The following is a 57,671-nucleotide window of genomic DNA, read 5'->3' on the forward strand; positions in this document are numbered from 1 at the left end:
CCTCAGAGGGAGAGAGGAACGTTTGGGAATGGTTAGGTGATATTTGAAGATTTGCGATACATAAATGATTTAACACCGTCCAGTTCTTTCTCCTTTTTAAGGAGAGGGTTAGGGAGAGGTTTTTATAGTACACCCTCTCTGTCCTTCAGACATCTCTCCCTCAGAGGGAGAGATGAGCGTTTGGGAATGGTTAGGTGATATTTGAAGATTTGCGATACATAAATGATTTAACACCGTCCAGTTCTTTCTCCTTTTTAAGGAGAGGGTTAGGGAGAGGTTTTCATAGTACACCCTCTCTGTCCTTCAGACATCTCTTCCTCAGAGGGAGAGAGGAACATTTTGGAATGGTTAGGTGATATTTGAAGATTTGCGATACAGAAATGATTTAGCACGCCCTAGTTCCCTCGCCTTTTTAAGGAGAGGGTTAGGGAGAGGTTTTTATAGTACACCCTCTCTGTCCTTCAGACATCTCTTCCTCAGAGGGAGAGAGGAACGTTTGGTAATGGTTAGGTGATATTTGAAGATTTGCGATACATAAATGATTTAGCACTCCCAGTTCTCTCTCCTTTTTAAGGAGAGAGTTAGAGAGAGGTTTGAAAGACTTTACGACTTAACTATCCCCTTTAAAATCTCCCTGAAAAACCGTATTTTTGCAGTAAATTTTTTCACCATATAAATGAGCATATCTACAAAATACAATCCGCAAGAAACAGAAGAAAAATGGTACAGCTATTGGTTGGATAAACGTTTTTTCCACTCAGAGCCTGATGAGCGTGAACCGTACACCATTGTCATTCCTCCACCAAACGTTACCGGAGTTTTGCACATGGGGCACATGCTTAACAATACTATTCAGGATGTATTGATCCGTAAGGCTCGTATGCAGGGCAAAAACGCGTGCTGGGTTCCCGGTACCGACCATGCTTCTATTGCTACCGAAGCCAAGGTTGTAGCCATGCTTAAAGAAAAAGGCATCAATAAAAAGGACATCACTCGTGAGGAGTTCCTAAAATATGCCTGGGAGTGGAAGGAAAAATATGGTGGTATCATCCTTGAACAGTTGAAAAAACTGGGTGCAAGTTGCGATTGGGACAGAACCCGCTTCACCATGGAAGAAGACCTTTCAGATGCGGTAATCAATAGTTTTATCCATTTGTATAAAAAAGGCAATATTTACCGTGGAGTACGTATGGTGAACTGGGATCCTGCAGGTAAAACTGCGGTTTCTGACGAAGAGGTAATCCGTAAGGAAGTAAACCAGAAACTGTACTACATTCATTATCATATTACTGGTACAGACAAAGATACATTAGATCATACCACTTGTTTAACCATTGCAACTACCCGTCCAGAAACCATTATGGCCGATAGTGCAATTTGTATCAATCCTAACGACGAGCGTTATAAACATTTGCATGGTAAAAAAGTATTTGTTCCTTTAATTAACCGTGAAATACCTATCATTTTAGATGATTATGTAGAGATGGATTTTGGTACAGGATGTTTAAAAGTAACGCCTGCCCACGATTTAAATGATTACGAACTTGGTTTGAAGCATCATTTGCTAGTAATCGACATCCTAAACGATGACGGTACCTTAAATGATAAGGCTGAGATTTTAGTTGGCGAAGACCGTTTCATTGCTCGTAAAAAAATCGCTAAAATGCTGGAAGAAGCAGGGCATTTGGAGAAGGTGGAGGATTATAAATCGCAGGTAGGTTTTTCTGAACGTACTGATGCAGTAATTGAGCCTAAACTATCTTTACAATGGTTTAGTAAAATGGAAGAGTTGGCTAAACCTGCTTTGGAAGAGGTATTGAATGGCGAAGTAAAGTTAATACCTGAGAAGTTTATCAATACTTATCGCCACTGGATGGAAAACGTGAAGGATTGGTGTATCTCCCGTCAATTATGGTGGGGACAGCGCATTCCTGCTTGGTATTTCCAACACGAAGAACCTGTAGTGGCTAAAACTAAAGAAGAAGCCATTGAGGAATTGATTAACCGTGTACCAGAGCGTAGGGAGTGGAGCGAAGAGAGCAAAGCTGGTTTTAGGAAACAGGCTGAAGAGTTTATCACGCAAGATGAAGATGTAATGGACACTTGGTTCTCGTCGTGGTTGTGGCCAATCTCGGTTTTCGATGGTTTTAAAAATCCTAATAATAAAGATTTCAATTATTATTATCCAACCAACGACTTGGTAACGGCTCCAGAGATTTTATTCTTCTGGGTAGCTCGTATGATCATGGCTGGAAAAGAGTTTACGGGTAAAAAGCCATTTACCAATGTTTACCTAACCGGTATCGTACGTGATAAGCTGGGCCGTAAAATGTCTAAATCATTAGGTAACTCCCCAGATCCAATTGGATTGATTGAGCAATACGGTGCTGATGGCGTAAGGGTAGGAATGTTGATGTCGTCGCCAGCAGGTAACGATTTGATGTTCGATGAAGCATATTGCGAACAGGGTAGAAACTTTGCTAACAAAATCTGGAATGCATTCCGTTTGGTTAAAGGATGGGAAGTTGATGCTTCTTTGGCTAACCCTAACGAGCAGGCCATTGCCTGGTTCGAAAGTCGTTTTAGCGAAGCTTTGACCGAAATTGAACATAACTTTAAACAATACCGTTTATCGGAAGCCTTAATGGCTACCTATAAATTGGTTTGGGACGATTTCTGTGCCTGGTACTTGGAGATGGTAAAACCTGCTTATCAACAACCTGTTGATACAGTAACCAGAGCGGCCTCGGTGAAGTTTTTTGAGCAGATTTTGACACTTTTACATCCGTTTATGCCATTTATTACCGAAGAGCTTTATCACGATGAGCTATTTGGCGAACGTAGTGAAATGGAATGCTGTATTGTTGCCGATTACCCAACAATAGGTGACGTAAATGATGCCTTATTGAAAGAAGCTGAATTGGTAAAAGGTTTGGTTTCTGAAATTAGAAACATAAGAAACACTCGTCAAATTTCTCCTAAAGAAGCATTGGAGCTTAATATCAAAGTTAATTCAGGCGTAACTTACGAAAAATGGCTGAACATTGTTTGCAAACTGGCCAACATCAGCAAAGCTGAAGTGGTAAGCGATAAAGTAACGGGAGCAGCTGGTTTTATGGTAGGCAAGGATGAATTCTTTATTCCTTTGAGCCAAAATATTGATGTGGAAGCAGAAAAGGAACGTTTAACCAAAGAACTGGAGTATCTGCAGGGTTTCCTTAAATCGGTAGATGCGAAGTTGGGCAATGAACGTTTTGTACAAAATGCTAAACCAGAGATCATTCAAAACGAGCGTAATAAAAAAGCCGATGCAGAATCGAAAATTTCGACTATTCAAGAAAGCTTAGCGGCTTTGTAATTGGATTACGAACTTTTGTAAAGTATAATGAATAAAGGGCCTTTCAGTTTTGCTGGAAGGCTTTTTTGTACCGATCATTCCCCCGTACGTCATTCCTGCGTAGGCGGAATCTTAAGAAGAGGCAAAACCTACTATTGCATTACGATTGTCAGTCAAGCTGGCAATGACGGACTATTAATACCTTGTGGGCCGGTTTCTAATAAAGAGGCCCCAAACGTATTAAACCTTTTACAAGTAAAATAGCTGTTTTTAATCAAAACTTCTTTTCTTTATTATCACAATATAAATTACCAGATATGAATAGATTTTTCCTATTACTTATAGCTGCGGTCGCAGTATCATGTACCAGTAACCAATCCAAGGAGGCTGCTGCAACTTCCAATGTATTTGTAGAGCAAAAAGTAAATGAATTTGTGGCCCAACACCCGGAATGGACCAGTGGCGAAACGGCAAATGAAGAAATTACCGAAAAATTTAAGAGGGAAGTAATCAGATGGAGCAATGAAGAGCAATTTCTAAATGGAATGCCCATGCAGCTTAAGGGTTTAAGGGATACCTTGCTGAATGGACAAGGATTTAAAATAGCCACTTTTGCTGGTTATAACGACAATACTCGTCCGACAGGTTCACTGCTTAACTATATTCAGCTACAGATTGATGGAATTGTCCCTGATGATTTATTGAAGGACTTAACTAAAGATAAGAATTACCATCTTACCGGAATGCTTTATAAGCAGGGTAAACGTGCTGATGTAAAGGTGATTAAAGTAGCTGATTTTAAAGGTTACGACTTGGGTAAATACACTTTTTCTATTACCAAGGTTAAACCCTTATAGATTATTTGTTAATAATTCATTGCACGTCATTCCCGCGTATGCTGGAATCCTATTAATCCATTACGAAGCCCAATCGAGTTGGGTATGACGGTAGACATCAAGGGAATGAGGTCTTTACCCTCTCTCCGCTGTGCGGTTGCTCTCCCTTTGAGGGAGAAATGGTGCTTAGGGAAGAACAGTAGGTGTTTGAAATTACAGTATCAGAATGCTCTAGCACAATCAGTTCCCTCGCCTTTTCAAGGAGAGGGTTAGGGAGAGGTTTCTATATAATATACCCTCTCTATCCTTCGGGCATCCCCCTTTGAGGGAGAGATAGGTTTGTCCCAATAGGGTTCACTTCAATCTTTCCAATTTACCTTTGCGTTTGATCAGATTTTTATAATCCCATTGGATATCTCGTGCTTTTTCCAACCAACGCTTTAAATCATTGGTGTTTACCTGTTCAACTGTGGTATAGCGAGCTTCGGAAGCTTTAAAAGTTCCTTCGTTTTGTAGCCCAGGTTCTTCAAAAGATTGTCCGCTCCAAAATAATAGGCGTACACAGTTTTTAAGCTTGCTATAGCCTACAATGGGATTGCCTTCTAAAAACCAAACGGGGTGTCGATGCCATATTTTGTTTTCGGCTTCGGGCAGATACTGGTGAATGTTTGTAGCAAGTAGGTCGCAAATAGACTTCTCTGTTTCAGTCTGCTGGTCGTTATAATCCTTGGTTTCTTGGTTCATGACTCTGATGATTGGTTTGCGGTTGAATTGTTTAAAACGTCATCGGTAAAGTGCTTATTTTGTTTGGGTTGGGCAAATTTTTCGTTATTGTAATTTTGTGACTGTCCCCTGGGAATGGATAGCGATTGCCAACCATCTTTGGCTAGCATTTTGCCCAGCATCACGATTTGTCCAATGTGGTAGGGATAGTGTGCAAGCTGTCGATTAATGGCTTCTACTACGGTATGTCCCTCGTTGCGGATATAGATGGTACGTTCCAAATCTGCAGAGGTTAAAGCATTAACGGCATTGAATAAGCATTCCCAGCCTTTTTCCCATTTAATGAGGAGTTCTTCGCGGGACGTTTCCTGTGGTTCAAATTCCTCATCTCTAATGCGCCAAGCTTTTTCGCCATCGGTATCAAGAAAATCTGTAAAGCGAGAACGCATATTGCCCGAAATGTGGCTTACAATCATGGCAATGCTGTTGCTGTCTTCGTTAAATTGCCAAATGAGGGCATCGTCATTTAATTGGGCAAATGTTTTGTCGCCAAGTTGTTTGTAATACAGAAACTGCTTTTTAACGCTAGCTAAGTAATTATCGTTCATGATGGTTGTTTTCTCGTTTAAAGATAGGATGAATTTGAATTGATTTCATACTTCTTTGCGTTCTTTGCGATTACTTGACAAATCTTTGCTGTAAAATAACGCTGAGTTGTTAGAGATTCTTCGTTGCACCCAGAATGACAATGAGAGAACAAAAATATTGCAACGAATAGCCCCGAAGTAAATATGGGATAGGCAGGGTTTTCGGTTAAATAATGCTTTAGGTTTTACTTTTCGAAAAAAAAATATAGCTTTGCAGCATCAATAAGGGGTGCCTTGTTTTGCATAAAACACAAATAAAGGCTGAGATCATACCCATTTTGAAGTGGAAAGTTCAAAGTTGAAAGTGAAAAGTAGTAAGTCGTAAGACGTATAACTTAGAACCTGATAACTTAAAACTTAAAGCCTCAAATGCACCTGATCCAGGTAATGCTGGCGTAGGGATGGTTTATGAAGTTTAACTAAAGTCGGGAGTAACCCCTACTTACCGATGGGTTTAACTAAAAAACAACAAAAAGTTGAAAAAATTAAGATTTGCAGTTTTGGCTGCATTGCTGTGCCCGTTTTTGGCGATGGCACAGTTCAAGATTTCGGGAAAGGTCACCGAAGGAGATGGAAAAGCACTTTTAGGTGCAAGTGTTAAATTGAAAGGCAAGGGATTTACGGCGGCGAGTAATGTTAATGGTGTTTACGAGTTTGCAAACTTGCCAGCCGGTAGTTACACCGTGGCCATTAGCTATGTAGGTTTTGCTACACAAGAAAAGAAAGTGAACTTAACCACTAATACAGAACTGGATTTTGTACTACAACAGCTTTCTTTTGTGGCCGATGAGGTGGTGGTTAGTGCGACAAGGGTTGCCAAAAATGCGGCTTTTACCTACAAGAACTTAAGTAAAGCCGATTTGGATAAAACCAATCAGGGACAGGATTTACCTTATTTGTTGAACCAAACACCCTCGGTAGTCGTAACTTCGGATGCAGGTGCGGGAATTGGCTACACAGGAATAAGGATTAGAGGTAGTGATGCCACACGTATTAACGTAACCTTGAACGGTATTCCATTGAACGACGCGGAAAGTCAAGGAAGTTTCTTTATCAACTTACCTGATCTAGCTTCGTCGGTAGATAATATTCAGATACAGCGTGGGGTAGGTACCTCAACCAATGGGGCGGGCGCCTTTGGTGCCAGTTTGAACATTCAGACCACTACCAGAAGAGATTCGGCCTATGCCGAGTTGAACAACACTTATGGTTCATACAAAACTTGGAGAAACACAGTAAGCGCAGGAACAGGGTTAATCAACAACAAATTTAGCTTTGATGCCCGATTGTCGAGAATCAAGTCTGATGGCTATGTGGATAGGGCTTCTTCGAACCTAAAATCTTTTTTTGTGACAGGTGCTTACTATGGTAAAAATGACATCTTACGTTTAAATGTATTTAGCGGTACAGAAAAAACTTACCAAGCATGGAATGGTATTAGCGAAGAAATGTTGGAAACCAACCGCCGACATAACGATTTTACATACGACAATCAAACGGATAACTATCAACAGGATCATTACCAGTTGTTTTACACCCGTAACATTACCAAGCAATTAGTGGCCAATGCAGCTTTGCACTATACTTATGGCAGAGGTTATTATGAGGAGTTTAAAACTGGACAGGCATTAAAGAAATATTCGATTGACCCTGTAATCGTTAAAGACCCTATTTCTAACCTTCCTGTTGGAACTATCGAAAAGTCGGATTTGGTACGTCGTTTATGGTTGGATAATAACTTTTATGGTACTACATATTCATTGTCGTACACCCCACAAAGCAATTTGAACTTTACCTTGGGCGGTGCCTATAACCGTTATGAGGGTAACCATTTTGATGAAGTGGTTTGGGCGCAGTTTGCCAATTATAATGGTTCAGGTTCTATACGTCATAGATATAACGATAATGATGCCTTTAAAAGTGATTTCAATATTTTTGGTAGGGTAAGTTACCAATTGGACAAGCTTAATATTTTTGCTGATTTGCAGTACCGTAACATTTTCTATTCTTTTTATGGTAAGGTTGATGCTAAGAACTCTGCACAGCAAAATGCCCGTTTGGAGTTTTTTAACCCCAAATTTGGTTTGAGCTATAACCTGGATGATAAAAACAATATTTATGCTTCGGTAGCTGTGGGCAATAAAGAGCCTAACCGTAGAGATTTTACAGATTCGAACACGGGAACGCGCCCTAAGCACGAAAACTTAACGGACATTGAGTTTGGTTACCGAACACAACAGGCCAACTTTAATATTGGTGCCAACGGTTTTGCGATGTTGTATAAAAATCAGTTGATCAACACTGGAAAGCTGAATGAGGTGGGTGGGCAGACTCGTCAAAATGTGCCTGACAGCTACCGCATAGGTTTGGAATTAGATGCCCGCTGGCAGATTGTAAAGAACTTCTCATGGTCGGCAACTGCTACGTTAAGCCAAAGCAAAATCAAAAATTTTACCGAGTATGTTTATGATGATACCATAGATGGGGCTTTGTTGACTTTTGATTATAGCAACACGAATATTGCCTATTCGCCAAAAATTGTTGCGTCCAATGAGTTTGCTTATTCGTATAAAAATGCGGGAATAGCATTGATTAGTAAGTATGTGGGTGAGCAGAACTTGGATAATACTTCTGCCAGTGATCGCGTTTTGGATGCTTTCTTTATCAACGATGTACGTTTGAGCTATAACCTAACTTTGCCAGATGTTAAAAATATTGGTTTAAACTTTTTGGTGAACAACATCTTTAATGTGAAGTATGAAGCAAACGGCGGAAGTGGCGCTTATTTGTCCAATGGAGATTTTGGACGCTATAAATATTTTTACCCACAAGCTACCCGTAATTTCTTATTGAGCTTAAACTTGAAATTTTAATTCTTTATTGTTCTGAGCATAGCGAGGAATAGATCAACCTCGTAGGTTTTAAACCTGCGAGGTTTTTTTATGAAAGCTTATTTCTTTAAAGGTTGTAGTAAATACTCCAAACCATTCAGCTTAATTTCATATAAGGTAGCTAGCAACATCCCTAGTTTTCCAGCGGGAAACCCTTTTTGACTATACCAAACCAAATAGTACTCCGGCAAATCACATAACAGCCTGCCTTGGTATTTGCCATAAGGCATGCGCATTTGTACTAGATCTTTTAACAGTTCGGGATTCATTATGTAAAGGTAGGATTTTAGGGACTAGGAATTAGGGGTTAGTTTTTAGTGATTAGTTTGGTTGGTTCTTTAATCGTTTTGGTATTTTTTCTCCTATAACGTCATTGCCAGCTCGACTCGTAATTTCATATATTACTTCGTTTAAGCATATGTTGGTTTGTTATTACAAACGATAACATCCTATACTAATTAGCTAACAAGTGGTACTTTAAGAGGCTTTATGAGGCTTAATTTTGAGTAAACTATCCAAATAAATTAAGCCTAATCGTATGAACAAGATCAGCAGTATCAAATGCATGGTCATTTGCCTTTTTGTTTCCTTATTCAATATTGTCTTAAGCGCTTATGCACAAACGATCTTTCCGGGTACGGTCATTGCACAGAGTCCCAATCCGCTTTCGCGTAGCTATGCCTCGCCAAGCATTGTAGTATTGCCCGATGGAAGCTACGTGGTTTCCCATGATTATACTGGAACGGTAAGTTCCATTTACAAATCAACAGATAGTGGGGTAACTTGGAGCCTTACTACCCAAGTGCCTAACTGCCATTGGGCAACTTTATTTGTGCATAACAGCGTACTTTATTTAATGGGCACAGCAAAATCATTTGGTGACATAGTCATCTATAAATCTTTAGACGGTGGGTATAGTTGGACAAGGGCCTTGGATAATACCTCAGGCTTGTTGTTAAGCGGCAGATACCATACCGGACCTGTACCTGTAGTGGTGCATAATGGCAGGGTGTGGCGAGCCTATGAGGAAAGTCCCGACCCAGATAATGAAAGAGATTTCCATGCTTTTGTACTTTCTGCACCTGCTAATTCAGATTTACTGGATGCTTCCAACTGGACAAAATCCAATATCCTCAGGTTCGATGAAAGTTGGCTCAATGCTAAACGCCCTAATTGGTTTGAAGGAAACATTGTAGTTACGCCAAGTGGTAATGTGATAGATTTTATGCGTTTGGAAACTTGGCAGGCCGTAGGGGGAGGAATGCCCATCACTACTGGAGGAGCTACAGGTTTACAACGTTATGAAGTTGCCGCTAAAATTTCGGTAAGTGCCGATGGTAGTACGGTTTCGTTTGGAAATACTGCTGCCGAATATGCTCATTTTCCAGGCGCTGAATCTAAATTTACCATCCGTTATGATGCTACTTCGGGGAAATATTGGACTATTGTGAGCAAGATCAGTGTGTTTACCGATACTTGGGAAACTTATAATTTGCCATCGCACCAGCGAAATGTATTAGCACTTTATTCTTCTTCGGATTTAGTAAACTGGGACCATAAATACGACATCATTAAATGGAACGAGGGTTATCCCGTAAAAACATGGGATGTATTTGGCTTTCAATATGCCGATTGGCAATTTCAGGGAAATGATATCGTAGCGGTTAGTCGTACGGCATGGTATGGAGAGCGTTACCATAATGCAAATCTCATTACCTTTCATCGCATTACCAATTTCAGAACAAAACAACTGAGTGATTCGCCTGCCGATTTGTTGCCTCAAACACAATCAACGTCTATTCTATCATGGAAGTTTAGTAACCCTGATGCTGCCGGAAGTCAAGCCACAAGCACTTCAACATTTACCCATACCAATTTAGATGTTTCTACTTTGAGCCGAGGCACAGGTCTGGCCAATACCGCAGGTTTATTGCGTTCTTTTAATTCCACGGCATCATCGCCAGCCAGTTCTTTAGCCAATGCTATCACTAATAACCAATACTTACAATTTGAAGTAGCTCCTAAGTCGGGTTACATGGCCTCAATCCACAGCATTGACGCCAAGCTGCGAAGAAATTCGGCAGGAGCAATTTATTATAAATGGGCTTACAGTACTGATGGAACCAATTTTACCGAAATAAGTGACTACAATATCCCATTTACAGATAACAATAACGAAGGAGTGGTGCAATCTACCATCCACGTAGGTGGTTTAACTCCTTTGCAGAACTTGGCTTATCCACAAAAAGCTACTTTTCGTATCTATTTTTGGGGCGCAACAAGCTCTAGCGGTGGCTTTGCTCTTGGACGATATCCTACTGGAGACAATACCCCTAGTTTAATAGTAGGAGGAGAGGTAAAGGCAATTCCTCCTGCTCCGCCAACTTTATTGGCTTGGCAGTTTAGTGCAGTGTCGGGAGTAGTTGCAGGAAGTTTAAATGCGACTACTAATAACGGTTATTTAAATACTTCGGTATTATCGAGAGGTTCTGGGTTAACGGCCTTAAGCTTGGCCAGAGGATATTATTCTACCATAAGCGCTTATGGAACGGCGGGCTCTTCGGCTAACTCAAAAGCAACGGCTATAGTCAACAACGACTATTATACCTTTACCGTAAAGCCAAAAATTGATGTAATAGTATCGTTGGCTACACTTAACGCCAAATTGCGTAAAAATGGAAGCGGTCCAGCAATGGCAAGTTGGTACTACAGTTTGGATGGTATAAACTTTAAAGAAATTACCCAAAGCACCAATATTCTTGCTGGAGATACTGAAGGCGACCTACAACCAACGGTTGACTTGTCAACCATATCAGAACTACAAAACTTAGATGATACCAAAACCGTGATCTTTAGGGTTTATGGTTGGGGCGCAACAACCAGTGCAGGTGGTTTTGGCATTGGAAGATATGGCACAGGAGATACCACGCCCAGTTTATCTGTAGGCGGTAGTGCAATATATAGTGGTGTTGATCTAGCCAATTGGAATTACGATTTGGCTGGAAAGAACTCGGCAATTAATGCTAATATCGTTCATCCTGATTTACAACAAGCTACACTGAGTAGAGGTGCGGGTGCGCCATATGTCAATAACTCCACACTTTCTTATGTGGCTACCTTTGCTGCGGGTGCCAATTTTACTGCCGCTCAAAGTACGGGAGCCTATTTTCAAGCGGTACTCAATTTAAATACTACCAAGCAAATTAATTTGAGTACCATTAAGGCCAGGTTGAGAACCTCTAATGCTAAATCGGTAAAAAACTATAAATGGTATTACAGTTTAGATAATGTCAACTACACGGAGATTTATACGGGTAATAACAGCATTGGTTTAACTGATACACAAGGCGAAGATCAGCCTGAAATTAGTTTGAAACATATCACTGCGCTTAAGAACCTAAGTGGTACTACCAGTGTGTATTTCAGGGTTTATGCTTGGGGTGCTGATGCGGGAAGTACAGATTCGGAAAGAGGTTTTGGTTTTGGGAAGGGCGAAAATAGCACTACGGGAAGAACGGTACTCACCTTTACCGGAACTGTTGAAGATGATGATCAGGTAATGCCAGTTAATGATCTTCGTTTTTCTGGAAAGGCTAATAAAAACTTGGTACAGTTGCAATGGACCACTTCGGCAGAAAAGGATAATGCTCACTTTGAAGTTTTACGTAGTATTAATGGGGCGCCATTTGTGTCTTTGGGACAGCTTGATGGTAAAGGAACAACCACCCAAAAAAGTGAATACAAATACCTTGATGGCAACCCAGCTTTAGGATTAAACTATTACCAGTTAAGGCAAGTAGATCTTAACGGCGATAGTAAGCTTTCTACATCAATAGCGGTTTCGGTTAAAATGAGCGAACATCATTTTCAAATCAATGCGCCTTCACAACAGGACGTGGTTAATGTTTTTACTTCATCAATCCATGGAAATGCCATGATCGAAATACACGATATGGTAGGTAGGAAAATATTGAGCCAAAAGATTAAACTTGCAGGGGGCGAAGAGCGCTTAACCTTGCCAGCATTTTTAAATAAGGGAGTATATTTAGCCAGTTTATGCGTAGAAGGACAGCCGGTTATCAGTAATAAATTCATCAAGCAATAATGTTAAAGCGTAATATCCTCTTTCTCTTATTAAGTGTATGCAGTCTCAAAACCATGGCGCAAAGCGATTTCTTGGTCAGTGGCCAGCCTATCAAAAATGGCTCTGCTAATGGTATTGGCAATTTTGCATCCCCATCCTTAACCGGAGTAGTCATGGGAACTGCTAAGGTGAACGATGACGAGTATCCCGATTTGTTTGTACAATCGGATATTAGGGCGCCAGGAACATATCTTTATCATTTTAGAAAACTGACCGAGAAAGGAGAGCCTGTTTTTTCGCAGGGAATTAAACTCAACCTACCTTTTGAAGATACTGGAGAAAATAAGGCTGTCATTATTCAAAACCCGAATAAGCAGGTCTATGGTTTTTGGCGCTTTGGTGGCAAACTTCTAAAGAAAGCGGTTTTCAATCCAAAAAGCAACAGCTTTGAAGGCTTAAACAATATTGCCATTAATGGTCTGCCCTGGGGCATGTCCACCTTTGGAGTAGTGAGAACCCTAAAAGGCAAATACCTTTTTCTGTTCACTGTTCCAAAACCAACTACGGATAACATAAAGATGAAAGTGGATAGTGCATACTATACTCCAGAAGGATATTGGCCCAATAGTTTATCGGAAGTAGGAATTTACGGCGCCGTAGCTGATGATTTGGAGAATCTGAGCAAATTAGAAGCAAAGCCATTAACCGAATTGGATCAAGCCTATTTCGGCATTAGTGGCTATACCAATTTTCAATTTAATGATCGAGAACAATATGTGCTTTGTGGTACACGCATGGGCAATATCCATGCCTACCAAGTAGATGGTGATAAGCTATTCCCCAATAAATACGTGGTAGATCAAAAGCACATCCTTCGCCGTAGCCCAACCGTAAATGCCTTTCCCGCCTATTTTAAAATTGATGGTAAAACCGAAGGCGTTTTTATTTCTGGAGAAGGAGGTATTACTTACTATCCTAATATGATGCAAAAGGACAAGCAAGGTAATCTGATTTTTGGTGATGCTATCAGCGTTAAGCAGGAAAGCCCTTTATTGTACGGTGGTTCATTGGTGGTGCCAAGTTTGGCCGATTGGGATGGTGATGGTTTAATAGATATCGTATCGGGAAACTCGGCTGGCAATATTTTGTTTTTTAAAAACACCGGGACCAATCAAAAACCAGCCTACCAGGATCCTGTGCCTTTAAAAGCTGGTGGAGCAGATATTCATGTGCAACCAGGTTATCGCGAAGATATTCAAGGACCTCATGAAGCACGATGGGGTTATGTTTGCCCTGTGGTGTACGATTGGAACGGCGATGGTTTGCCAGATATTCTCACAGGCGACAGTCGTGGTAAGTTTATGGTCTATATCAATATCGGTACTAAAACTAAACCCGAGTTAGACGTAGAGAAGTCGCTTTTCTATAAGGGCTTGAATGTACACGGGGGGTGGCGTTCAATCCCGGGAGTAGGAAATATGGCAGGAAAGGATGCTTACATCATTTTGGATTCGGATAATCAATTCCATCTTTATTATAAAATAGATGCTTACAATGTTAGCGATGGCGGGAAGCTTAAATTAACAGATGGGACATTTATTAATGGGCATCGTCGTAAAGGGGGGCAAGTGGGCCGAGCCAAAACTCAGATTGTAGATTGGGATGGTGATGGTGTTAAAGATTTATTGATTGGTACGGGAAGGGGCGCTGCTATTCCAAATCCAATTAATGGTTTGCCTTATTTCCGTAAAAAGAAAGGCGAAGGAGCTGCGGTGCTTTTTATGCGTAATGTCGGGACAGATACCGAACCTTTATATGAATTCCCAAAAATGATGAAGTTTAAAGGGAATGATATTCTTTTGGGAGCGCACGAGTGCGCCCCAACCACGGCCTATATTGGCGGTGATGGTAAAACTTTAAACCTAGTAGTGGGTACTGAATACGGAACGTTTATGTTCTACGACAGGAAAGATCTTTCTTGGAAATAGAGAATTTATCAAATATGTTACCAAATAGCCTTAATTAGTTTTTAGGGTTATTGTATTTTGCAAACTTTTGTTTTATTGTTGCACAAGCAAATACCTATGCTTTCAGCATTATCAATATGTTGTAGTCAATATGATAACATGCTACAACAAATGGCTAATAATCACAATTACTCGTGTAAAGTTATCAGCTATCTTTATAATGTTGAAATAACCAAATATTAAACCAAGTAATAGTGGGGCCTTGAAACCTCCTTTTACAAACCAACCAAACAAACAACCAATAAACTGAAGATAAATGGGTATGAACGTTCAACTATTGCATTAAGCAACACAGCGAGGAAAACACAACGATCTCTCCAGTAAATTTTAATAACCAAATGAAGCTAATTCATTTCGGAGCAACCTCTTTTTGTCCCGAAACATGAATTGGCAGTAAATAGATATGAATTTAAAATAGAAGCGATAATGCAGTACCTTTTAAGAACTACGAAGCTTTTGTTATTACTGTTATGCTGCTTTGGCAGCTCGTATGCGCAACAGGACTTAAAGCTATTTAGCGGAACCATTACCGACGAAGAAGGCGAAACTTTGGTTGGCGTTTATGTGAGGGTTAAAGAAGATCCCAAACGTGGGGTGGCGTCTGATAAAGATGGTAAATTCTCACTACGTGCCCGCGATAATGAAACCATTGTATTTACCATTGTTGGTTATTTGCAACGAGAAATACTGGCCAAAAATCTTGGAAATGTGCCTGTTAAATTAAAGCAAGATCCAAAATCACTACAGGAAGTAGTCATCATTGGTTACGGACAGGTAAACAAACAAGATATTACGGGTTCGGTAGGCCAAGTTAAAATAGAGGAAATGACCAAAGCTCCGGTAACGTCTTTTGAGGAAGCTTTAGCTGGCCGTATTGCAGGTGTGCAGGTTTCATCTAATTCTGGGCAGCCAGGTGACGATATTAATATTGTGATTCGTGGAGGAAACTCGATTACCCAAAGCAATGCGCCGCTTTATGTGGTAGATGGTTTTCCTATCGAGGACTTTAACGCCAGCTCCATCAATCCCGATGATATTGAGTCGATCAGTGTGTTAAAAGACGCATCAGCAACGGCTATTTATGGTACAAGAGGCGCCAATGGTGTTATCATTCTTGAAACCAAAAAAGGGAAAATAGGTAAACCACAGGTTTCTTATAACGCATTTGTAGGCTATCATGAGCCCACTAAAAAAATGGACATGATGACGCCATACGATTTTGTGCGCTATCAATTGGACAGAGATCCCATAAGCATGACGGAAATGTATTTGACCAAACCCGGTTACACGCTGCAGGATTATAGAAATGCTGATCAAATTGATTGGCAGGACCATCTTTTTAGAAATGCTTTGGCACATAACCATAGCCTGTCGCTTCGTGGCGGTACCGCACAAACCAAATATTCTTTTTCGGCAAATTTTGTAGATCAAAATGGGGTGATCATTAATTCCGGATTAAATAGGAAGCAGATGCGTGCGGCAATTGACCAAAACATCAATGCCAAGCTAAAGGCGTCCTTAAACATCAATTACTCCTACGATAAAAACTATGGGCAAACCGTAGCCAGTCAAGCCTCAAGTGCCAATGCCTATGCTACTTATTTAATGTATAGGGTTTGGGGATATAGGCCATTGAATACTGGAGGTGCTGATCTTTTCGAAGATTTATTTGACGATGATGTGAGTTCGGCTACTGTTTTGGTGATGAATCCTATTGTATCTACCAAAAACGAAATCCGTCAGCAGGGAAGAACTACCTTAAACATTAATGCAGGCATTACCTACGACTTTTTGAAAGATTTTAAGCTGAACATTCGTGGTGGTTACAATACCCGAATTACCAGAAACGAAAATTTTAATAACTCTAATACCTACCGTGGTTTTGCTACCCCTAACAACCTTTTAGGCGTAAATGGGTCCTTTGGTGAAATTACCCTTAACGATTGGATGAGTGAAAACACACTGACCTACAAAAAACGTATTAATAAAAATCATCAATTTGATGTGCTATTTGGAGCAACAGCTCAGGGAACTAATGTAGATAATTACGGTTTTGTGGCCATTAATATTCCTAATGAAGAATTAGGTTTAAGAGCATTGCAGTTAGGTATTCCCAATTCAGTAACTTCTTCGGCTGGTGTAAATACTTTGGTTTCATTTTTAAGTCGTGTAAACTACAACTATAAATCAAAATATCTATTCACGGCATCCATTAGGACCGACGGTTCCTCCAAATTTACCCGAGAAAACAGATGGGCCTATTTCCCATCAGCAGCCTTTGCATGGCAAATGGGTAAAGAAAACTTTATGAAGAAATTGAGCTTTGTATCCGATTCGAAACTAAGAATCAGTTATGGAGTAACAGGAAACAATCGTATCAACGATTTTGCACCTTATATGTCGCTAGATGTAGGCGACTACTATTCTTTCAATGGAGAGACGCCTAAATATGCCATGGTGATCAATAGCTTGGGCAACCGCGATTTAAAATGGGAGAGAACTTCGCAACTAGATATTGGTTATGAGCTTTCCTTATTCAAAAATAGAATTAACCTTACCGTTGATGCCTACAAAAAAGTAACCAGCGATTTGCTTTTGAATGCTAATGCGCCGCTAAGTTCTGGTTTCAATACCGTAATGAGGAATATTGGTAAAATACAGAACACCGGTTTAGAGTTTACCCTAAATACGGTGAACGTCAAAACCAAAAACTTTTCTTGGTCAAGTGATTTCAATATCTCTTTTAACAGAAACAAAGTACTGGCTTTAACCGATGGGGAATCGAGCATGCTGACCAACGTTTCTTTTACTGGAGATTATAATGGTACGCCCCTTTATTTTGCTCAGGTTGGTAAACCTGTCGGTTCGTTCTACGGTGTAGTGTGGGCAGGTAACTACCAATATTCGGATTTTGATAAAAGGGCTGATGGAAGTTATACGCTAAAAGCCACTGTGCCCACCAATGGTAATGATCGCGCTACCATTAAACCTGGAGATATTAAATATGTAGACCAAAACGGCGATGGGGTAGTGAACGAAAAAGATATGGTGATCATAGGTCGCGGCTTACCTAAGCATATTGGTGGTTTCAATAATAATTTCAACTACAAAAATTTTGCGCTTAGTGTATTTTTCCAATGGAGTTATGGCAACGATATCATGAATGCCAACAGATTAATGCTTGAGGGAAATCCTGCCAACAGGCCGAATCTTAACCAGTTTGCCAGCTATAATAACCGATGGACACCAGATAATCAGAACAATATCTATTATGGTATAAATGGCGCGGGACCCAGAGGTGTTTACTCAACCCGTACGCTGGAAGATGGCTCTTTCCTCCGATTGAAAACTGTACAGCTGAGCTATAATTTCCCTAAAAAACTGGTTAAATCATTAACAGCATTGCAGCTTTATGTATCTGCTCAGAACTTATTCACCTGGACAGATTACTCAGGAATGGATCCAGAAGTATCTACCCGCAACTCTATTCTTACGCCTGGTTTCGATTATTCGGCTTATGCCAGAAATAGGATTACAACTTTTGGACTTAAGGTAGTTTTTTAACAAGATAAAACATGAAAACGATAAACAGATTATCCCTACTTTTCGGATTGATGCTTAGTCTATCTTGTAATAAGATATTAGACGTAAAACCAGAGGAATACATCATCGTGGCTGATGATTATTACAAAACAGAAGAACAATTAAACGCGGCATTAAGAGGGGCTTACGCTATACTGGCCGACGGAACCCTGTATGGTGGCAATATATTGGGCCGTTTGGGGCTGGAAGCCGATGAAGGTTATGAATCGTATAGTTCAGATTTGGCAACCGTAGGCGATTACACCGTTTTTGCGAGCGACACCAAAATATTGGGCTACTATCGTTCCGTGTATCGAGGAATCAATAGGGCTAACCTGCTTTTGGAAAGTATAGATGATCTTAGCATTAAAATAGACCAAGCAGAGAGAAATCATATCAAAGGACAAGCACTGTTTTTACGAGGTTACTACTATTTGATGCTGGCAAGCAAATTTGGAGGAGTGCCCGTACAGTTGAAGGCCACACGCTCTGCTAAAACCGAAGACCTACAGATCGCTCGCTCATCCCTAAAGGAGGTTTATTCAGTAGTATTGAGCGATTTGCAGGCCGCTGCAGATCTGTTGAAGCCTATTACGCAGGTCTCGGCAGGAACCATTGCCACTAAATCTGCCGCTTGGGGAATGTTGGCCAGAACTTGTTTGTATATGGCCGGACAGCCTTTAAACGAAACCGATAAATATGCTGAAGCCGCTATTTGGGCCAAAAAAGTAATGGAGACGGGGCAGCATGATTTAAATGCGTCCTATCAACAGGTTTTTGTGAATTTGGCCACCGATAAATTCGACACCAAAGAAAGTATTTTTGAAGTTGATTTTTGGGGGAATGGTACTGGTATCTATACCAATACCGGGGGGATGGTAGGTCGTAACAATGGCATTAACTATCCCGCTGATGATTCTAACATTGGTTATTCCATTGGCGCAATTAGACCTAGTGCTTGGTTGTATGAAGTATATGAAAGCACAGATCAGAGAAGGGATTGGGCCATTGCCAACTATTACTACACTGGTACCCCTCGTGTAAAAACTTTTTATACAGGAGGAACCCCATTCCAACGTTATTGTGGCAAATTTAGAAGGGAGAGCGAAATACTATTGCCAAAAAGCACTACCAGTACTCCTCAAAACTTTCCGTTGTTGCGTTATTCAGATGTATTGTTAATGTACGCGGAAGCCATTAACGAATCAGCACACGGACCAAACATCGAAGCAAACGAAGCCATTAACCAAGTACGACGCAGAGGCGCAGGCTTACCTGTGAAGACTCCAAATGCACAAGCAGATTTAAGTGGTCTTTTATATGATGATTTTAAGGCCGAAATTAAGGAAGAGCGAGCAAGAGAATTTTGTTTTGAGGCCCTAAGAAAGAACGATTTGGTACGCTGGGGCGATTTCTACAACAATATGAAATTTATTTTGGGACAAGTGCCCGCAGGAACCTCATCATACTTGGTAAGCGCAAGGGCGTATTATGGAAATGCACTGCCTCGCGATATCGTTTGGCCAATTCCAACCTATGAAATGGGCGTAAATAGAAAACTTATACAAAATGTTGGCTGGTAAATGTTTAAGGATATGAAGACTATAAAATATAAACTAGGAATATTTTTGGCTTTTTTAAGCCTTGGATGCGCCAAAGAATACCATGTAGAAGAACCAACATTACAAATTGCCGTTGCGAAAAATACGGTGAAAGTTGGAGATATTGTTGTCTTTAATTTTGATGGCAATGCTGATTTTATTTCTTTCTATTCAGGTGAAAAGGGAATGGATTATGTTTTCCATAACAAAGAGAGAATCTATCAATCGAATAACGTTTTAAACTTTAGATCGGCAAAGTACGCGGGTAATAATACGGATTGTGCCCGCCTTAAATATTCAACTGATTTTAATGGGGTATATGACCGAACATCTATTAGGGCCGCTACTTGGATAGATATTACCGATCAATTTACCGTTCCACCTATAGTAGGTACCAGTGCTACTTTTTCCAATTCGGGAGATCTGGAGATCTCTAATTTATTTCCAACAGATGGCAAACCCGTATATTTCGGTTGGTTTTTTACCACGCAAGCCAATTCACAACGTACCCAATTCCAAGTAGCCGAGTTTAAGATACAAGGCGTGGTTACTCAAGATCCAAGTTTGTCGGGTGTGGTTTACGACTTTGTAGACTGTGCCTTTAAATTGGTACTAGGTGAAGGTTTTGATGGCGTTACGGTATCTCCTGCCCCCAATATCAACTCTACACGTATCCTATGGTCGGGTACATTTGCAAATGATACTTTTAAGGAAGGCTGGGCTATTAGCGCACCGTTGCATAAGTCGGAGCAGGTAAATTTAGGGCTTGATAAGCCAAACCCAATCAAGATTGTTTCAGATCCAGAATCCGCTTCTTACCAATATGTTTATAAAACTCCGGGCAAGTACCTTGCCACCTTTGTAATTGCAAATAGCAGTGTATATGGCCGCAAGGAAGTGGTTAAGCAGATTGAAATTAATGTAGAACCCTAAAAGCACTTACAAATGAAGAAAATAACATACTTAATATTATTGTTTTTATGGGGCGGCGTAGGCAACAGCTTTGCTCAGGTTTTTTCTCAAAACTTTAGCAGCTCAAATACAGTTTCAAGTTATGCAAACGCCACTACTCCAAATTCAGGTCAATTTACCTACTTCAGTGCCTTTGGTTCATCGCCCTTTGTGATTGATAACGGTAGGTTAAAAATTAATAAAACCGGGACAGGCTCTGCCCAAGCGGTTAGGAACGTGAATTTTGCCACTACACCCAAAGTTGCCATCGTGAAGTTTAAGGTAGAAGTGGCCAACGCCGTTAATCCATCAACTGCCATTACCAATCATGGTCACTTTTTTATAGGCAATGGTTTCGAGAATAGCGCCAACCTGCCCGACAATGTGGCTGGTGCTGGTAATGCACATAGTAAGTTCGGTTTTTCCATTTCGGGCAATTCGTTCTCTGTAAACATCATGTCCGCTTTAAATGGACAAACAAAAGCACCTGAATCTTCTTCGCAATTATTTTCGGGTGAACAGCAAATTACCTTTGTGGTCAATAATTCAGATAACCCGATCGTATATCAAGCCCCCGATGCATCTTTTGTGGGCTTAGAAAACGATAAATGGGATCTATGGGTAGGAACTACCAAAGTGTATAGTAACCAAGCAGCTTTTGGAGCAACAGTTCCTTTAAATCAGTTCAGATTTGGTTTCCATTCCAATATTACCACTACCAATATCCTTCAAATCTATTTTGATGATATTAATGTGTACAACGAGTCGATATTGCCTTTGTTTGTGACCTTTAATACCAATGGCGGTTCAGCCGTTTCTGAAATTTATGCCAACCCTAACCAACCCATTTCGCAACCAAGCGACCCAAATCGTACAGGTTATACCTTTGGTGGATGGTACAAAGAGGCTACATTTAACACCCCTTGGAACTTCACTACCGATGTGGTGACTGCTCCAATGACCCTTTATGCCAAATGGACTCCAATTACCTATGCGGTAACGTTTGAAAGCAATGGTGGTACAGCAGTAAACCCAGTGCAAGTAAATTATAACAGCACTTTTGCTGCACCAACAGAACCTACAAAAACGGAGGTGATTTTTGGCGGTTGGTACAAAGAAGCGACTTTAACTACACCGTGGAATTTTGCTACTGATGTGGTGACTGGAAATACCACTTTGTATGCCAAATGGAATGATCCACGGCAATCTATTACTTTTCCAGCTATTAGCGATAAAGTTTACGGCGAACCAGCATTTACTTTAGCTGCTACCTCAAGTTCTGGCTTACCTGTTGCTTATGAAGCTTTAACCAATAATATTACCATCAGTGGTTCAATCGTAACCATTACCAATACCGGATTAGCTACCATCAAGGCTACGCAAACAGGTAATGCCGATTATAATGCCGCTACGCCAGTGCAGGTTAGCTTTACCATTAATAAAGCAACGCAAATTCTCACTTTTGATCAACCTACACCTATTAGCCGTTATGCAGGAGTGGTGGCTTTAACGGCAACCAGTTCTTCGGGGCTTCCTGTGGGTTTCACCGCTAATGAGCCTAATGTAGGCATAATTACTTCCGATAATAAATTGCAGGTAAAAGGTTTGGGAACGATTAAAATCACGGCTTCGCAGGCAGGTAACGAGTTTTATTTGCCAGCAACAAATGTTGAGAGAGAAGTGCTGATTCATACAGCAGGGAATACGCAATTATTGGTCACGCAGGCATTGTCACCTAACGGCGATGGCATTAATGATGTTTTTGTCATTGAAGGTATTAAGGCTTATCCCGAAAATCAAGTGAAGATCATGAATAGAGGGGGGATGAAGGTTTACGAACAGAAGGGATATAACAATACCAATGTTGTTTTTGCTGGAAAAAGCAGCGGAGGCGATAAGCTTCCCGATGGAACTTACTACTATTCAATTGAATTTAAACAAAATGGCCAATGGGTACAAAAGAAAGGCTATCTATTCATCAAAAACTAATGGAATCGAGGTCAAAACTTAAGAAAATGAAGATTAGATATATTTTTACGGTGCTAGGCTTTTGTTTTATTCAATTGACAGTTAAGGCTCAACAAAACACTAGCTATAGCCAATATGGTACATCCGTAATTCCAGTGAATACTGCGGCAAGTTTTTTGCATAAAGATGCACAGGTAAGTTTAATTGGACGCTATCAGTGGGTTGATTTGGAAGGAGCACCTACCGCTTACCGTTTGGCGGCAAGTATGCCCATTGGAAAATCTGACTTAAGGGTGGGATTAAATATCAGGCATGAAAATGTATCGGTAGAGAAACTAGGTGAGGTTTTAGCTTTTGTAGGTAAGCAGGTACAACTTTCGGGTAAAGATTACTTAGCTGTATCCGTAGGAGCAGGAGTAAGCTACTATAATGGAAATTTTTCACAATTGTCCACTTCAGATCCTTTGTTTAATAACGATTTAAGGGAAGCAGAGGGCATGCTTTCTGCAAGCGTCATGTATTATCGCCCCGATAAATTTTACGCGGGATTTTCACTTCCTCGTTTAACTTTCTCTAAACTAGGCTTAGGCTCAAGTTCTTTAAACTACGATGCCAGTACTTTGTATCATTTCACTGCGGGAGCGGTATTCGCCTTGGGAGCAGATTTTGACCTAAAGCCTGCAACTTTGGTGAGCTATGCGAAGAATTTAGATGTTCAAGCAGATGTTTCGGCCATGGTTTATGTAAAGAAAACCTTTGGTATAGGTGCAAATGTAGGAACAGAGGGGGAGATGGCCGCTTTGGCTGGCCTATTCATCAAGAACTTGAATATCGGTTTTGGGTATCAGTTTGCAACAAGTAGCAAGCCATTAACCAGAACCTTTAACAATAATACATATGAGTTTAGCTTAACCTATCGTTTTGGTAAGGGATTTGGTGGATTGTTGTAGTATTTAGGCTTCCAGTTCCCAAACCATCACCTTTTTATCATCACCCGTAGAGATTAATTTACTTCCGTCGTGGCTCCACGCAACTTTGTTAATGGAATGTGTATGTCCAATGCCCATTTTTTCCATGCTCACAATTTTGTAAAGCTTGAAATTTTCGGCGTCCCAAAGTTTAATGCTTTTATCTTGGCTTGCGGTAACAAAATAGGCTAAGGTAGGATGAAAAGCAATATCGTAGATACCAAACATATGTGCAGGAATACTGTTGTTGAGTTGGTAGCTGACGCCGTCCCAAATTTTAAGCTGTGCATCCCTACTGCCCGAAATTAAATACTTTCCAGTAGGATGGTAGGCTAATGAAGTAATACCTAGAGTATGTTCCTTTAAAATTGCCTTTAAGGTATAATCATCGGCGTGGTATATATGGATAGAACTGTCTTTACAGCCAAAAGCAATCTCTTGTTCATCTGGAGAAACAGCGATACACCTTACAGTGTCATAGGAAAGAGGTAACCGATAAAGCTCTTCAAAATCATTTAATGACCATATGGCTACTGTACCATCCTCACTACTGGTTAATAACTCTTTTTTTCGTGCAATGGTCTGCATTCCAAAAATAGGTTTGGGATGCGCATTGACCCTTGCAATGATTTCTTGTTTGCCAATGTCGAATACAGAAAAGGCACCACTTCTTTCAGCAATAAATAGCAGATCGTTGTAAAGGTGAAGGAAATATACAGAGCTTTGCACAGGCAATATGACCTTCACAAAAGACATCTCATTTAAAGACCATTCTACCACACCCTTATCATTTCCGGCCGTAAATAGAAAACCTTCTTTATCTGATTTCACAAGGGCATATATGGGATTTTGATGTCCAGTAAAGGTGTGTAAATGTTTTAGCATAATACAAAAATAGTCTTATCCCGTTAATAAATTTGGTGCATTTGTGTTTTTGACAGGCTTTTGTCATTCTACTAAACTACTTATTCAAACTTTTTTTGTCTAAATTTGTATTCTATTTACTTAAACAAAGTGTGATGTTGCTATGGGGGTCGTCGCAAAATATTCAATCAAAGATCTCGAAGTGCTTACCGGCATTCGGGCGGCAACCCTTAGGATGTGGGAGAAACGGTACGAAATAATCAAGCCTTTAAGAACACAAACCAATATTCGATTTTATGGCAACGAGCATCTCAAGTTGTTGCTTAATATCAATGTGCTCAACCGCAACGGAATCAAAATATCGCATATTGCCAAAATGAACCATCGTGAAATTGCCGATAAGGTTAAAGATCTAAGTTTTATCAGGAGTGGTGACGATGATCTTTTTGATGGGCTGATGCTTAGCATGATTGATTTAGATGAAATGTTATTTCAACAGGCATTTTATAAGGCCGTTGCGCGGCTAGGTTTTGAGGATACCATTAACCGGATTATATTTCCGTTTTTTAATCGTATTGGCATCATGTGGCAAATCGATTCCATTAACCCAGCGCAAGAACATTTTATTAGTAACATGGTAAGGCAAAAGTTGATTTCAGCTATTGATCATGTCAATGTTCCTATCCATTCAGCCGCTGAAAAAGTATTGTTATTTCTTCCCGAAAATGAGCTACATGAGTTAGGTTTGTTGTTTTTTAATTATTTGCTGAAAAATAAGGGCTATAAAACAGTTTACTTAGGACAAGCTGTCCCTTTAACAGACCTTCCAAAAATCATGGAGGTAAGTAATCCAGATATTCTGGTTTGTAATGTATCTAACCCAATGACCATTGGTGATGTTAATTCGTTTATTTCAAAATTAAATGCTGTTCCGGCCACTAAAAAGGTGTTTATTGCCAGCGCAAGTATTTTCGAATTGACACCGGAGCTACCTCCACATTTCCAACTTTTTGTTAGCTTAAAACAATTGGCTTCAAAGTTCTAAAACTACTATAATACGCTTAATTGTTTTCTAACTAACCAAATTATTTGAGAAACAATATTGTTGTTTTTTATTTTGTTTAATTTTTTAATTAAAAAGTTAAACAAAATAAGAGTATGTTTGTTAACTCAAAGATGATGGTTAAAACTCCTCCACATGTAATTGTTATCGGTGCCGGTTTTGCTGGACTAAGTGCTGCCATTACTTTGGCTGATAAGGGCTATAAGGTAACAGTTGTCGAAAAAAACAAGCAAGTAGGAGGTAGGGCTAGGATTTTTAAAAAAGATGGCTTTTTGTTTGATATGGGGCCAAGTTGGTATTGGATGCCCGACGTAATGGTAGGTTTTTTTACGCAATTCGGCAAATCCATCTCGGATTATTTCGAGCTCAAGCGGCTAGACCCTTCTTATCAGGTTGTTTATGGGAAAGATGACGTACTTGCTGTACCTGCCAATTATGAAGCCTTAAAAAAAGCTTTTGAGGAAATTGAACCGGGTAGTGGTATTCAGTTAGATAGATTTTTAGCAGAGGCTGAATATAAGTATGAAGTTGGGATCAATGAATTTGTACATAAACCGGGGCTAAGTATTCTAGAATTTATAGATTTCAAAGTCATAAAAGCCGCATCTAAACTAAATCTGTTGCAATCTTTTGCCAAACACGTGCGACATTATTTCAAGTCGCCGAAGTTACTGCAGCTATTAGAGTTTCCTGTATTGTTTCTTGGTGCCGTACCTAAAAATATCCCAGCATTGTACAGCATGATGAATTATGCAGATATCAAATTAGGTACATGGTATCCTATGGGAGGTTTTGGGAAATTGGCAGAAGCCATGCATCTTTTGGCGATAGAAAAAGGGGTTGATTTTAAGATGGAGACTGCGGTAACGTCCATTGAAGTGCTCGATAACAGCGTTAGGAAAGTGATTACGTCTGAGTCAGAAATAATAGTGGATATGGTTGTTGGAGCAGGTGATTATCATCATATAGATCAGCATTTGTTGCCAAAATCATTTCGCAATTATACTGAAGGCTATTGGAACAAACGGGTAATGGCGCCTTCCTGTTTATTATATTACATTGGCGTAAATAAAAAACTGCCTAGACTGCAACATCATAACCTGTTTTTCGAAACCGACTTTGAAAAACATGCCAAAGCAATTTACGAAACATCGGAATGGCCTGAAAATCCACTTTATTATGTGTGCTGCCCTTCAAAAACAGATGCATCCGTAGCCCCAGAAGGTATGGAAAATTTGTTTATGCTTATTCCAGTAGCGCCTGGGTTAAAAGATACCGAAGAAATAAGGGCTAAATATTTTGATGAGCTAATTGATAGATTGGAAGATTTTTGTGACGAAAAATTCCGGGAAAATATCATCGTTAAAACTACTTATGCCTATACCAATTTTGTAAACGATTATAATGCCTTTAAAGGTAATGCTTATGGTTTGGCCAATACCTTAAAGCAAACCGCAATACTGAAACCATCTATCAAAAGCAAAAAGATAAAAAACTTATACTATACCGGTCAGCTTACTGTTCCTGGTCCAGGCGTTCCGCCAGCCATTATTTCAGGGCAAGTGGTTGCCAATTATATTATAAACACCCATAAGTAGATGAAAGCACTATTTGATCAGGTTTCCGCAAAATGTAGCCAAATTACCACACAAAGGTATAGCACTTCCTTTTCGCTAGGTATTAAGTTCTTATCGCCCAGCATCAGGCCCGCTATTTTTGCCATTTATGGTTTTGTAAGATTAGCCGATGAAGTGGTTGATTCTTTTCATGGATATGATAGAAAGGGACTTTTGGCGCAGCTAAAAATCGAAACTTATGCTGCCTTAGAGAAAAAAATCAGCTTAAATCCAATTATCAATAGCTTTCAGCAAGCGGTACATCAATACCAGATAGATATAGAGCTGATCGAAGCCTTTTTGGACAGTATGGAAATGGATCTGGAGAAACAGGTTTATACCAAACAGTTATATGAAAAATATATTTTTGGTTCAGCGGAAGTGGTAGGGCTAATGTGTTTAAAAGTATTTTGCAATGGTGATGCTGATGAATACAAAAAACTGAGACATTCGGCTATGAAACTAGGGTCGGCGTTCCAAAAAGTAAATTTTTTAAGAGATATCAAGGCAGATCATATGGAGTTGGGAAGAATGTATTTCCCCAATATGGATTTCGATTGTTTTACGGAAGAAGATAAAGCTTTGATTGAACAGGAAATAAAGGCTGAATTTGACGAGGCGTTGTTGGGCATTGCAAAATTACCCCGTTGCGCAAAAAAGGGCGTATATTTGGCCTATGTCTACTATAAATCATTATTTAGGAAAATACAGGAGATTCCAGCCAAGCATATTATGGAAAGAAGGGTAAGGGTACCCGATTTCCAAAAGGTATTGTTAATGTTGAATACCTTCTTTGTGCCGCAGGCTTCAGAAAGATTATCTGCCAATGTGGGTTAAGCTAACTTCGCTAATCATTCCAGCGCTTTTGTGGTTATTTACAGAAACTTCAAAGCAAAATATCAGGTTGATGTATGCGAAATCAGTGGAGAGTAAACAAACGGCACAAAATCTGCTGTCAATTTTAGAAAAACAGGACCAGGATGCTTTTGTATTGGGGTACAGGGGTGCTACAAAAATGGTAATGGCTAAGCATGTTTTTAATCCATTTGCCAAGTTGAACTACTTTAATGCAGGAAAAAAAATGCTTAATGCCGCCATTTCAAAAGACCATAACAATGTAGAACTCATTTTTTTAAGATATGCAACACAGGTTTCGGCTCCATCTATTCTTGGCTATAATGCCCATATCGAAGCTGATAAAAAGCAGATTTTGAAAGGATTAAGCAATGATCAAATAGATGATCAACTAGCCAAAACAATTATTTCGTTTATGAAACAACAAAAATTAACGCCTCAAGAAGTACAACAATTAACAAACATCGCCCAATGAAAGAAGAAGTAATATTAGTAAACACTGAAGACAAGGAAATTGGTTTGATGGAGAAAATGCAGGCCCATAGAGGAGCAAAACTACATCGTGCTTTTTCTGTTTTCTTATTGAACGATAAAGGTGAATTATTGCTTCAGCAACGAGCGTTGGATAAATATCATTGTGGTGGCATGTGGACCAATACCTGTTGCAGCCATCCAAGAGCAGGCGAAACGCTACAGGATGCCGTCAATAGGCGCCTACAGGAGGAAATGGGGATTGCTTGTGAAACTAAATGGGTTTATAGTTTTATTTATAAGGCGGATGTGGGCAAAGGCTTGTTTGAGCATGAATTCGACCATGTGTTCTTTGGTCAATTTTCAGGAACACCGCAACCGAATGAAAAAGAGGTAAGCAATTGGCAATATGTTGCTCTTGAGGATTTGAAAAACGATATAGAAGCCAATCCGGATAGATATACCCCTTGGTTTAAAATTATCTTATTAGAAGTGTCTGCCAAAGGTGTTTTAAATGGCCTGTTTAGTAAATGAAGAAGTACGAACTATATAGAGAAACCGTTTTGCCGATTACTTCCTTGGAAGCTTGGGACTTTTTCAGTAACCCCAATAATTTGGCTAAGATTACTCCAGTTGAAATGGATTTTAAGGTAGTGACTAAAGATTTGCCTAAGCATATTCATAATGGACTTGTTATTGAGTATGTAGTAAAGCCATTGGCAGGCGTACCGTTGAAATGGGTGAGTCAAATTAGTTCGGTGAATGCACCTTATTCATTTGTAGACGAGCAAATGAAAGGCCCATATGCTTATTGGCATCACGAACACACTTTCGAGGAAAAAGGAGATTCGGTGTTGATGAAAGATAGGGTTACTTACGCCATCTCTTTTGGTTGGTTAGGTCGGTTGGCTAATCAGCTGATTGTTCGTAAAAAACTGGAACAAATTTTTGACTATCGAACTAGACAGATATTATCCATCTTTAAATCGAAATAAATGGTTTTAACAATAGCTGTTTGCTTAATACTTGCTTTCGTTGCGATGGAATGTGTGGCTTGGTTGGCGCACAAATACCTCATGCACGGATGGTTATGGAGCCTTCATAAAGATCATCATAAAAAAGACGATGGCCAGGTGTTTGAAAAGAATGACTTCTTCTTTTTAATTTTTGCTACACCAGGTATATTATTGTTTTTATACGGGTCTATTTATAAGGATGTAATTGCTATTGGCATTGCTAGTGGTATTACGCTATATGGGTTTTGCTACTTTTTAGTGCATGATATTTTCATCCATCAACGTTTTAAGTGGTTTAGAAATACTAACAACATTTATCTAAAAGCCATTAGAAGAGCTCATAAAATGCACCATAAACATTTGGGGAAACATGATGGTGAGTGTTTTGGGATGCTTTGGGTTCCGGTTAAGTATTTTAAAGAAGCCTTGCGTCAACAGAAGATACAACAAAAGACATCATGAAGCCGTATACCTATTTACTCGTTAATTTCTTTTCCGTATTTGTGCCGTTTATATGTTCCTTTCATCCGAAATTGATGTTTTGGAAGAATGTGAAGGCTTTCTTGCCAGCCAATATCATCACTACCGTTTTGTTTTTAGTTTGGGATGTTTGGTTTACCGAAAAAGGGGTGTGGGGCTTTAATCCAGATTATGTGATTGGGGTTTTCATCTGGGGATTACCCATTGAGGAGATTCTTTTTTTTCTATGCATACCTTATGCTTGTTTGTTTTCCTATCATTGTTTTGGTGTTTGGAAAGAACAAGCACTAAGAGGTTATTCTACGAAAGCGATTTCGTTGTTTTTGGTGCTTTTTGGTGTTGCGATGCTGTTTTGCTTCTATCATAAAATGTACCCTATGATGAATTTTGTGGTGTTTGTGCTGTTGATTTCATACTTGGCGTTTATAAAGAAACCCAATTGGCTAGGACAGTTCTATTTTACCTACCTCATCATGATCATTCCGTTTTTGATCGTGAATGGCGTGTTGACAGGAACTGGTTTAGATGCACCAATCGTTTGGTACAATAGTGATGAAATCATTGGGCTACGCATAAAAACCATTCCTTTTGAAGATGTTTTTTATGGAATGAGCCTTATCGGATTGAATATTTTGCTGTACGAGGGTTTTCTGGTTAAATTAAAGGGAAATAGGCTTTCTTAAGTGCCTTCAGTCATCATTCTTGAACTTTTTGTAATATCGAATAATTGTCGTCTAATTAAACCTTGTAGGTTTGTCCCCATCCCGTCATTTCGACGAACGAAGGAGGAGAAATCTAGCGATTTGGTTAATAATGCTATTAGTTAGATTTAACTTCGTTGACTTTCAATTCTCACATGTGTTCGAAATGATGCAGGGCCTGTTTATCTAAATGGACTACTTATGTCTTTTCTCTAAATTTTCAGCAATATCCTTAATGCTCAATCCTTTCTCTTTGAGTAAAAACATTAAATGAAAAACTAGGTCTGAAGCCTCGTTAATCAAATCTTCTCTCGTTTCAGCCAGGGCGGCTATTACCGTTTCAACACCTTCTTCGCCAACTTTTTGGGCTATTTTATTTAATCCCTTTCCTCGCATCTTATTAACGTAAGAACCCTCCACTGGGTTTTCATATCTGTCGTTAATGATGTTTTCCAGTTCGAAGATAAAGTTCTGGTTGAAATCGGTTTTAAAGCAACTACGAGAACCTGTATGGCAAGTTGGACCAACAGGATTGGCTTTAATCAAAATAGTATCATTATCACAATCCAAAGCAATAGACTGAACGAATAAAAAATTGCCACTTTCTTCGCCCTTTGTCCATAAGCGGTTTTTAGAACGAGAAAAGAAGGTGACTTTTCCTTCTTGTTGTGTTTTTTCAAAAGCTTCGGCATTCATGTAGCCCAGCATCAGTACTTCTAAAGTCTGATTGTCTTGCACTACTACGGGAACTAAGCCATCCGTTTTGGTAAAATCTATTTGATTGGTGTTAATATTGCTCATTTGTTGTTTTGTATAGTTGTTTGCCAAATGGTGTCATTCCTACGTTAGGAGAAATCTATTGGTTGTTTACTTACAGATTCTTCGCTATACTCAGAATGACAAAAGTTCGAAATGACGGATATTCTTAATTTAAATGCGTACTGGTATTTGATGTCTGCTCAATTCCTCTTTCAGATCTGGTATTAAAATTTCTCCGTAATGAAACACCGAAGCTGCAAGTGCGGCGTCGACATTGGCTTTTTGGAAAACTTCTGTAAAATGCTTCATGCTACCCGCTCCGCCCGACGCAATGATTGGGATATTGATCATGTCGTTAACTTTCTTCAGTAAATCACAATCAAAGCCCGCCTTGGTGCCATCATGGTCCATTGAGGTCAACAGGATTTCGCCTGCGCCCAGCTCTTCTGCTTGTTTAATCCAAGCTTCCGTTTGTAATTCGGTGATTAAGCGCCCACCGTTTAAGTGTACCCAATTTTTGCCGTCCACGTGTTTCGTGTCAACGGCAACCACTACAAACTGCACTCCGAAAGCCTTGGCCAGCTCCTCAATTAATTTGGGGTTGCGTACCGCTGCAGAGTTAATACTGATCTTGTCTGCGCCAGCGTTAAGCAAGGCTTCGGCATCCGCAATTTCGGTAATGCCACCGCCAATGGTAAAAGGAATATTTAGTTGTCTGGCTACCGCTTTCACCATCTCAATCATCGTTTTACGACGTTCGTGGGTAGCGGTAATGTCCAAAAATACCAGTTCGTCAGCACCTTGCTGTGCATATTGGGCAGCCAGCTCTACTGGGTCGCCTGCATCTCGCAAGTCAACAAAGTTTACACCTTTTACAGTTCGCCCATCTTTTACATCCAGGCAGGGGATAATTCTTTTAGAAAGCATGGGTGGTATTTAGTAATTAGATATTAGTATTTAGACTTTGCGCCAAACCATCTAAATCTCCGTTAACGGTATTTAGGTGTCGCTTTTCAGACTTTACAGCATGCTGTCTAAATACCAACTACTAATATCTTTTAATCTATTTTATATCGAACTCAACTGTTGTAAATTCCAATTCTTAACTTCTTCAATAGAAATACGGTTTTCGTAAATTGCTTTACCTACTACCACGCTTCTGATCGGCAATTGCGCTAATTCCTCGATGTCGTCCATGGAGCTTACACCACCAGAAGCAATCAATTTAATCATCGGCGAGTGGTCAAGCAATTTTTTGTAAAGTTCTACGGCGGTGCCACCTAGTTTGCCGTCTTTGTTAATGTCGGTACATAAAAAGCGGAAAAAGCCTAAAGCCAAACACTTATCTACATAGTCCATTAGTTTTATTGGCGAGCTTTCCATCCATCCCGAGTATTTAATTACTTCGTCCAATACATCAATGGCAATTACAATACGGTTAGCATAGTCATCTTTTTTAGCAAAAGCCTCACTTAGTTGCGGTAAAAAGTCAGGATTGCTGATGGCTTGTGTACCCACAATTACGCGATGGATACCTGCATCTAGCAAATTGGTTACTTGCTCAATGGTACGAATACCGCCACCATATTGCACTTTCATGTCCGTTTTTTTAATGATTTCGAACAAGGCTTTTTGGTTGCTGAAATCGCCTTTGGCACCATTCAAGTCAATAATATGAATATAATCTGTACCGTTTGACCGATATTGCTCAATCATATCTTCGATAGAAACGTTATATTCAGTTTTTTGGTTATAGTCGCCTTCACGTAAACGAACTACCTTGCCATCTAAAATATCAATTGCTGGAATGATATACATTTTCTATAAGTTAAGGTTAAAAGTCTAAAAATTAAATAGATTGTGGTTGTTTAATATTAGCTAATCATCCAGTTAGCTAATTTTCAAATTATAAAAGTTCTTTAATAACTGTTCTCCCGCTTCACCAGATTTCTCTGGATGGAATTGAACGCCGAAGAAGTTGTTTTTCTGTATGGCCGCCGAAAACTTGTTACCGTAAGTTACCGAGGCGATGTCAAAAATAGGGTTATATTCAATAAAATAAGAATGAACAAAGTAAAATTGTGCAAGAGGTTTAACATTGATAAACAGTGGATTGTTTGTAAAATTAACGTTGTTCCAACCCATGTGCGGTATTTTAATGCCTAATGCTTTGTCGAACAGTTTAGTTTCGATGGGTACTATGCCAATCAAATCCGCATTGCCTTCTTCTGAGTGGTCGGTAAGCAGTTGCATGCCCACGCAAATGCCCAATACAGGTTTTGTCAACGCTTTAATGGCCTCTACTAATCCCGTTTGTTGCAGTTTTTGCATGGCGGCACCCGCATGGCCCACTCCGGGGATAATGATATGGCTATATTTTTCAAAATCAGCTTCAGTATTCACCATGCCATAGCTAATTCCCTGTCTATCTAACGCCGCCGTTAGCGAAAAAATATTGCCAGCTCCGTAGTTCACGATTCCAATGGTGTTGTTTGTGGTGTTTTCGTTCATTTTTTTAGTTTTTGAAAATGAATTTTAATATTTCATGGCTTCTGTAGTCCCGCTATCCGTTACAACTTTTAATGGTCTTCGACAGGCTCAGACTGACATTAAAGGTTTTCATTGCTATCGGGTTTGGTAAACTTCTTTCTGTGTCTTATAGCTGTTATCCTAATTCGTCATTGCGAGCTTTGCGAAGCGGTCTTTTTAGTTAATTCTGTCATTTTGATACGTTATGCAGTGAGGTGAGAAATCTAACGATATGATAAGCTGTTAGATTTCTCCTTCGTCGAAATGACGGGTTGGCGCTAATTACTAACCCCTAACTCCTAACTCCTAACCCCTAGTTCCTATAAGACTCCCTTCGTACTCGGTAAGACCATTTTTTCTGCATCACGTTTAACCGCCATTTTAATTGCCTTGGCAAAAGCTTTAAAAATAGCCTCAATTTTATGGTGTTCGTTTTCCCCTTCGGCTTTAACGTTCAAATTGCATTTTGCTGCATCGCTAAACGATTTAAAGAAATGGAAAAACATTTCCGTAGGCACATCACCCACACGTTCACGTTTAAATTCGGCATCCCAAACAATCCAATTTCTGCCACCAAAATCAATAGCCACTTGTGCTAAGCAATCGTCCATGGGTAGGCAAAAACCATAACGCTCAATGCCCAATTTGTTGCCAATTGCTTTTGCAAAGGCCTCGCCTAAGGCAATGCCTGTATCTTCTACAGTGTGGTGCTCGTCAATATGCAAATCACCTTTGGCAATGATCTCTAAATCAATTCCTCCGTGACGAGCAATTTGGTCCAGCATATGGTCAAAGAAATTTAAACCCGTGTCAATCTTGGCTTTGCCTGTGCCATCTAAATCGAGCTTAATGCTGATATCCGTTTCGTTGGTTTTGCGTTCGTGCTTAACCGTTCGGGCACCACCACGAAGAAAGGTATAAATGTCTTCCCAGTTTTTGGTTTCCAGTGCAATGATGTCGCTTAACGTTTCATATTTGTCCAAATTCTCTGCCGAACCCAAGCCATCGTTATTGCGGATGTAAATTCCTTTAGCACCTAAATTCTTGGCCAGCACAATGTCGTTAAGCCTATCGCCAATCACAAAGGAGTTCTGCAAATCGTACCCTTCTCCAAAATATTTGGTCAGTAGGGCAGTGCCTGGTTTACGGGTTGGCGCATTGTCTTTTGCAAAAGTTTTATCAATTATAATCTCATCAAATACTACACCTTCTGCAGCATAAGTATCTACTATAAAGCTTTGTATAGGCCAAAAATTTTCTTCTGGATGTGAGGGAGTACCCAATCCATCTTGGTTGGTCACCATCACTAATTTGTAGTCCAGTTCCTTGGCAATTTTCGACAGGTAGTATAAAGCTCTTGGGTAAAATTTCAGTTTTGCAAAACTGTCTACCTGCTCATCATCAGGTTCGATATTGAGTGTGCCGTCTCTATCGATAAATAAAATTTTGTTCATTATAGTTTTTCTAGTGCGGTTAAAAGTTGGTTGTTTTCTTCAGCGGTACCAATGGTAATGCGTAAGCAATCGTCGCAAAGCACTACTTTGGAGCGGTCTCTTACAATAATGCCTTGGTCTACCAGTTGGTGGTAGGTCCAATGTGCGTGGTCAATTTGAACCAAAATGAAATTGGCATCAGATGGGTAAACTTTTTTTACTTTCTCCAACCTGCTCAAAGCATTAGCTAACCTTTCTCGTTCGTTCACCGTAATCTTAATCCATTCGTTTACTTGCTGAATGTTCTGTAGGGCTGCCAAAGCCAAATCTTGGGTAGCTTGATTGATGTTGTAAGGTGGTTTTACCTTGTTCAGGATATCGATGACATGGGTTGAAGAAAATGCCATGCCCAAACGTAGTGCGGCTAAGCCCCAGGCTTTCGAAAAAGTTTGTAAGATTACCAAGTTGGCATATTCGGTTAATTCTTGAATAAAGGTCTTCTGCTTGGCGAAATTGATGTAAGCCTCGTCTATCACTACCAAGCCCTTAAAGTTGGCTAAAATCGTCTCTATGTCGCTTCTATTTAAAGAATTTCCGGTAGGGTTGTTAGGTGAGCAGATGAAAATGATTTTGGTGTTTGCGTCGATTGTTTCTGCAATCTTCTCTAAGTCTAATTGGAAATCAGGGGTGAGGTTCACTTTTCTTACCTCTACATCGTTGATGTTTGCCGATACTTCGTACATGCCGTAAGTAGGCGGTAGGATAATCACATTGTCTTTTCCGGGGTTGCAAAACGCTCTGAAAAGTAAGTCAATCGCCTCGTCGCTACCGTTGCCCAAAAAGGTGTTTTCAATAGGCACGCCTTTGATTTTGCTAATGGCATCTTTTAAATCCAATTGCAAAGGATCTGGGTAACGGTTGTAGTCGGCAGGTAGTGGCGAGCCAAAACTATTCTCATTGGCATCTAAGTAAACACTTGCTTGCCCTTTAAATTCGTCCCTAGCGGTAGAGTAGGGGCTAAGGTTTTTTATATTTTCTCGTTGTAGGTCTCTTACGTCCATTTTGGTTGTTTTTTTGGATTAAAGAGCAAGGAATAAAGATAAAAGACTTAAATGGTTTGTCTAGTATCTACTTCTTTGTTCTTTGCTCGTTATTCTTTGTTCTTTAAGTCTAATACTCACTGCATTTTTGTGCGCCTGTAGTCCTTCCGCTTCTGCCAGTACTTCCACGGTATTACCAATGTTTTTTAAGCCATTGACAGATAGATGTTGAAACGTGATTTTCTTAATGAAAGTATCAATAGAAACGCCAGAATAGGCTTTGGCAAAAGCACTTGTTGGTAAAGTGTGGTTAGTTCCAGAAGCATAATCGCCTGCGCTTTCAGGGGTTAAATTACCCAAGAATACAGAACCCGCATTGTTGATCAATGGGATAAGTGATTCGTATTTTTCTGTGGCCAATATCAAGTGTTCGGGAGCATAGATATTGCTAAATTCCATTCCTTGGGCTAGGTCGTCGACCAACATTACGTAGGAATTGGCGATGGCTGCTGCGGCGATGTCCTTTCTGGGTAAGGCTAGCAATTGCTTTTCCACTTCCTCAATAATTTTATTTGCAGTATCATTTGAGGTAACAGTTAAAATCGATTGACTATCAGTTCCATGTTCTGCTTGCGCTAAAAGGTCTGCGGCTACGTATGACGGAATGGCAGTATCATCTGCGAGCACTAAAACCTCCGATGGGCCTGCAGGCATATCAATGGCCACACTATTTTGTACTTGTTTTTTTGCTTCGGTTACATAACGGTTTCCGGGGCCAAATATCTTGTAAACTTGAGGGATGCTTTCGGTGCCATAGGCCATGGCCGCAACGGCTTGTGCGCCGCCAACCAAATAAACCTTTTCGATGTCAAGAAGGGTAGCCACGTAAGCAATGTAGCAATTCACCTTTCCGTCTTGTTGCGGCGGGGAGCAAACTACGATTTCTTTGCAGCCAGCAATTTTAGCGGGGATGCCTAGCATTAAGAAGGTGCTTGGTAGTACGGCGGTACCTCCTGGGATGTACAAGCCCACCCGTTCAATTGCCCTTGCCTCACGCCAGCAAGTTACACCTGGCATCGTCTCTACCTTGTCTTCTTGCTTAAGTTGCGAGGCATGAAAGGTGTGGATGTTTTGGTAGGCAGTATCTATGGCACTTTTGACCGATGGGGGAATCTGTTTCGCAATTTCTGCCAGTTCGCTTTTGTTGATGAAGAGAGAAGAAAGTTCGATGTTGTCGAACTGTTGAGCGTAACTGAACAAGGCATTATCTCCATTGCTTTTTACGTTGTTGATGATTTCTTCCGTCCTCAATTTAACTAAATTGTCGTCAGAAATGCTTCGAGAGCATAGTTCTTTCAGTTTTTGTTGAGTTAAATCTTTAAAATTATAGATTTTCAATGTTTTAAAATTTTAAATTAACTAATAGTTAATAGTAAAAATTAAATATTTTGAGTGATTTTTGTTGTTTGAACACATAGAAACATAGTTTTCTTTGGTTGCAATTTCTGAAATATCATTGGAAGAAAAACGAGTTTGGCTTCCTGTTTTGAAACTGCTTTCTATGTGTCTATGTGGTTTCAATATTTCAAACTTAGGTAATGATTTTCTCGATTGGCATCACCACGATACCTTGTGCACCCGCGGCTTTTAGGCTATTGATTTTTACCCAAAAATCTTGTTCGTCAATTACCGAATGAACGGCTACCCAATCCTCCTCGAACAAGGGAACTACGGTTGGACTCTTTACGCCTGGCAATAATTCAACTACTGCCTTAAGGTTTTTCTTCTCCACATTAAGCACTACATATTTGGTAGTCCTAGCCCTAAGTACCGATTGGATTCTTTGAACCAGTTCTAATACTTCGGTATTAAATTCTAAACCTGGCGTACATACTAAAGCAGCTTGCGAATCCATCACGCTAGTAAATGGTCTAAGGCCGTTGTTTTTTAAAGTCCCACCTGTAGATACGATGTCGAAAATGGCATCGCTTAAGCCTAAGCCTGGTCCAATTTCCACCGAGCCAGAGATATTTCTGATCTGTGCCTCAACTTGGTTGGCTTTTAAGAATTTTTCTAAAATTACAGGGTAGGAGGTGGCAATCACTTTGCCATCTAATTGCGCTACACTATTGATATCGCTATCGTTTTTAACGGCAATTTTTAGAGAACATTTGCCAAAGCCCAATTTTTGTAGGTAAGAAACATTGGCTCCTGTTTCCACAATCACATTTTCGCCCACAATGCCCAAATCGGCAATGCCATCCTGTACATATTCGGGGATATCATCGTCTCTAAGGAATAAGATTTCAAGAGGGAAATTGGTAACGGTTGAAATTAATGAGCTTTTGTAGTTTTCGAATGATAAACCACAATTTTTAAGAATTTCTACTGATTTTTCGTTTAATCTACCCGATTTTTGGATAGCTATTTTAAGAGTTTTCACTTGTTAAAATTAAAGGATAAGAAATATAAAATCTATTTTAAACCGTTCTGAAGTACAGAACATAACATTACATATCGCCACAATGGCGATGATGGAAATGCAAGTGATGGTTTAAAAATTGAATCATTATACTACTATTCTTTTCCTTAATTTTGCAGGAACACATGGCAAATATATACTAGTTTAGTATACAATGCAAAAAATAATGGCATTTTATTTGTGTTAAATGCTTATCTAATATAAATTAATGTTGAATAATTTACCTCTAACCTTGAAAAAAACGCTATTTCTTCTTCTTTTTTGCTCTTTTTTGAGCGCTTGTAACTGGTTTAAAGAAAAACCGGAGATTGCTGTAGTATTATCTGAGCATTTCAATAACAAACTGTACAACAAATTCGACACGGCAGTTTACAAACCTTTATTTAAGGCGAAACTTGAAGAGCAGCGTAAAGGCTTTTTAAATCCCAAGCTCATTACCGCTTTTTATGAAAAGAATGAATATTTGCCTCAATTGGTCACCCGTTTTTACGTAAATGGACAATTGGATAGTTTAAAAAACTACCTTGCCAATAGTAAGTTTGATGGTTTTAATCCTGAGATTTTTAACTATACCACTTACGAAAAGCAATTGCAGCTACTCAATAAAAATCAATTTAAAACCATTGATGAAGTTTATGAGCTAGTAGCTGACTTAGAGCTTAATGCCGCCTATGCATTGAATAAATATACCAACTTTATGAGTTATGGAAGTATCAATCCAAGAAATTTCTTTAACCGCTTTTATATTCCGGTGCAGCGTCCTGACAGTTTGAAAATGGACTCAGTATTGAACACGAGTGATTTGGTATCCAAATTAAAAAAAGCACAACCATCTACGGATGCATACTTAGCGCTTAAACGAGCGTTGGCCCATTATAGGGATAGTTTAGGTAATGATAATACACCAGAGATAAAAGCCATTAAACTTAACATGGAGCGTATGCGCTGGCGGTTGCCGTTACAAACTGAGGAATTGGTAGTGGTAAATATTCCCGATTTTACCCTAACTTGGTTTAAGCAGAGCGATACCTTAGCGCATATGAATGTTTGCGTAGGAGGTAAGCGTGAAGCAGCCTACACTGAAAAAATGAAAATCTTTTTGAAATCAGGTAAGCTAGATGATAAACCTAAAAACCACGAAACACCGCAGTTATTTAGTGTTTTTAATGCCATACAGGTAAATCCTATTTGGAATATACCCGTAAGTATTGCTAAGAGCGAAATTTATTGGATGGCAAGAAAAGATCCCTACTATCTTTCAAATAACAACATCAAAGTTTATTACAAAGACAAATTAGTGGCCGACCCAGATACCATTGATTGGAACAAATATCCACGCGAAAAACTGCCTTTTAAGTTTAAGCAAGGTTCTGGTGAGGGCAATGCACTAGGTAAATTCAAGTTTGTGTTTGACAATAGTTCAAGTATTTACCTGCACGATACTAACAATAAATATGGTTTTAAGCTTGCTAATCGTGCCATTAGTCATGGTTGTGTGCGCATTGAGCAGCCTTTGAAGTTTGCAGAACTAATGGTCAAAGATAAATATCAGTACGATAAGTTGCGTATGGATGTGGATTTGCCTCCGATAGACACTACCAAGAATGAAATCTTTAAAAAGAAACTGGCCAAGAAAGCGGATACGTTAAATGTTTTCCAATTAAAGCCTACTTGGTATTCGCCTCGTAAGAGCATTGGTGTTTTCATCGCTTATTATACTGCCTGGGCAGATGCCAAGGGTAGGGTACAATTTAGACCTGATGTTTACGAGTACGACCCAATTCTTTGGGAGGCCTTGAAGAGATACATGTAATTTCTAGATTGAGGCGCTATGTGCCTATGTGATTCATTAAATAGAAAATAAAATATAACCACATAGACACATAGCGGTGTTGCAAGCTCTATTTTAGTAGAGCGAAGAAGCTTTGCTACACCTTGAGATGATGAAAAATCACTAAACGCTTGTCGCGAACTCACTCCATTAAAATTTTCATGGAATAGCACTTCCTGTTCCCTCTCGTTCTTAAATAGTACCTGTTCCGATTTCTAGGTAGGGTTGGGGAGAGGGCGAATTCATCATAAAAAGTGCTTTAAACCATCTTTTTAAGCGGCTAAAAATAAATTAAATAAAATAGTCTACTAATTTTGTAGTCTATTATTAATTCCTATATTTGCTGCTGAAATTTCGACAGACAATACATTGATAATGATTTTTTATTGCGGAGGTAAACGTATGATGTGTTAAACTATACTTAAAATAAAAAAGGGAAATAAAAATATTTCCCCTTCGGTGTTAAAGCTGAAACAGGTAATCAATTGGCGTTGCAACCTGCTTCAATTCTCTAATTAAAACCATTGTAAAATTATGCAAAAAAATGGAAAAGCCAACCGCTTTTTTAAGGGTAGGGCTTTGTCAAAACATTACACGCTAAGTCTCTCAATCTTTCTATTTTTCCTCTCTCTTACTTCTACTGCCCAAAATACTCCTTTGATCAACTCCAAATTAACTGGTAAGGTGATTGATTCCCGTACTAAAGAGCCTTTGGCAGGAGCTGTGGTGCAAATAGAGGGAGTGACCAACCAAACGCAAACCGATGCTGATGGAAAATTCAACTTGGTTACGGGACAAAGTTTTCCATATAATCTAATTGTTTCGTACATCGGCTACGAAAAACAGAAAGTAACGGCTAATGGTTCCCCTATTACTATTGAACTACAAGAAGTAACTAATGAACTCAGTGGTATTGTCATCACTGGTTATAATGTTCAAAAGAAACAGGATTTTACCGGTTCAGCTGCTAGGGTGGGCGCAAAGCAAATTGCTAATCGTCCTGCGCAAAGCTTCGATCAATTAATTGGCGGACAGGCAGCGGGGGTAAATATTGTGCAGCCTAGCGGTGTGCTTAATGCTGCTCCGGTTTTCCGTATTAGGGGAATCAATTCTATTTCTTCGGGTATTTACCCTTTAATTGTGATTGATGGAGTGCCGTCTTTTACAGGTCAGCAAGGAGGAAACGTAGGGAATAACCCTTTATCTAACCTTAATCCTGGTGATATTGAATCCATTGATGTGCTAAAAGACGCTTCAGCGACGGCTATTTACGGTTCACGTGCCGCAAATGGAGTAGTGGTAGTGACCACCAAAAGAGGTAAAACTGGTAAAACTAAGGTAAGCTATGATACGTGGGCGAATGTAAGTACTCCTGCAAATTTGCCTAAGTTGTTGGATGCCTATCAGTACGTAGCCATTAAAAATGAATCCATGTTGAATGCTGGTAAGCAAGCAGGCTTCGCTTTACAAACCAGATCAGATGGTTCAACGGTGAATACAGATTGGTATGATGTAGCTTATCACAACGGGGTTTCTCAAAACCATAACGTTAGTTTTTCAGGAGCTAACGAGTCCACCAACTATTTTATTTCTTTGGCCTATGGCAAACAAAATGGTATTCTGCGTACTAACGACCTAGATCAAAAAACGGCTCGAATCAATTTAGAACATAAACTGTTTAGCAATGTTACCGTAGGAACTCACTTGGGTTACAATAATACCTTGGGACGCGGTCCTGCTACGGGCTCTTTGCCAGGACAGTATATTGGAACGGATGCGCTCTCTCGAATGACTTACATTTTGCCTCCAAATGTGGCCGTTTATAATGAAGATGGGTCTTACAATATTCAAGATAAACAACGAGTAGGGTATGGAGCTAATAATAGCAATGCTTCCAGTGCGGCTTATGTGGGCAACATTAATGCTTACAATCTACAGCTTATTCTCGATCTAGATAAGTATAGTTCCGAAAGCAATTCATTGCTTGGCGATGTGTATGCCGAATTAGAGGTTTTAAAGGGTTTAAAGTTTAAAACGAGCTACGGGTTGAATAAACTTTATATAGAAAACCTGAGCTTTCAAAATGGCTTACATGGTGATGCTGGAGCAGCCAATGGTACGGCCACCAATACAAATAGAAGGTTAAACAGGACAGATTGGGTAAATACTCTTAACTACAATAAGACCTTTGCTGAAAAACATAATGTGAATGTGCTGGCAGGTTATGAGGAGATAGTGACCACGGTGGATAGCTGGGGTGCGCAGCGAGCCGGGCTTTCGGATCCTTTCTTTACCAGCTATCAAGGAGGTTTTACCACCATTACACCTAGCGGCAATTCACAAAGTAGAAACGGGTTTATCTCCTATTTTGCCAATTTGAACTATAGCTTTGCAAGCAAATATCTGTTGAGCTATAGTTTCAGAAGAGACGGCTATTCAGGCTTGCCAAAAAATAATCGATTTGGCAATTTCAATGGAGGGTCTTTAGGTTGGGTATTATCTGAAGAAGATTTTTTCAAAAATTCATCGTTGGCCACCATTTTCGATCGTTTTAAGATTAAAGCGAGTTATGGAGAAGTAGGTAATATCAACATTGGAGATTTCCCTTCATTGGGGTTGTACGGTGCGGCAACCTACAACGGCATTGCTACTTTAGGGTTTACACAAGCCGGAAACGACCAGTTAAAGTGGGAAACCAGTAAGAAAAGCAATATTGGGTTGGCTTTATCCTTTCTGAAAGATAGGGTCACACTGGAAGCAGATTACTACAACAATAAAGTTGACGGATTAATCTTAGATGCCAAACAAGCGCCATCAAAAGGTATTCCCGGAAATGTGATCAGTGCCAACGTAGGTTCTCTATACAACAAGGGATTTGAATTTGCCCTAACCGCTGCTATTATCCAAAAAGATAATTTTAAATGGAATGCCAACTTTAACATTTCTACCCTTCAAAACAAGGTAACTGCTCTATTCAACGGTACAGATATTTATAGTCCGAGCAATTTTGGCATTCAGAATATGACAAGGGAGGGTTATTCTATTGGTTCTATTTGGGCAGTACCTACCAATGGAGTTAATCCTGCTAATGGCAACCGTATTTTCATCAACAGAAATGGCCAACAGGTACAATACAACCATATTGCTGCCAATAAATGGACCTATTTAGATGGCGCTGTGGCACCCGCCATAGATAACTATTTAGATGGAAGGATACAGGGCTCTTCATTACCTACCTATTACGGAGGTTTAAATAATAATTTCAGCTATAAAAGATTTGATTTTGATTTCGGTGTCATCTTTTCTGGAGGAAATAAACTTTATAACGGTACCCGGGCCAATTTGCTAGACCAACGCTATTTTAACAATGGAACTTTTGTACTAGATAGATGGACCACACCTGGGCAAGTCACCGATATTCCCAAGCTTTACTTCTCTGATAATGTATCTACTGGATTTTCTATCACTAACTCAGCAATGGTAGAAGACGGTTCCTTCTTGAAATTAAAGAATGTGGCTTTGGGTTATCGCCTACCGGCGCAAAAGTTATTTAACGGACGTGTTTCAAGTTTAAGGATTTATGCACAAGCCACCAATCTGTTTACCATTACCAATTATAGCGGCTCAGATCCAGAAATTTCTATCAATGGAAATTCTATTGCTTCCGGTAAAGATCATAATGCCGTTGTAAATGCCCGAACCTTTGCTTTAGGTCTAAATCTTCAGTTTTAATCCATTTACACATTAACATGAAAACTATATACCCATATCAAAAAAACTTAGCGGCTGGGTTGGTAGCGGGATTGATAACGCTATTGGCACCTTCCTGCACCAAAGATATCCTCGATACAGAACCCCAAACTGCTATTTCTGAGCTTTCTGCATTTAGTACACCTGAGAAAATTTTGGCTCAGGTGAACAATCTTTATTATCGGGTACAGCGAGCGCAATTTTATGGTGGTCGGTACATTCTGTTTAACGAACAGCGAGGAGAGGAGTTTAGTCAAAACTCAGGAAATGCGGCCGAAGGTGCTTTAATCTGGCAGCATACCGCACTTTCTACCGACAGCTTTGTAGGTAATCTTTGGAGCTTGGCCTATCAGGCTATCAATAATTCGAATATCTTTTTAGATCGTGTAGGTAGCACTACCGTGGTGAGTGGTGCGCTAAAGGACCAATATTTGGCCGAAGCGAAATTCATCAGAGCACTTTCCTATTTCGCTCTGGTTCAGGTATACGCGAAGCCTTACATTGCTGATCAGGGTGTAAGTGCTGGTTTACCTTTAAGATTAACGCCACAAACCTCTGCAGGTAATGATGACTTGGCACGATCAAGCGTTGCAGTTATTTATAATCAAATTATTAAGGATTTGGATGAAGCAGAAGTAGGCTTGCCTACAGGCTACAGTAGCAATGCGCTCAATACTTCAAGAGCCCATAAAGCAAGTGCTATCGCCCTTAAAACAAGGGTTTATTTAGCTAAAGGTGATTTTCCTAAAGTAGTATTGGAGGCGAAGAAATTGGTTCCTAATACTACAGCGCCATTTGTGTACACTGCCGGAACAACTACGCACCGATTGGAGACCAATGTTGCAACAGTGTTTGGAGGAAGTTACATAGGCAACGAAGCCATTTTCTTTATTCCTTTTAATGCCTTGGATGCACCAGATTCACAAAGTGCTTTAGCACACAACTACGTAGGAGCAGTAATTCTATCGTTAAATAGTGCTGGCATTTATAGTAATCCAGCTTTATCTGGCACCACTTCTACAGACGCTAGAAAAGGACTTATTACCGTTAAGAACGGTCAAAATGTTCTGAACAAATTTCCGAAATCTGCCAGTCCTTTTACCGATTATATTCCAGTATTGCGTTATGCCGAAGTGCTGTTGAACTATGCGGAAGCAGCTGCTGAGACGGATGATTTAGCGACCGCAAGAGCTTTATTGGATGCCGTTAGGAAACGTTCGGATGCGAACTATACGTTTCCAGCAGCAGCCGTTACGCTTAAAGCTGACCTCATCAATACCATTTTAACCGAACGAAGGATAGAACTATTGGGTGAAGGTTTTAGAACGGCAGACCTTCAACGCAGGTTGCAGCCTTTTCCAGCTAAAACAGGTGGGATCGGTAGCGTGGCGCAAGTGTTACCAACTGCCAACAACTATATCTGGCCAATTCCCGCAGATGAACAAGGAACCAATGGGGGTATATAAATCATGAAATGATTATCGCTATAGATACACAAATAAAGCTTTTTGAATTTGATAAGTGTAATTCAATCTGTGCGTCTATGGCTAAACAAATTAAAAAATGAAAAAGAACATCGCTTTTAGCTTAGCATCTCTAGCCTTTGTTGCGCTAATTTTCTTTAATGCTTTTAAAAACAAACAGACCATTGCTGATCAAATCTATATCAATGGCAATATACTCACTGTTGATCCAAACAATTCCTTAGCGGAAGCCATAGCCGTTAAGGATGGAAAGATTTTAGCGGTAGGCAGTACGGCAAATATCAATCAGCTAAAAGGAAGTCAAACGAGGGTAATTGATTTAAAAGGCAAAACCCTTATTCCTGGTTTTATTGACGGCCATAGCCATTTTATGAGCTTGGGTAGGTCTAAAACGGCAGATTTATCACCGCCGCCGGTAGGTTCGGTGAAAACCATTGCCGATATCATCACGGTACTTAAGGCTTTTCAAAAAGAAAAAGGTATCAAAGCGGGCGAATGGATCAATGCCAGAGGTTATGACCCCGATCAGTTGAAAGAAGGAAGGCATCCTACCAAGGAAGATTTGGATGCTGCATTTCCCAATAATCCAGTGTTGCTTACCCATACCTCTGGCCACATGGTGGTGGTGAATTCTTATGCTTTAAAAATCTCCGGCGTAGATGGAAATACCAAAGATCCAGAGGGCGGACAAGTGGTGAAAGGTAAAGACGGACAACCTACAGGCCTACTTTTGGAAAGAGGTCGTTCAGTACTGAAAACCGATGGAGATAGGGAAAAGCCGAGTTTAGAAGAACAATTACGTCTTTTAGACGAACAGCAACAATTGTATGCTAGTGAGGGAGTTACAACCGCACAAGATGGTGCAAGCAGTTTGCCTTCCATTGAACTTTTAAAAGAAGCGGCCAAAAGAAAGCGACTTTACATTGATATTGAGGCGTTACCATCATTCGCCATTTTATCTCGTTTAGTTAACGAACGTAAATATGCTTTTAATCAGTTTGATAATCATTTAAAATTAAAAGGAACCAAGATTTTTACTGATGGCTCGCCACAGGGGAAGACTGCTTTCTTCACCAAACCTTATCAAGTAGATGTTCCAGGATGTCATGAACATTGCACAGGTATTCCTACCATTACACAGGAGCAATTGGATAAAGCCGTTCAGTATTGTTTTGAACATAACATACAACCTTTTACCCATTGCAATGGTGATGCGGCCATTGATATGTACATTAAAGCGATTAAAAAGGCCAATCAGCAATTTCCTGAACGTAGCAATGCTTTGCATCCTGTAATTATCCATTCACAGTTTGTAAGACCAGATCAGTTAGACGATTATCGAACTCTAGGGCTCATTCCTTCTTTCTTTACCAACCACGCATTTTTTTGGGGCGATGTACACGTACGTAACCTCGGCAAAGAAAGGGCTTGGTTTTTAAGTCCATTAAAATCTGCACAAACTAAGCAGATTATTTTTACCAACCATACTGACTTTGGGGTAACACCTATTAGTCAATTATTCCTATGGTGGACATCGGTAGCTCGTGAATCACGTTCAGGTCAAGTGATAGGCCCTGCAGAGAGATTAACGGTATTAGAAGGTTTGAGGGCTATCACCATCAATGGGGCTTACCAATATGGCGAAGAAAAGGACAAAGGCTCTATTGAAGTAGGGAAGAAAGCCGATTTAGTTATCCTGTCGGAAAATCCTTTAAAAATAGACATTGCCAAAATCAAAGATATTAAAGTGTTGGAGACCATTAAAGAAGGAAGATCTATTTACAAGAAACCATAACATGTTAAATCACATCACAACCGTACCTATTAAAACCACACAACGCGTCGCAGAAATTTCTTGGTTCAATGACATCATTGGCGGAGATACGGAGTATTTAGGCTTATTAGATGGCAAGCGACGAAGCAGTTTCGAGCATTGTAAAGACATTACATTGGCCGCCGACCGTTTAGGATATAACAAAATATTACTGCCAACGGCTTACACTGTTGGACAAGAGGTGCTCACTTTCGCTTCGGGAGTGGCACCATTTACCCAAAATATCAATCTAATCACCGCTATTCGTACAGGCGAATATCATCCACCGATGTTGGCCCGGTCATTAGCAGGTTTAGATCACATGCTCCAAGGAAGGCTGACCATTAACATCATCAATTCTGATTTGCCCGGGCTAAGAGAAAACCCTGAATTAAGATATTTGCGCTGCGCAGAAAATATTGAAATCTTAAAACAGGCTTGGACACAGGAAGAGATTGATTTCAAAGGTGAATTGTATCAATTCAAAATGGCTGCCGATCCTGTAAAACCTTATCAGCAAAATGGCGGACCGCTATTATATTTCGGAGGAACTTCAGAGGGGGCAAGGGAAATTTGTGCCAAATACTGCGACACATTTTTAATGTGGCCCGAAACAGAAGAGGCCATGTACGAAACCATGAAGGATATGAGCCAAAGGGCTGCTAAATATGGTAGGAAAATAGATTTTGGCTTGCGTGTCCACGTGATTGTGAGAGAAACCGAAGATGCAGCTAAGGCGCAAACTAAGAAACTCTTGAGCTTCTTTAATGAGCAACGTGCAGCAGAAATAAGGGCAAGAGGAGAGGATTCGCGCTCCTTGGGCGTGATTAGGCAAGATGAAATGCGTAAAAACGCCGATAGCGAAGGTTACATTGAACCCCATTTATGGACAACCATTGGCAAAGTGTTTTCTGGTTGTGGTGGTGGTTTGGTGGGCGACCCCGATCAAATTATCCACAAACTGAACCGCTATATGGATATGGGAATCCGTGCATTCATTTTTTCAGGATTCCCATTAATCGAAGAGTCTGAAATCTTCGCTAAACATATTCTCAGTCAAATACCTAATGCTTCCCTTTCTGAACTGCAAGGCCGCATTCCAGGCACTACCCCCATTACCCCATTAACTACCGCAGTTTTAAAGTAAACTAACTATGAAACAAGAAGAAAATGCTAAACAATTTAAAAGAGAATTGAATCTGCTGGATGCTACGCTGTTGGTAGTTGGTAGTATGGTGGGTTCTGGTATTTTTATCGTAAGTGCAGATATCGCCCGTCATACTGGTTCAGCAGGATGGTTGATTTTAGTTTGGATTATAGGAGGTTTTATGACCTTAACTGCAGCACTGAGCTATGGCGAGCTCAGTGGAATGTACCCAAAAGCTGGTGGTCAGTATGTATATTTAAAGGAAGCGTATAATCCCTTAACGGCTTTTATCTACGGTTGGAGCTTGTTCGCGGTTATCCAAACAGGGACCATTGCTGCGGTAGGAGTGTCATTCTATAAGTTTCTGGCTTATTTTGTGCCTGGCGTAAGTGAAGATTTGGTGTTGTTTAGCATAGGCAGTTTCAAGGTGTCACCTGCACAGCTATTGGCTATAGGACTTATTTTTATACTCACTTACATCAACACCAAAGGCGTAAAAGGTGGGAAGTGGATTCAATTGGTATTTACTTTGACCAAAATTGCTAGTATTGCAGGATTGATCATTTTCGGTTTCATTTATTTTAAAGCCGATGTAGTGAGTATCAATTGGAGTGATGCTTTTCAACTTAAGAAGATTTTACCTGATGGTTCCTTCCTAAACTATCAAAATCTTCCTGCTTTCGGTGGGGCAATCGCTTCGGCATTGGTTGGTGCCATTATGAGTTACGAGGCTTGGAATAACGTAACCTTTGTAGCGGGCGAAATCAACAATCCTAAAAGGAATATTGGCTTAAGTTTGTTGTTGGGCACTTTATTGGTAACACTCATCTATGTGCTGCTTAATTTAATGTTCACCATGGTACTGCCTTTAACGGAAATTGCCACACCAGAAAAAGATAGGGTGGGTATTGCTGCTTCGCAGGCCATTTTTGGCGACAGTGGTACAGTAATTATAGCTTTGCTCATTATGGTAGCGACTTTTGGCTGTAATAACGGATTGATTTTGGCAGGTGCCAGGGTATATTACAGCATGGCAAAAGATGGTTTGTTCTTTAAAAAAACAGCCAAGCTCAATAAACATGCAGTACCTGAGTACGCTTTGTGGATCCAATTTGTAATGGCTTCTATTTTGTGTTTGAGTGGTCAATATGGTGATTTATTGGATATGATTACTTTTATTGCTGTGCTATTTTATGTACTTACCATTGCGGGTATTTATATCCTCCGGGTAAAAAAGCCAAATCTAGAAAGGCCGTATAAGGCCATAGGTTATCCCGTATTGCCGGCCATTTATATTATTTTAGGACTAAGTTTTTGCATATTGCTCATCATTTATAAGCCTTATTTTACTTGGCCAGGTTTAATTATTGCGTTAGTGGGGATACCTTTATATTATTTCAATAAAAGACACAAAGTAACTGAGCATATTTAATTCCTTTACCATTGCTGTTCTTACGAATATTGGTGTCTTTAGATACGGTACAGTCTTTTTAGTTGACTCTTTACGAAGCAAATCTATACATTTGTACAAATGACAAAAGCTTCTTCAATCAAACAAGATATTAAAGTCACAGTTGATGCCATTGTATTTGGCTATAGTAAAGAAAGTGGCATTTCCGTTCTGTTGATCAAAAGAAACATAGCCCCTTTTCGTGGTGATTGGGCCTTGCCGGGAGGTTTTGTTAAAGAGGAAGAAGCATTGGAGCAAGCGGTGGAGCGAGAACTTAAAGAAGAGGCAGGCATTTCTATCAACTATTTAGAACAGCTTTTTACTTTCGGAAAACCCGGTCGTGATCCACGAATGCGTATTGTATCCGTAGCTTATTTTGGTTTAGTAAAATCAGCAGATTTTAGTTTGTTTGCCTCAACAGATGCTTCCGAAGCCGCTTGGTTCAATATCAATGAATTACCAAAATTAGCATTTGATCATCAGGAAATTGTTGGCAAGGCGATCGACAGGTTAAGAGCAAAAATTACCTACGAGCCCGTTGGTTTCGAATTGCTAGATCTCAAATTTCCATTCTCTGATTTGGAACAGCTTTACATGTTACTGTTGGGTAGGGATATAGATCGCCGTAATTTTAAGCGTAAAATCATGTCGTTAGGACTGGTAAAGGAGTTGGACGAGAAAGCGCCGGTATTGTCAGCAGGTAGGCCAGCTAAGCTGTATTTCTTTGATAGGATTAAGTATAAAGAGTTGAAAATCAACGGATTTAACCTTAATAATCTTATTTAAATTCATGTCGTAAAAGTCTTGTTAAATTAATTTGTGTAATTTTTACACAAAATTATTTGGAGATAAGAAATTAATGTTTTTTATTTGTGTCATTATAACGCAAATAAAATGACGACATTAAACTTATCACCCGACTTTAATCCATTTCCTTCCGCCTCAACATCAATACATGCAGACAGCTTTGTTTTTAGTGGAGGCGAGGTGCACGTTAAATTATCAGCCAATGTTGCTAAGGTTTTTATTTCCATTAGGCTTAATAGTTCAAATGATATCATGAAACTGCTATTAGCTGTTGATGCCTTGCGCAGAAGCGGTACCAAATCTATCAGTGTAGTTATTCCTTATTTGCCCTATGCTCGTCAGGACAGGGTGATGGTTGATGGGGAGCCATTATCAATCAAAGTAATGTGCGATTTGATCAATGGTTGTGGTTTTGATCAGGTGATGGTATTTGATGTGCATTCAGAAGTTTCCCTAGCGCTTTTGAATAACTGTAAATTGATCAATAATCATGATTTGGTGAAACAGGTATTGAAAGAGAAAGTTGATTACCTACTGGTATCGCCTGATGCTGGAGCATTAAAAAAGATTTATAAAGTAGCAGAAGCACTGGGCTATACTGATGATATCGTGCTTTGTAATAAAGTTAGGGATGTGAGTAACGGTAGGATCAAGAAGCTAACTGTTGATCATGATGATCTAGAAGGAAAAGATTGTTTTATTATAGATGACATCTGTGATGGTGGTGCAACATTTATTGGGGTTGCAAAAGAGCTTAAAGCAAGAAATGCAGGTCGCGTGAGCTTAATTGTATCTCATGGAATCATGTCCAAAGGAGAAGAGGAATTATCACAATATATCGATCAAATTTATACTACAGATTCGATTAAGGATACTTCTTCCTCTTTAATTAGTCGTATCCAACTATCTAATCTAATTGAATATTAAAATTTCAAACCATGAATAACCTACTCTTACAAACAGACGTGTATAAAATGGGCCATATGGAACAATATGCTCCAGGATGTGATAAAGTATATTCTTATCTAATCGCTCGAAGTGATCGGAAATTTAATGAAACGGTTTTTTTCGGCCTTCAATACTATATTAAAAGATACCTTTCGCAACCCATTACACCAGCAATGGGCGAAGAATTTTTGACCTATCGTAAAATGATTTTAGGTGGGGAAAATTCTCCGGAAGTGGAAAGTAAAATCCGTGCACTATGTAAGCTTGGTTACCTTCCTTTAGAAATTAAAGCGGTAGAAGAAGGTACGGTTTTACCCGTAAGGAATGTTTTGATGACCATTACCAATACACATCCTGATTTTTATTGGGTAGTTGGATTTGTAGAGAGCCTATTGCTGAAATTATGGTACACTACTACGGTAGCGACTTGTAGCTATCAATATCGTCGTTTAGTGGATAGGTTTTTTAATGATACAGATGACGAAAGCTTAAATGCGCTCAAAGATTTCCAAGTCCACGATTTTGGCTACCGAGGAGATTCATCAGAGGAGGGAGCGGCAATTAGTGGCGTAGCTCATTTGCTTTCTTTCTTGGGAAGTGATAATGTACCTGCCTTACCTTGTGCCATTGAGTATTATCATGCAAACACTAATGAACCTATCTTGTTGTCTGTTCCTGCTAGTGAACACAGTGTAATGTGTTCTTTTGGTAGGGATCAAGAAATTGAGGCATTTAGTCACATGTTAAAAAAATACCCAGTTGGCATTGTATCAATAGTGTCTGATACTTTCGATGTGTACAGAGTGTTGACCGAATTTGCCGAAAATTTAAAAGAAGATATTCTGAGCAGGGATGGAAAGGTGGTATTTAGGCCAGATAGTGGTAATCCTGAATACATCATCTGTGGCGATCCAAATGCCGAAAAAGGAAGTAATGAATGGAAAGGGGCTGTCCGTTTATTGGATGAAAAATTTGGTTCCCGTTTAAATAGCAAGGGCTATAAAGTTTTAAACCCACATGTAGGCTTAATTTATGGCGATGGCATGTATCTTGAAAGGTATGAACGTACTTTGGAGCGGCTTAAAGAAATGGGCTACGCGGCGAGTAATTTAGTAATCGGTGTAGGTGGAATATTAAGGAACCACAGTCGTGATACTTTAGGTTTTGCTATAAAAGCCACTTATGTGGAAGTCAATGGCGAAGCAAGAGAAATAGAAAAAGATCCCATTACAGATCAAAAAAAGAGATCTCATAAAGGCTTGCTAAGTTTAAGGAAAATAGGAGACGCTTATGTGACCAAAGATCAATGCAGCCCAGAAGAGGAAGTAGACTCCTTACTGAAAACAGTATTTTATAATGGTAAATTGGTTAAAGAAACAGATTTATCTTCTATTAGAAAATGGCTTAAAAAGCAGGAGACCATTGCTGCAGAAATGTAAGGGTAAATAAGGTGGTAAAACGTACATGGTATCTTACCACCTTATTCATTATCCTTTCCTTATAGCACTTGCTGATTGCAAAATCACAGATAGTATCACCAAAGCCAAGCCATAATAAAAGGAACTATTTACCTCTCTGCCCTCGTTGAAAAACAAAAAGGCAAGGATAATGGCATAAATAGGTTCCAAGTTAAAAGTTAAATTAACCGTAAAAGCCGCTATCTTTTTCAAAATTTCCGCAAACATCACATATAGGGCTACGGTACAGAACAACGCTAGCAAAAACAGATAAGCAGCATCTTTCCCTTTGGGGATAAGGCTGTCCACAGGGAAAAAATATAGATATAACGGTAATACCAATCCTAATCCAACAGTACCGCCAAGCATTTGATAGTAATTGATTTGTTTGCTATCATAATTTCGAACCAAACGCTCATTATAAATAGTATATAAGGCAGCAAAGGCCGAAGAAATAATGCCTAATCCAATACCCAGTTGGTAGGAAGTATCGAAATGAAAAATGAGACTAATGCCCAATAGCGTTAATAAACTGAGCAGTAGTTGCGAAATATTAAATTGCTTCTTATTTAAAATAGGCTCGAAAATGGCCGTGAAAAAGCTGGTGAGGCAATAGCATACAACACCAATAGAAATGTTGGCGTATTTAATACTGGCATAAAAGAATACCCAGTGGATGGCAATTAGCAGGCCTATTTTTCCAATGTTAAACTTTTCTTTGGTAGAAGAGGGAGGTTTTACCTTCGACAGTTTTAAAATAAAGAACAAAATAATGGTAGAAAACAGTACCCGGTACCATGTTAAGAGGCCTTCGTTAAGTGAAATGAGTTTGCCAAAAACGCCCGTAAAGCCTGCAAGTATTACTGCTATGTGCAGCATGACATAAGATTTTTTCATAAAAATTGTCTTTCCTAATGGATAGGAGATAAATAATTAATAATTAAAGTCAATAAGCAATCTGCCAGATGTTCAATCATTGGCATAGTTATGCTCATTTATAGATAACTACTAATGTGTTGGAGGAGGAAGACAACTTTTTCTGTTCATGCTGTGGATTTGTATGCAGGCAAATATAAAATAAAAGGCTGCAATGTAGGTTGGTAACTAGTTCTTTTTATTTTAAAACTTATAAGAATATTTTTTAAACGAGAAAGAGGATTGCTAGCTTTGCCTTATGGCGAAATCAATAGTAGAAAAAGAAGTACTTGCGGTTGGGAAATTGAACGCTTTTGGAGAAAGTGTGTGGCATCGTGAATGGAAGGAGGCTTTTCCCGTTTCTTTTCGTGAAAGAACCTTTTACAGTGAAGAGCAGGCTTGTCATCACCGTGCCGATGTGCATACGCCTTGCGGAACCACTATCGAATTTCAGCATTCGCCAATATCTTTAGAAGAACTACGTAGTAGAGAACTGTTTTATCCCAATTTGGTATGGGTGGTAGATGGCAAAAAGTTCAAGGGCTTTAAAATCCTGAAACATTTACCAGATGTAGACGATTTTAAGTTAGCTGATTACGAATTTTCCCATACCGCTAATCTCACCTTGTTCCGCAAAACAGATTTAGGAAAAACCAAACCTAAGCTATTATCTCTTGGCCATCCAGAGCTTTTTGGATTGAAACTCACTTCGCATTATTTTTCTTTTACTTGGAAACATCCACACAGGGTTTGGTACGAAGCTAAATGTCCTATGATTTTTGATTTTGGAGGTTACTTTCTTTATCGATTGAAACAGCGGCCACAGCTTTCGGGCGCCTACGCATATTTGCAGATGATTCCTCGAAAAGATTTTATTGCTGCTTATTTAGGGTAATCGGTTAGTGTTTACTCTCTTGTTAATCAGTTTTTTATGTTTTTGTCTCGCAATCTGTTTAAAAGCATGCAACCCTTTCTGTGCTTACCTTGTCTTGTAAATAAAAAAAACTTATGGATAATATCTTTACGCAAAGGGTTTCTGATCATTTATTAATGTTTCTCAATCAAATAAAAATTTATTTGAACAAAAAAACACAGCTGATTTTAACTGTTTTGCTTTTGCTGTCTGCAAGCGTATATGCCCAAAAAGCTAAGGTAAGTGCAATTAAACATCAGCTTACACTGATAGATTCTGCTTTCAAAAATAACAATGCCGAAGATTTTAACCGTCTTATAGCATTGAAAAATATTAGAGAGGTACATGCCACTGCTATTGCCCAAAATATTTTGAAGGTGCCCGGAAAATCAAAAGTGATTTCTGTAAATGCTGATACGGCTTACGTAATGTTGAGCGGATTGTTTTTGTTTGGGAATTCTGGTGACGAGACCAATTTTTCGAACTACTATACAGGTATTTATAAGCTGAAATTAATCAATGGAATTTGGCAGGTTAAGGATAAGATTCAAATAGATCGTGCCAATCAAATTAAGAAGCAGCATATCTCAGCCATTTTTTCGCCCGGAAAGGGGATAAAGGTTAGCGATACTTTGATGATTGATGTAAAAGATCCTATTGGTTTCGCCGTTAAATTGAACCACAAGGCACAAATAACAAAACTGTTGCTCAATCAATCAGTTGTGGACTTTACGTTTAGTGGTGGGTTATTATACGTAAAGGCACCCCAAAAATCGAAACAACAACTTGTGGTAGATTATATCATTGATGTTGAACAGGACGAAAACGATAAAAATTCTGGCTACTTTTCCGAAGCTTACGGGCATATGCGTAATCAATATTACTGGCATCCATTTTTTAGCTTTTCCAGCGCTAATGATAGAGCCGATTTTAGTTTGAGATGCCGTATTCCCAAGGCATACCATTTAGCAACCAGTCTTCCTCAACAGGATCAGGTTATAGGCGATTATAGGATCATCACTGCTAAATCTGGAAATCCCACTTTTGGTTTATCTGTTTATTATGATCGTAATTGGGAAGTAGATGCGATTAAAATAGGTGATTTATCACTATCGGTTTATGCTGCAAAGGATTTTTCTCCAAATAAAGAGTTATTACGTAGCCATTTTTCGAAGTATTATGACACCTTGCAAAAGCATTTTGGTAAACCCATTGGCAATTATTTGGGTATAGTACAGGATCGTTCGGGTGGGAATGGATGGAAAAATAGGAGTAATGATATGGTCGTTGCAGGACAAAGCGGTAGCTATCTAATTACAGATCAACCTAATCCAAGGGCTATTTTTGGGCATGAGGTGGCTCATGGTTGGACTAGCCCAACAGGACCGGCTACCAATTTTTTAATGGAAGGCTGGGCTACTTATGCGGAGTCGTTTATGCTATCATCCGTTTACGGAGATTCTATTGTCGCAAAGTTTTTCAAATCGCAGAAACAAAATTACCTCAATGGCAAATTCGAAGGTGAAAAGTCGCTTTGGGATGATTATAGCAATAGCGGAGTGTCCTATAGTAAAGGGGCATGGCTATTTTATATTTTAGAAAATCAATTAGGTAAGGATAAACTCGCTTTGGTAATGAGAAACTTTATTGCTTCAGGAAAACAGACTATTCAATCCTTTATCGCTGAAACATCCAAAGTGGCTAAGGTTGATATGGAACCTTTTCTAATGTCGTGGCTAAAAAGTAAAGAAATTCCAATGCTAAGAGTACAAAACATAGGGAATGCGCTTAAAATTTATCAGGAAGGCAATGTTTTTATGTTTCCCCTTGAAATTCAAATTAAATTGAAAAATGGAAAGAGCATTGATAGAAAAATAGACATGAATGCTAAAGAGCAGCTTATTCCCATATCGGAAGATGAGATTGAAAGCTATGTGCTAGATCCAAACAGTAGGCTCTTATTCAATGTAAGATTGTGATTATATCCAGCCAATTTTCTTTCTCCAAAGGTTAAATTCTTTATCATGAGGATGTAGGTTCATTTCTATGTCCTTACATTCCACAATAAGATTTTCATCGTGTGCGCTCAGATTTAAAGTTTCACGTAAACGAATCATTTCTGCCTTATCTTCTACTGGATATAACCCACGATTGTCAAACTGGGTTCCGAACTTTTGGGGTCTACCTTCAAAATAACATATCCTGTCATGTAGGTAGGCAAGGTTTTGTGGG

43 protein-coding genes (1 of these 43 running past the window's edge) are annotated in these 57,671 nt (G+C 39.5%); 29 read left to right on the plus strand and 14 right to left on the minus strand.

The annotated features are described in order from the left end of the window. Nucleotides 1–676 precede the first annotated feature (676 nt). Together ABDV71_RS18765 and ABDV71_RS18770 are read left to right on the plus strand one after the other, a co-directional pair. Nucleotides 677–3,358: a valine--tRNA ligase gene (locus tag ABDV71_RS18765; protein WP_343535304.1), complete on the plus strand. Its 2,682-nt coding sequence runs from the start codon at nt 677–679 to the stop codon at nt 3,356–3,358. Between the two features lie 296 nt (nt 3,359–3,654). Continuing rightward, nucleotides 3,655–4,194 carry a hypothetical protein gene (locus tag ABDV71_RS18770; protein ID WP_343535306.1) on the plus strand — a complete coding sequence of 180 codons (540 nt, stop codon included), beginning with the start codon at nt 3,655–3,657 and terminating at the stop codon, nt 4,192–4,194. A gap of 333 nt (nt 4,195–4,527) precedes the next feature. Here ABDV71_RS18770 and ABDV71_RS18775 read toward each other — a convergent pair whose 3' ends face one another. Continuing rightward, nucleotides 4,528–4,917: a DUF1801 domain-containing protein gene (locus ABDV71_RS18775; protein ID WP_343535308.1), complete on the minus strand. Its 390-nt coding sequence runs from the start codon at nt 4,915–4,917 to the stop codon at nt 4,528–4,530. Beyond that, nucleotides 4,914–5,504: a DUF1572 family protein gene (locus ABDV71_RS18780; protein ID WP_343535310.1), complete on the minus strand. Its 591-nt coding sequence runs from the start codon at nt 5,502–5,504 to the stop codon at nt 4,914–4,916. The genes ABDV71_RS18775 and ABDV71_RS18780 overlap by 4 nt, the downstream gene beginning before the upstream one ends. A 515-nt stretch (nt 5,505–6,019) precedes the next feature. Here ABDV71_RS18780 and ABDV71_RS18785 point away from each other — a divergent pair. Beyond that, nucleotides 6,020–8,416, plus strand: coding sequence for a TonB-dependent receptor (locus tag ABDV71_RS18785; protein ID WP_343535312.1), 2,397 nt, complete (start codon nt 6,020–6,022; stop codon nt 8,414–8,416). A 77-nt stretch (nt 8,417–8,493) separates the two neighbouring features. Here ABDV71_RS18785 and ABDV71_RS18790 read toward each other — a convergent pair whose 3' ends face one another. Next, nucleotides 8,494–8,703 carry a DUF3820 family protein gene (locus ABDV71_RS18790; RefSeq protein WP_343535314.1) on the minus strand — a complete coding sequence of 70 codons (210 nt, stop codon included), beginning with the start codon at nt 8,701–8,703 and terminating at the stop codon, nt 8,494–8,496. 269 nt (nt 8,704–8,972) lie between these two features. Here ABDV71_RS18790 and ABDV71_RS18795 point away from each other — a divergent pair, with 269 nt between their 5' ends. From ABDV71_RS18795 to ABDV71_RS18825, 7 genes are all read left to right on the plus strand, one after another. Next, the gene (locus ABDV71_RS18795; protein WP_343535315.1) at nt 8,973–12,539 is read left to right on the plus strand and encodes a hypothetical protein; all 3,567 of its coding nucleotides are present in this window, start codon (nt 8,973–8,975) and stop codon (nt 12,537–12,539) included. Between the two features lie 53 nt (nt 12,540–12,592). After that, nucleotides 12,593–14,506: a VCBS repeat-containing protein gene (locus ABDV71_RS18800; RefSeq protein WP_343535317.1), complete on the plus strand. Its 1,914-nt coding sequence runs from the start codon at nt 12,593–12,595 to the stop codon at nt 14,504–14,506. A gap of 465 nt (nt 14,507–14,971) precedes the next feature. Beyond that, nucleotides 14,972–18,109: a TonB-dependent receptor gene (locus ABDV71_RS18805; RefSeq protein ID WP_343535319.1), complete on the plus strand. Its 3,138-nt coding sequence runs from the start codon at nt 14,972–14,974 to the stop codon at nt 18,107–18,109. Between the two features lie 11 nt (nt 18,110–18,120). Continuing rightward, nucleotides 18,121–19,710 (plus strand): RagB/SusD family nutrient uptake outer membrane protein, encoded by a 1,590-nt coding sequence (locus ABDV71_RS18810; protein ID WP_343535321.1) that lies wholly within the window; start codon nt 18,121–18,123, stop codon nt 19,708–19,710. A gap of 12 nt (nt 19,711–19,722) precedes the next feature. Further along, nucleotides 19,723–20,661 carry a DUF5017 domain-containing protein gene (locus ABDV71_RS18815; RefSeq protein ID WP_343535323.1) on the plus strand — a complete coding sequence of 313 codons (939 nt, stop codon included), beginning with the start codon at nt 19,723–19,725 and terminating at the stop codon, nt 20,659–20,661. A gap of 12 nt (nt 20,662–20,673) precedes the next feature. After that, nucleotides 20,674–22,668 (plus strand): InlB B-repeat-containing protein, encoded by a 1,995-nt coding sequence (locus ABDV71_RS18820; RefSeq protein WP_343535325.1) that lies wholly within the window; start codon nt 20,674–20,676, stop codon nt 22,666–22,668. A 26-nt stretch (nt 22,669–22,694) separates the two neighbouring features. Beyond that, nucleotides 22,695–23,597 (plus strand): PorP/SprF family type IX secretion system membrane protein, encoded by a 903-nt coding sequence (locus ABDV71_RS18825; protein WP_343535327.1) that lies wholly within the window; start codon nt 22,695–22,697, stop codon nt 23,595–23,597. Between the two features lie 3 nt (nt 23,598–23,600). Here ABDV71_RS18825 and ABDV71_RS18830 read toward each other — a convergent pair whose 3' ends face one another. Further along, the gene (locus ABDV71_RS18830) at nt 23,601–24,500 is read right to left on the minus strand and encodes a WD40 repeat domain-containing protein (protein ID WP_343535329.1); all 900 of its coding nucleotides are present in this window, start codon (nt 24,498–24,500) and stop codon (nt 23,601–23,603) included. A gap of 142 nt (nt 24,501–24,642) precedes the next feature. Between ABDV71_RS18830 and ABDV71_RS18835 the strand changes: the two genes are divergently transcribed. From ABDV71_RS18835 to ABDV71_RS18870, 8 genes are all read left to right on the plus strand, one after another. Next, entirely contained in the window at nt 24,643–25,524 is an 882-nt protein-coding gene (locus tag ABDV71_RS18835) for a MerR family transcriptional regulator (protein ID WP_343535331.1), read from the plus strand. Between the two features lie 113 nt (nt 25,525–25,637). After that, nucleotides 25,638–27,140 carry a phytoene desaturase family protein gene (crtI, locus tag ABDV71_RS18840; RefSeq protein WP_343535333.1) on the plus strand — a complete coding sequence of 501 codons (1,503 nt, stop codon included), beginning with the start codon at nt 25,638–25,640 and terminating at the stop codon, nt 27,138–27,140. Beyond that, a complete protein-coding gene (locus ABDV71_RS18845) occupies nt 27,141–27,995 on the plus strand; it encodes a phytoene/squalene synthase family protein (RefSeq protein ID WP_343535335.1) in 855 nt (284 codons plus the stop codon). After that, on the plus strand, nt 27,985–28,488 hold the full coding sequence (locus ABDV71_RS18850) for a hypothetical protein (protein WP_343535337.1): 504 nt from the start codon (nt 27,985–27,987) through the stop codon (nt 28,486–28,488). Before ABDV71_RS18845 ends, ABDV71_RS18850 begins: the two co-directional genes overlap by 11 nt. Continuing rightward, nucleotides 28,485–29,018, plus strand: coding sequence for an isopentenyl-diphosphate Delta-isomerase (gene idi, locus ABDV71_RS18855; RefSeq protein WP_343535339.1), 534 nt, complete (start codon nt 28,485–28,487; stop codon nt 29,016–29,018). The genes ABDV71_RS18850 and idi overlap by 4 nt, the downstream gene beginning before the upstream one ends. After that, on the plus strand, nt 29,015–29,479 hold the full coding sequence (locus ABDV71_RS18860; protein WP_343535341.1) for an SRPBCC family protein: 465 nt from the start codon (nt 29,015–29,017) through the stop codon (nt 29,477–29,479). Before idi ends, ABDV71_RS18860 begins: the two co-directional genes overlap by 4 nt. Further along, nucleotides 29,480–29,962, plus strand: a complete 483-nt coding sequence (locus tag ABDV71_RS18865; RefSeq protein ID WP_343535343.1) for a sterol desaturase family protein — start codon at nt 29,480–29,482, stop codon at nt 29,960–29,962. It abuts the gene before it with no gap. Continuing rightward, on the plus strand, nt 29,959–30,663 hold the full coding sequence (locus ABDV71_RS18870) for a lycopene cyclase domain-containing protein (protein ID WP_343535345.1): 705 nt from the start codon (nt 29,959–29,961) through the stop codon (nt 30,661–30,663). The genes ABDV71_RS18865 and ABDV71_RS18870 overlap by 4 nt, the downstream gene beginning before the upstream one ends. Before the next feature lie 213 nt (nt 30,664–30,876). Here ABDV71_RS18870 and hisIE read toward each other — a convergent pair whose 3' ends face one another. The 8 genes from hisIE to hisG form a co-directional block, all read right to left on the minus strand. Then, a complete protein-coding gene (gene hisIE, locus ABDV71_RS18875) occupies nt 30,877–31,482 on the minus strand; it encodes a bifunctional phosphoribosyl-AMP cyclohydrolase/phosphoribosyl-ATP diphosphatase HisIE (RefSeq protein WP_343535347.1) in 606 nt (201 codons plus the stop codon). Nucleotides 31,483–31,611: 129 nt separating this feature from the next. Next, on the minus strand, nt 31,612–32,367 hold the full coding sequence (gene hisF, locus ABDV71_RS18880; RefSeq protein WP_343535349.1) for an imidazole glycerol phosphate synthase subunit HisF: 756 nt from the start codon (nt 32,365–32,367) through the stop codon (nt 31,612–31,614). Nucleotides 32,368–32,508: 141 nt separating this feature from the next. After that, complete coding sequence (gene hisA / locus ABDV71_RS18885) at nt 32,509–33,258, minus strand: 1-(5-phosphoribosyl)-5-[(5-phosphoribosylamino)methylideneamino]imidazole-4-carboxamide isomerase (protein WP_343535351.1); 750 nt, start codon at nt 33,256–33,258, stop codon at nt 32,509–32,511. 72 nt (nt 33,259–33,330) lie between these two features. Then, nucleotides 33,331–33,951, minus strand: coding sequence for an imidazole glycerol phosphate synthase subunit HisH (hisH, locus tag ABDV71_RS18890; RefSeq protein WP_343535353.1), 621 nt, complete (start codon nt 33,949–33,951; stop codon nt 33,331–33,333). 338 nt (nt 33,952–34,289) lie between these two features. Continuing rightward, complete coding sequence (gene hisB / locus ABDV71_RS18895) at nt 34,290–35,423, minus strand: bifunctional histidinol-phosphatase/imidazoleglycerol-phosphate dehydratase HisB (protein WP_343535355.1); 1,134 nt, start codon at nt 35,421–35,423, stop codon at nt 34,290–34,292. After that, entirely contained in the window at nt 35,423–36,463 is a 1,041-nt protein-coding gene (gene hisC / locus ABDV71_RS18900) for a histidinol-phosphate transaminase (protein WP_343535357.1), read from the minus strand. The genes hisB and hisC overlap by 1 nt, the downstream gene beginning before the upstream one ends. A gap of 60 nt (nt 36,464–36,523) precedes the next feature. Beyond that, a complete protein-coding gene (gene hisD / locus ABDV71_RS18905; RefSeq protein WP_343535359.1) occupies nt 36,524–37,840 on the minus strand; it encodes a histidinol dehydrogenase in 1,317 nt (438 codons plus the stop codon). 193 nt (nt 37,841–38,033) lie between these two features. Beyond that, on the minus strand, nt 38,034–38,885 hold the full coding sequence (hisG, locus tag ABDV71_RS18910; RefSeq protein WP_343535361.1) for an ATP phosphoribosyltransferase: 852 nt from the start codon (nt 38,883–38,885) through the stop codon (nt 38,034–38,036). Between the two features lie 271 nt (nt 38,886–39,156). On the opposite strand from hisG, the gene ABDV71_RS18915 reads away from it, so the two are divergent. From ABDV71_RS18915 to ABDV71_RS18955, 9 genes are all read left to right on the plus strand, one after another. Then, a complete protein-coding gene (locus ABDV71_RS18915) occupies nt 39,157–40,737 on the plus strand; it encodes a L,D-transpeptidase family protein (RefSeq protein ID WP_343535364.1) in 1,581 nt (526 codons plus the stop codon). Nucleotides 40,738–41,289: 552 nt separating this feature from the next. Beyond that, nucleotides 41,290–44,487, plus strand: coding sequence for a SusC/RagA family TonB-linked outer membrane protein (locus tag ABDV71_RS18920; protein ID WP_343535366.1), 3,198 nt, complete (start codon nt 41,290–41,292; stop codon nt 44,485–44,487). Between the two features lie 17 nt (nt 44,488–44,504). Beyond that, complete coding sequence (locus tag ABDV71_RS18925; RefSeq protein WP_343535368.1) at nt 44,505–45,971, plus strand: RagB/SusD family nutrient uptake outer membrane protein; 1,467 nt, start codon at nt 44,505–44,507, stop codon at nt 45,969–45,971. Nucleotides 45,972–46,068: 97 nt separating this feature from the next. Then, on the plus strand, nt 46,069–47,784 hold the full coding sequence (locus ABDV71_RS18930; RefSeq protein ID WP_343535370.1) for an amidohydrolase: 1,716 nt from the start codon (nt 46,069–46,071) through the stop codon (nt 47,782–47,784). Between the two features lies 1 nt (nt 47,785). Next, entirely contained in the window at nt 47,786–48,949 is a 1,164-nt protein-coding gene (locus tag ABDV71_RS18935; RefSeq protein ID WP_343535372.1) for an LLM class flavin-dependent oxidoreductase, read from the plus strand. A gap of 7 nt (nt 48,950–48,956) precedes the next feature. Continuing rightward, nucleotides 48,957–50,381 carry an amino acid permease gene (locus ABDV71_RS18940; RefSeq protein WP_343535374.1) on the plus strand — a complete coding sequence of 475 codons (1,425 nt, stop codon included), beginning with the start codon at nt 48,957–48,959 and terminating at the stop codon, nt 50,379–50,381. Between the two features lie 99 nt (nt 50,382–50,480). Further along, nucleotides 50,481–51,185 carry an NUDIX domain-containing protein gene (locus ABDV71_RS18945; protein WP_343535376.1) on the plus strand — a complete coding sequence of 235 codons (705 nt, stop codon included), beginning with the start codon at nt 50,481–50,483 and terminating at the stop codon, nt 51,183–51,185. 108 nt (nt 51,186–51,293) lie between these two features. Next, nucleotides 51,294–52,133 carry a ribose-phosphate diphosphokinase gene (gene prs / locus ABDV71_RS18950; protein WP_343535377.1) on the plus strand — a complete coding sequence of 280 codons (840 nt, stop codon included), beginning with the start codon at nt 51,294–51,296 and terminating at the stop codon, nt 52,131–52,133. 11 nt (nt 52,134–52,144) lie between these two features. After that, complete coding sequence (locus ABDV71_RS18955; RefSeq protein ID WP_343535379.1) at nt 52,145–53,593, plus strand: nicotinate phosphoribosyltransferase; 1,449 nt, start codon at nt 52,145–52,147, stop codon at nt 53,591–53,593. A gap of 48 nt (nt 53,594–53,641) precedes the next feature. Here ABDV71_RS18955 and ABDV71_RS18960 read toward each other — a convergent pair whose 3' ends face one another. Next, nucleotides 53,642–54,490, minus strand: coding sequence for a DMT family transporter (locus ABDV71_RS18960; RefSeq protein ID WP_343535381.1), 849 nt, complete (start codon nt 54,488–54,490; stop codon nt 53,642–53,644). Nucleotides 54,491–54,785: 295 nt separating this feature from the next. Here ABDV71_RS18960 and ABDV71_RS18965 point away from each other — a divergent pair, with 295 nt between their 5' ends. Both ABDV71_RS18965 and ABDV71_RS18970 read left to right on the plus strand, forming a co-directional pair. Next, nucleotides 54,786–55,421, plus strand: coding sequence for a competence protein (locus tag ABDV71_RS18965; RefSeq protein WP_343535383.1), 636 nt, complete (start codon nt 54,786–54,788; stop codon nt 55,419–55,421). Nucleotides 55,422–55,603: 182 nt separating this feature from the next. Further along, complete coding sequence (locus ABDV71_RS18970; protein WP_343535385.1) at nt 55,604–57,418, plus strand: hypothetical protein; 1,815 nt, start codon at nt 55,604–55,606, stop codon at nt 57,416–57,418. On the opposite strand, the gene ABDV71_RS18975 is transcribed toward ABDV71_RS18970, so the two are convergent. Next, nucleotides 57,419–57,671, minus strand: the 3' end of a protein-coding gene (locus tag ABDV71_RS18975; protein WP_343535386.1) for a DUF6624 domain-containing protein. It continues 299 nt past the right edge of the window; only the last 253 of its 552 coding nucleotides appear in the window; its start codon lies off the right edge, out of view; it ends in the stop codon at nt 57,419–57,421. It abuts the gene before it with no gap.

The organism is Pedobacter sp., assembly GCF_039594775.1.
GTDB lineage: Bacteria > Bacteroidota > Bacteroidia > Sphingobacteriales > Sphingobacteriaceae > Pedobacter.

Bases quoted from the DNA above. Each gene is read 5' to 3' on its own strand.
- ABDV71_RS18765 (WP_343535304.1), top strand. From the start codon at position 677: ATGAGCATATCTACAAAATACAATCCGCAAGAAACAGAAGAAAAATGG.
- ABDV71_RS18770 (WP_343535306.1), top strand. From the start codon at position 3,655: ATGAATAGATTTTTCCTATTACTTATAGCTGCGGTCGCAGTATCATGT.
- ABDV71_RS18775 (WP_343535308.1), bottom strand. From the start codon at position 4,917: ATGAACCAAGAAACCAAGGATTATAACGACCAGCAGACTGAAACAGAG.
- ABDV71_RS18780 (WP_343535310.1), bottom strand. From the start codon at position 5,504: ATGAACGATAATTACTTAGCTAGCGTTAAAAAGCAGTTTCTGTATTAC.
- ABDV71_RS18790 (WP_343535314.1), bottom strand. From the start codon at position 8,703: ATGAATCCCGAACTGTTAAAAGATCTAGTACAAATGCGCATGCCTTAT.
- ABDV71_RS18795 (WP_343535315.1), top strand. From the start codon at position 8,973: ATGAACAAGATCAGCAGTATCAAATGCATGGTCATTTGCCTTTTTGTT.
- ABDV71_RS18800 (WP_343535317.1), top strand. From the start codon at position 12,593: ATGGCGCAAAGCGATTTCTTGGTCAGTGGCCAGCCTATCAAAAATGGC.
- ABDV71_RS18805 (WP_343535319.1), top strand. From the start codon at position 14,972: ATGCAGTACCTTTTAAGAACTACGAAGCTTTTGTTATTACTGTTATGC.
- ABDV71_RS18810 (WP_343535321.1), top strand. From the start codon at position 18,121: ATGAAAACGATAAACAGATTATCCCTACTTTTCGGATTGATGCTTAGT.
- ABDV71_RS18815 (WP_343535323.1), top strand. From the start codon at position 19,723: ATGAAGACTATAAAATATAAACTAGGAATATTTTTGGCTTTTTTAAGC.
- ABDV71_RS18820 (WP_343535325.1), top strand. From the start codon at position 20,674: ATGAAGAAAATAACATACTTAATATTATTGTTTTTATGGGGCGGCGTA.
- ABDV71_RS18825 (WP_343535327.1), top strand. From the start codon at position 22,695: ATGAAGATTAGATATATTTTTACGGTGCTAGGCTTTTGTTTTATTCAA.
- ABDV71_RS18830 (WP_343535329.1), bottom strand. From the start codon at position 24,500: ATGCTAAAACATTTACACACCTTTACTGGACATCAAAATCCCATATAT.
- ABDV71_RS18835 (WP_343535331.1), top strand. From the start codon at position 24,643: ATGGGGGTCGTCGCAAAATATTCAATCAAAGATCTCGAAGTGCTTACC.
- crtI (WP_343535333.1), top strand. From the start codon at position 25,638: ATGTTTGTTAACTCAAAGATGATGGTTAAAACTCCTCCACATGTAATT.
- ABDV71_RS18845 (WP_343535335.1), top strand. From the start codon at position 27,141: ATGAAAGCACTATTTGATCAGGTTTCCGCAAAATGTAGCCAAATTACC.
- ABDV71_RS18850 (WP_343535337.1), top strand. From the start codon at position 27,985: ATGTGGGTTAAGCTAACTTCGCTAATCATTCCAGCGCTTTTGTGGTTA.
- idi (WP_343535339.1), top strand. From the start codon at position 28,485: ATGAAAGAAGAAGTAATATTAGTAAACACTGAAGACAAGGAAATTGGT.
- ABDV71_RS18860 (WP_343535341.1), top strand. From the start codon at position 29,015: ATGAAGAAGTACGAACTATATAGAGAAACCGTTTTGCCGATTACTTCC.
- ABDV71_RS18865 (WP_343535343.1), top strand. From the start codon at position 29,480: ATGGTTTTAACAATAGCTGTTTGCTTAATACTTGCTTTCGTTGCGATG.
- ABDV71_RS18870 (WP_343535345.1), top strand. From the start codon at position 29,959: ATGAAGCCGTATACCTATTTACTCGTTAATTTCTTTTCCGTATTTGTG.
- hisIE (WP_343535347.1), bottom strand. From the start codon at position 31,482: ATGAGCAATATTAACACCAATCAAATAGATTTTACCAAAACGGATGGC.
- hisF (WP_343535349.1), bottom strand. From the start codon at position 32,367: ATGCTTTCTAAAAGAATTATCCCCTGCCTGGATGTAAAAGATGGGCGA.
- hisA (WP_343535351.1), bottom strand. From the start codon at position 33,258: ATGTATATCATTCCAGCAATTGATATTTTAGATGGCAAGGTAGTTCGT.
- hisH (WP_343535353.1), bottom strand. From the start codon at position 33,951: ATGAACGAAAACACCACAAACAACACCATTGGAATCGTGAACTACGGA.
- hisB (WP_343535355.1), bottom strand. From the start codon at position 35,423: ATGAACAAAATTTTATTTATCGATAGAGACGGCACACTCAATATCGAA.
- hisC (WP_343535357.1), bottom strand. From the start codon at position 36,463: ATGGACGTAAGAGACCTACAACGAGAAAATATAAAAAACCTTAGCCCC.
- ABDV71_RS18920 (WP_343535366.1), top strand. From the start codon at position 41,290: ATGCAAAAAAATGGAAAAGCCAACCGCTTTTTTAAGGGTAGGGCTTTG.
- ABDV71_RS18925 (WP_343535368.1), top strand. From the start codon at position 44,505: ATGAAAACTATATACCCATATCAAAAAAACTTAGCGGCTGGGTTGGTA.
- ABDV71_RS18930 (WP_343535370.1), top strand. From the start codon at position 46,069: ATGAAAAAGAACATCGCTTTTAGCTTAGCATCTCTAGCCTTTGTTGCG.
- ABDV71_RS18935 (WP_343535372.1), top strand. From the start codon at position 47,786: ATGTTAAATCACATCACAACCGTACCTATTAAAACCACACAACGCGTC.
- ABDV71_RS18940 (WP_343535374.1), top strand. From the start codon at position 48,957: ATGAAACAAGAAGAAAATGCTAAACAATTTAAAAGAGAATTGAATCTG.
- ABDV71_RS18945 (WP_343535376.1), top strand. From the start codon at position 50,481: ATGACAAAAGCTTCTTCAATCAAACAAGATATTAAAGTCACAGTTGAT.
- prs (WP_343535377.1), top strand. From the start codon at position 51,294: ATGACGACATTAAACTTATCACCCGACTTTAATCCATTTCCTTCCGCC.
- ABDV71_RS18955 (WP_343535379.1), top strand. From the start codon at position 52,145: ATGAATAACCTACTCTTACAAACAGACGTGTATAAAATGGGCCATATG.
- ABDV71_RS18960 (WP_343535381.1), bottom strand. From the start codon at position 54,490: ATGCTGCACATAGCAGTAATACTTGCAGGCTTTACGGGCGTTTTTGGC.
- ABDV71_RS18965 (WP_343535383.1), top strand. From the start codon at position 54,786: ATGGCGAAATCAATAGTAGAAAAAGAAGTACTTGCGGTTGGGAAATTG.